This window comes from Neorhizobium sp. SOG26, assembly GCF_003491345.1.
GTDB classification, from domain to species: Bacteria; Pseudomonadota; Alphaproteobacteria; order Rhizobiales; family Rhizobiaceae; genus Neorhizobium; species Neorhizobium turbinariae.
In genome coordinates, this window is sequence record NZ_CP025512.1 from 2,633,828 (window position 1) to 2,689,903 (window position 56,076).

General features: G+C 58.2%; 59 protein-coding genes and 3 pseudogenes (2 of these 62 only partly in view). 25 read left to right on the forward strand and 37 right to left on the reverse strand.

From position 1 onward, the window contains the following. Positions 1–907 carry the 5' portion of a cobaltochelatase subunit CobS gene (gene cobS / locus CYG48_RS13090; RefSeq protein WP_118851650.1) on the reverse strand. 86 nt of this gene lie to the left of the window's left edge, so 907 of the gene's 993 nt are visible here — the first part of the coding sequence; it begins with the start codon at positions 905–907; its stop codon lies off the left edge, out of view. 61 nt (positions 908–968) lie between these two features. Beyond that, positions 969–1,598, reverse strand: coding sequence for a J domain-containing protein (locus tag CYG48_RS13095; protein WP_118850779.1), 630 nt, complete (start codon positions 1,596–1,598; stop codon positions 969–971). A gap of 117 nt (positions 1,599–1,715) precedes the next feature. Here CYG48_RS13095 and CYG48_RS13100 point away from each other — a divergent pair, with 117 nt between their 5' ends. Beyond that, positions 1,716–1,997, forward strand: a complete 282-nt coding sequence (locus CYG48_RS13100) for a BolA family protein (RefSeq protein ID WP_118850780.1) — start codon at positions 1,716–1,718, stop codon at positions 1,995–1,997. Between the two features lie 59 nt (positions 1,998–2,056). On the opposite strand, the pseudogene CYG48_RS13105 reads toward CYG48_RS13100, so the two are convergent. The 3 genes and pseudogenes from CYG48_RS13105 to CYG48_RS13115 all read right to left on the reverse strand — a co-directional run. Continuing rightward, positions 2,057–2,920: pseudogene (locus CYG48_RS13105) on the reverse strand (HlyC/CorC family transporter); the annotation flags it as partial. A 17-nt stretch (positions 2,921–2,937) separates the two neighbouring features. Further along, positions 2,938–4,086 (reverse strand): 3-dehydroquinate synthase, encoded by a 1,149-nt coding sequence (gene aroB / locus CYG48_RS13110; protein ID WP_118850782.1) that lies wholly within the window; start codon positions 4,084–4,086, stop codon positions 2,938–2,940. Then, positions 4,083–4,664, reverse strand: coding sequence for a shikimate kinase (locus CYG48_RS13115; RefSeq protein ID WP_118850783.1), 582 nt, complete (start codon positions 4,662–4,664; stop codon positions 4,083–4,085). The genes aroB and CYG48_RS13115 overlap by 4 nt, the downstream gene beginning before the upstream one ends. A 147-nt stretch (positions 4,665–4,811) precedes the next feature. Here CYG48_RS13115 and CYG48_RS13120 point away from each other — a divergent pair, with 147 nt between their 5' ends. The 5 genes from CYG48_RS13120 (at position 4,812) to CYG48_RS13140 (ending at position 8,649) form a co-directional block, all read left to right on the forward strand. After that, entirely contained in the window at positions 4,812–4,967 is a 156-nt protein-coding gene (locus tag CYG48_RS13120) for a hypothetical protein (RefSeq protein ID WP_118850784.1), read from the forward strand. Between the two features lie 15 nt (positions 4,968–4,982). Next, positions 4,983–5,927, forward strand: a complete 945-nt coding sequence (gene xerD, locus CYG48_RS13125) for a site-specific tyrosine recombinase XerD (protein ID WP_118850785.1) — start codon at positions 4,983–4,985, stop codon at positions 5,925–5,927. Positions 5,928–5,989: 62 nt separating this feature from the next. After that, entirely contained in the window at positions 5,990–6,943 is a 954-nt protein-coding gene (locus tag CYG48_RS13130; RefSeq protein WP_118850786.1) for an acetyl-CoA carboxylase carboxyltransferase subunit alpha, read from the forward strand. Between the two features lie 171 nt (positions 6,944–7,114). Continuing rightward, the gene (locus tag CYG48_RS13135) at positions 7,115–8,419 is read left to right on the forward strand and encodes a L,D-transpeptidase family protein (RefSeq protein WP_118850787.1); all 1,305 of its coding nucleotides are present in this window, start codon (positions 7,115–7,117) and stop codon (positions 8,417–8,419) included. Beyond that, positions 8,416–8,649 (forward strand): sulfurtransferase TusA family protein, encoded by a 234-nt coding sequence (locus CYG48_RS13140; protein ID WP_118850788.1) that lies wholly within the window; start codon positions 8,416–8,418, stop codon positions 8,647–8,649. The genes CYG48_RS13135 and CYG48_RS13140 overlap by 4 nt, the downstream gene beginning before the upstream one ends. A gap of 4 nt (positions 8,650–8,653) precedes the next feature. Here the strand turns inward: CYG48_RS13140 and CYG48_RS13145 are convergent, their stop codons facing one another. Next, positions 8,654–9,802, reverse strand: a complete 1,149-nt coding sequence (locus CYG48_RS13145; RefSeq protein WP_118850789.1) for a CobW family GTP-binding protein — start codon at positions 9,800–9,802, stop codon at positions 8,654–8,656. A 12-nt stretch (positions 9,803–9,814) separates the two neighbouring features. Next, positions 9,815–10,912 (reverse strand): D-alanyl-D-alanine carboxypeptidase family protein, encoded by a 1,098-nt coding sequence (locus tag CYG48_RS13150; protein ID WP_390920376.1) that lies wholly within the window; start codon positions 10,910–10,912, stop codon positions 9,815–9,817. A 154-nt stretch (positions 10,913–11,066) separates the two neighbouring features. On the opposite strand from CYG48_RS13150, the gene CYG48_RS13155 reads away from it, so the two are divergent. From CYG48_RS13155 to CYG48_RS13175, 3 genes and pseudogenes are all read left to right on the forward strand, one after another. Continuing rightward, a complete protein-coding gene (locus CYG48_RS13155; RefSeq protein WP_118850790.1) occupies positions 11,067–12,230 on the forward strand; it encodes a M20 aminoacylase family protein in 1,164 nt (387 codons plus the stop codon). 1,729 nt (positions 12,231–13,959) lie between these two features. Then, on the forward strand, positions 13,960–14,295 hold the full coding sequence (locus CYG48_RS13170) for a transposase (RefSeq protein ID WP_118850793.1): 336 nt from the start codon (positions 13,960–13,962) through the stop codon (positions 14,293–14,295). Next, positions 14,295–14,408: pseudogene (locus CYG48_RS13175) on the forward strand (transposase domain-containing protein); the annotation flags it as partial. The gene CYG48_RS13170 and the pseudogene CYG48_RS13175, both read left to right, overlap by 1 nt. 35 nt (positions 14,409–14,443) lie before the next feature. Here the strand turns inward: CYG48_RS13175 and CYG48_RS13180 are convergent. Next, on the reverse strand, positions 14,444–14,965 hold the full coding sequence (locus tag CYG48_RS13180) for a DUF6428 family protein (protein WP_118850794.1): 522 nt from the start codon (positions 14,963–14,965) through the stop codon (positions 14,444–14,446). A gap of 43 nt (positions 14,966–15,008) precedes the next feature. Between CYG48_RS13180 and CYG48_RS13185 the strand changes: the two genes are divergently transcribed. After that, positions 15,009–15,374 carry an ArsR/SmtB family transcription factor gene (locus CYG48_RS13185; RefSeq protein WP_118850795.1) on the forward strand — a complete coding sequence of 122 codons (366 nt, stop codon included), beginning with the start codon at positions 15,009–15,011 and terminating at the stop codon, positions 15,372–15,374. Then, a complete protein-coding gene (gene arsK, locus CYG48_RS13190) occupies positions 15,367–16,590 on the forward strand; it encodes an arsenite efflux MFS transporter ArsK (protein ID WP_118850796.1) in 1,224 nt (407 codons plus the stop codon). Before CYG48_RS13185 ends, arsK begins: the two co-directional genes overlap by 8 nt. Here the strand turns inward: arsK and arsH are convergent. Genes arsH through CYG48_RS13220 form a run of 6 tightly spaced genes read right to left on the reverse strand, consistent with a single transcriptional unit; the run spans position 16,576 to position 20,091 of the window. Continuing rightward, positions 16,576–17,322 carry an arsenical resistance protein ArsH gene (gene arsH, locus CYG48_RS13195; RefSeq protein ID WP_118850797.1) on the reverse strand — a complete coding sequence of 249 codons (747 nt, stop codon included), beginning with the start codon at positions 17,320–17,322 and terminating at the stop codon, positions 16,576–16,578. The two genes, arsK and arsH, sit on opposite strands and share 15 nt — an antisense overlap. Then, a complete protein-coding gene (gene arsC / locus CYG48_RS13200) occupies positions 17,279–17,704 on the reverse strand; it encodes an arsenate reductase (glutaredoxin) (RefSeq protein ID WP_199925144.1) in 426 nt (141 codons plus the stop codon). The genes arsH and arsC overlap by 44 nt, the downstream gene beginning before the upstream one ends. 2 nt (positions 17,705–17,706) lie before the next feature. Beyond that, positions 17,707–18,765: an ACR3 family arsenite efflux transporter gene (gene arsB, locus CYG48_RS13205; protein ID WP_118850799.1), complete on the reverse strand. Its 1,059-nt coding sequence runs from the start codon at positions 18,763–18,765 to the stop codon at positions 17,707–17,709. After that, entirely contained in the window at positions 18,765–19,289 is a 525-nt protein-coding gene (locus CYG48_RS13210; protein ID WP_118850800.1) for an arsenate reductase ArsC, read from the reverse strand. Before CYG48_RS13210 ends, arsB begins: the two co-directional genes overlap by 1 nt. A 14-nt stretch (positions 19,290–19,303) precedes the next feature. Continuing rightward, entirely contained in the window at positions 19,304–19,741 is a 438-nt protein-coding gene (gene arsN2 / locus CYG48_RS13215) for an arsenic resistance N-acetyltransferase ArsN2 (protein ID WP_118850801.1), read from the reverse strand. Beyond that, entirely contained in the window at positions 19,738–20,091 is a 354-nt protein-coding gene (locus CYG48_RS13220) for an ArsR/SmtB family transcription factor (RefSeq protein WP_118850802.1), read from the reverse strand. Before CYG48_RS13220 ends, arsN2 begins: the two co-directional genes overlap by 4 nt. A gap of 232 nt (positions 20,092–20,323) precedes the next feature. Between CYG48_RS13220 and CYG48_RS13225 the strand changes: the two genes are divergently transcribed. Further along, positions 20,324–20,692: a VOC family protein gene (locus CYG48_RS13225; protein WP_118851652.1), complete on the forward strand. Its 369-nt coding sequence runs from the start codon at positions 20,324–20,326 to the stop codon at positions 20,690–20,692. A gap of 344 nt (positions 20,693–21,036) precedes the next feature. Here the strand turns inward: CYG48_RS13225 and CYG48_RS13230 are convergent, their stop codons facing one another. Both CYG48_RS13230 and CYG48_RS13235 read right to left on the reverse strand, forming a co-directional pair. Then, positions 21,037–21,675, reverse strand: a complete 639-nt coding sequence (locus CYG48_RS13230) for a hypothetical protein (RefSeq protein WP_118850803.1) — start codon at positions 21,673–21,675, stop codon at positions 21,037–21,039. A 9-nt stretch (positions 21,676–21,684) separates the two neighbouring features. Further along, on the reverse strand, positions 21,685–22,731 hold the full coding sequence (locus CYG48_RS13235) for a hypothetical protein (protein ID WP_150132726.1): 1,047 nt from the start codon (positions 22,729–22,731) through the stop codon (positions 21,685–21,687). A gap of 286 nt (positions 22,732–23,017) precedes the next feature. Between CYG48_RS13235 and CYG48_RS13240 the strand changes: the two genes are divergently transcribed. After that, the gene (locus CYG48_RS13240) at positions 23,018–24,199 is read left to right on the forward strand and encodes an MFS transporter (RefSeq protein WP_199925145.1); all 1,182 of its coding nucleotides are present in this window, start codon (positions 23,018–23,020) and stop codon (positions 24,197–24,199) included. 104 nt (positions 24,200–24,303) lie between these two features. After that, complete coding sequence (locus tag CYG48_RS13245; protein ID WP_118850806.1) at positions 24,304–24,708, forward strand: VOC family protein; 405 nt, start codon at positions 24,304–24,306, stop codon at positions 24,706–24,708. A 90-nt stretch (positions 24,709–24,798) separates the two neighbouring features. Here CYG48_RS13245 and CYG48_RS13250 read toward each other — a convergent pair whose 3' ends face one another. Further along, positions 24,799–25,419, reverse strand: a complete 621-nt coding sequence (locus tag CYG48_RS13250) for a tyrosine-type recombinase/integrase (protein WP_118850807.1) — start codon at positions 25,417–25,419, stop codon at positions 24,799–24,801. A 198-nt stretch (positions 25,420–25,617) separates the two neighbouring features. Beyond that, the gene (locus CYG48_RS13255) at positions 25,618–26,406 is read right to left on the reverse strand and encodes a glutaredoxin family protein (protein WP_118850808.1); all 789 of its coding nucleotides are present in this window, start codon (positions 26,404–26,406) and stop codon (positions 25,618–25,620) included. A gap of 54 nt (positions 26,407–26,460) precedes the next feature. Here CYG48_RS13255 and CYG48_RS13260 point away from each other — a divergent pair, with 54 nt between their 5' ends. Next, complete coding sequence (locus CYG48_RS13260; protein WP_118850809.1) at positions 26,461–26,865, forward strand: MerR family transcriptional regulator; 405 nt, start codon at positions 26,461–26,463, stop codon at positions 26,863–26,865. Between the two features lie 65 nt (positions 26,866–26,930). Here CYG48_RS13260 and CYG48_RS13265 read toward each other — a convergent pair whose 3' ends face one another. The 7 genes from CYG48_RS13265 to CYG48_RS13295 form a co-directional block, all read right to left on the reverse strand. After that, on the reverse strand, positions 26,931–27,380 hold the full coding sequence (locus CYG48_RS13265; protein ID WP_118850810.1) for a DUF411 domain-containing protein: 450 nt from the start codon (positions 27,378–27,380) through the stop codon (positions 26,931–26,933). A 54-nt stretch (positions 27,381–27,434) separates the two neighbouring features. Continuing rightward, on the reverse strand, positions 27,435–27,719 hold the full coding sequence (locus CYG48_RS13270; RefSeq protein WP_118850811.1) for a copper-binding protein: 285 nt from the start codon (positions 27,717–27,719) through the stop codon (positions 27,435–27,437). A 20-nt stretch (positions 27,720–27,739) separates the two neighbouring features. Continuing rightward, on the reverse strand, positions 27,740–28,216 hold the full coding sequence (locus CYG48_RS13275) for a cupredoxin domain-containing protein (protein ID WP_118850812.1): 477 nt from the start codon (positions 28,214–28,216) through the stop codon (positions 27,740–27,742). 29 nt (positions 28,217–28,245) lie between these two features. Then, positions 28,246–29,604, reverse strand: coding sequence for a multicopper oxidase family protein (locus CYG48_RS13280; RefSeq protein ID WP_118850813.1), 1,359 nt, complete (start codon positions 29,602–29,604; stop codon positions 28,246–28,248). Positions 29,605–29,615: 11 nt separating this feature from the next. Next, positions 29,616–31,073, reverse strand: coding sequence for a TolC family protein (locus CYG48_RS13285; RefSeq protein WP_118851653.1), 1,458 nt, complete (start codon positions 31,071–31,073; stop codon positions 29,616–29,618). Continuing rightward, positions 31,073–31,294, reverse strand: a complete 222-nt coding sequence (locus CYG48_RS13290; protein ID WP_118850814.1) for a hypothetical protein — start codon at positions 31,292–31,294, stop codon at positions 31,073–31,075. The genes CYG48_RS13285 and CYG48_RS13290 overlap by 1 nt, the downstream gene beginning before the upstream one ends. An 86-nt stretch (positions 31,295–31,380) precedes the next feature. Beyond that, on the reverse strand, positions 31,381–31,794 hold the full coding sequence (locus CYG48_RS13295) for a hypothetical protein (RefSeq protein WP_137040207.1): 414 nt from the start codon (positions 31,792–31,794) through the stop codon (positions 31,381–31,383). Positions 31,795–32,005: 211 nt separating this feature from the next. On the opposite strand from CYG48_RS13295, the gene CYG48_RS13300 reads away from it, so the two are divergent. From CYG48_RS13300 to CYG48_RS13310, 3 genes are read left to right on the forward strand one after another with little or no spacing between them, the layout of a single operon-like run. Next, positions 32,006–32,338, forward strand: a complete 333-nt coding sequence (locus CYG48_RS13300; protein WP_118850816.1) for a hypothetical protein — start codon at positions 32,006–32,008, stop codon at positions 32,336–32,338. Positions 32,339–32,382: 44 nt separating this feature from the next. Continuing rightward, positions 32,383–32,802 carry a DUF305 domain-containing protein gene (locus CYG48_RS13305; RefSeq protein ID WP_118850817.1) on the forward strand — a complete coding sequence of 140 codons (420 nt, stop codon included), beginning with the start codon at positions 32,383–32,385 and terminating at the stop codon, positions 32,800–32,802. Next, positions 32,802–33,134: a four-helix bundle copper-binding protein gene (locus CYG48_RS13310; protein ID WP_118850818.1), complete on the forward strand. Its 333-nt coding sequence runs from the start codon at positions 32,802–32,804 to the stop codon at positions 33,132–33,134. Before CYG48_RS13305 ends, CYG48_RS13310 begins: the two co-directional genes overlap by 1 nt. A 69-nt stretch (positions 33,135–33,203) precedes the next feature. Here CYG48_RS13310 and CYG48_RS13315 read toward each other — a convergent pair whose 3' ends face one another. From CYG48_RS13315 to CYG48_RS13325, 3 genes are read right to left on the reverse strand one after another with little or no spacing between them, the layout of a single operon-like run. Next, complete coding sequence (locus tag CYG48_RS13315; RefSeq protein WP_245450343.1) at positions 33,204–33,674, reverse strand: multicopper oxidase domain-containing protein; 471 nt, start codon at positions 33,672–33,674, stop codon at positions 33,204–33,206. 9 nt (positions 33,675–33,683) lie between these two features. Continuing rightward, positions 33,684–34,211, reverse strand: coding sequence for a hypothetical protein (locus tag CYG48_RS13320; protein ID WP_118850819.1), 528 nt, complete (start codon positions 34,209–34,211; stop codon positions 33,684–33,686). Next, positions 34,208–35,494: an AAA family ATPase gene (locus CYG48_RS13325; RefSeq protein ID WP_118850820.1), complete on the reverse strand. Its 1,287-nt coding sequence runs from the start codon at positions 35,492–35,494 to the stop codon at positions 34,208–34,210. The genes CYG48_RS13320 and CYG48_RS13325 overlap by 4 nt, the downstream gene beginning before the upstream one ends. A 204-nt stretch (positions 35,495–35,698) precedes the next feature. Between CYG48_RS13325 and CYG48_RS13330 the strand changes: the two genes are divergently transcribed. Then, positions 35,699–36,349: an RNA ligase family protein gene (locus tag CYG48_RS13330; RefSeq protein WP_118851654.1), complete on the forward strand. Its 651-nt coding sequence runs from the start codon at positions 35,699–35,701 to the stop codon at positions 36,347–36,349. A gap of 58 nt (positions 36,350–36,407) precedes the next feature. Here CYG48_RS13330 and CYG48_RS13335 read toward each other — a convergent pair. From CYG48_RS13335 to CYG48_RS13350, 4 genes are all read right to left on the reverse strand, one after another. Further along, a protein-coding gene (locus CYG48_RS13335; protein ID WP_118849447.1) for an IS3 family transposase occupies positions 36,408–37,507 on the reverse strand; the annotation gives its coding sequence in 2 pieces (ribosomal slippage) (positions 36,408–37,255 and positions 37,255–37,507; 1,101 coding nt in all). A 326-nt stretch (positions 37,508–37,833) separates the two neighbouring features. After that, complete coding sequence (locus tag CYG48_RS13340; RefSeq protein WP_118850821.1) at positions 37,834–38,523, reverse strand: hypothetical protein; 690 nt, start codon at positions 38,521–38,523, stop codon at positions 37,834–37,836. Further along, positions 38,510–41,461 carry a VPA1269 family protein gene (locus CYG48_RS13345; RefSeq protein ID WP_118850822.1) on the reverse strand — a complete coding sequence of 984 codons (2,952 nt, stop codon included), beginning with the start codon at positions 41,459–41,461 and terminating at the stop codon, positions 38,510–38,512. Before CYG48_RS13345 ends, CYG48_RS13340 begins: the two co-directional genes overlap by 14 nt. 2 nt (positions 41,462–41,463) lie before the next feature. Next, positions 41,464–42,753 (reverse strand): hypothetical protein, encoded by a 1,290-nt coding sequence (locus tag CYG48_RS13350; protein ID WP_199925146.1) that lies wholly within the window; start codon positions 42,751–42,753, stop codon positions 41,464–41,466. Between the two features lie 386 nt (positions 42,754–43,139). On the opposite strand from CYG48_RS13350, the gene CYG48_RS13355 reads away from it, so the two are divergent. The 6 genes and pseudogenes from CYG48_RS13355 (at position 43,140) to CYG48_RS13380 (ending at position 47,365) form a co-directional block, all read left to right on the forward strand. Continuing rightward, positions 43,140–43,832 (forward strand): hypothetical protein, encoded by a 693-nt coding sequence (locus tag CYG48_RS13355; RefSeq protein WP_118850824.1) that lies wholly within the window; start codon positions 43,140–43,142, stop codon positions 43,830–43,832. Positions 43,833–44,093: 261 nt separating this feature from the next. Next, entirely contained in the window at positions 44,094–44,435 is a 342-nt protein-coding gene (locus tag CYG48_RS13360; RefSeq protein ID WP_245450344.1) for a transposase, read from the forward strand. Then, entirely contained in the window at positions 44,432–44,776 is a 345-nt protein-coding gene (gene tnpB, locus CYG48_RS13365) for an IS66 family insertion sequence element accessory protein TnpB (RefSeq protein WP_118850826.1), read from the forward strand. Before CYG48_RS13360 ends, tnpB begins: the two co-directional genes overlap by 4 nt. Positions 44,777–44,851: 75 nt before the next feature. Further along, positions 44,852–46,471: an IS66 family transposase gene (gene tnpC / locus CYG48_RS13370; RefSeq protein ID WP_118850827.1), complete on the forward strand. Its 1,620-nt coding sequence runs from the start codon at positions 44,852–44,854 to the stop codon at positions 46,469–46,471. Positions 46,472–46,549: 78 nt separating this feature from the next. Then, positions 46,550–46,744, forward strand: a pseudogene (locus tag CYG48_RS22655) (Ku protein); the annotation flags it as partial. Positions 46,745–46,885: 141 nt separating this feature from the next. Further along, entirely contained in the window at positions 46,886–47,365 is a 480-nt protein-coding gene (locus CYG48_RS13380; RefSeq protein WP_118850828.1) for a hypothetical protein, read from the forward strand. Between the two features lies 1 nt (position 47,366). Here the strand turns inward: CYG48_RS13380 and CYG48_RS13385 are convergent, their stop codons facing one another. The 5 genes from CYG48_RS13385 to CYG48_RS13405 all read right to left on the reverse strand — a co-directional run. After that, positions 47,367–47,801 (reverse strand): very short patch repair endonuclease, encoded by a 435-nt coding sequence (locus CYG48_RS13385; RefSeq protein WP_245450498.1) that lies wholly within the window; start codon positions 47,799–47,801, stop codon positions 47,367–47,369. Positions 47,802–47,840: 39 nt separating this feature from the next. After that, the gene (locus CYG48_RS13390) at positions 47,841–49,697 is read right to left on the reverse strand and encodes an ATP-binding protein (RefSeq protein ID WP_118850830.1); all 1,857 of its coding nucleotides are present in this window, start codon (positions 49,695–49,697) and stop codon (positions 47,841–47,843) included. A gap of 25 nt (positions 49,698–49,722) precedes the next feature. Beyond that, the gene (locus CYG48_RS13395) at positions 49,723–51,669 is read right to left on the reverse strand and encodes a DNA double-strand break repair nuclease NurA (RefSeq protein ID WP_118850831.1); all 1,947 of its coding nucleotides are present in this window, start codon (positions 51,667–51,669) and stop codon (positions 49,723–49,725) included. 6 nt (positions 51,670–51,675) lie between these two features. Next, entirely contained in the window at positions 51,676–53,091 is a 1,416-nt protein-coding gene (locus CYG48_RS13400; protein WP_245450345.1) for a DNA cytosine methyltransferase, read from the reverse strand. Between the two features lie 425 nt (positions 53,092–53,516). Beyond that, positions 53,517–56,076 carry the 3' portion of an error-prone DNA polymerase gene (locus CYG48_RS13405; RefSeq protein WP_118850833.1) on the reverse strand. 698 nt of this gene lie beyond the right edge of the window, so the window shows 2,560 of its 3,258 coding nt (coding positions 699–3,258); the start codon falls outside the window, past its right edge; it ends in the stop codon at positions 53,517–53,519.

Here is a 56,076-nt window from a genome sequence, read left to right on the forward strand (position 1 = left end):
CCAGTTCGTCGCACTTGTTGAGGAAGGTGATGCGGAAGGCGAAGGCAACATCCCCGAAGATCTCCGCATTTTCCGCCCAGGTGATGACGGTACGCGGGCTCATCACGGTCGAAAGATCGCCGTTGATGAAGGCCGAGCGCGTCAGGTCGGCAACGCGAACCATCTTCGAAACGGTCTCGCGACCCTCCGCGGTGCTGCCGAAGGATTTCACCTTGGCGGCAACGATATCGACTTCCTTCTCGTGCGGCAGGTAGTTCAGCGTCGTCACGATCGACCAGCGGTCCATCTGCGCCTGGTTGATCTGCTGCGTGCCGTGGTAGAGGCCGGTCGTGTCACCGAGGCCAACCGTGTTGGCGGTCGCAAACAGGCGGAAGGCCGGGTGAGGACGAATGACGCGGCTCTGGTCGAGCAGGGTCAGGCGGCCAGACGATTCCAGCACGCGCTGGATTACGAACATCACGTCCGGGCGGCCGGCATCGTATTCGTCGAACACCAGCGCGACATTGTGCTGGTAGGCCCAGGGCAGGATGCCGTCCTTGAACTCAGTGACCTGCTTGCCGTCCTTCAGGACGATCGCGTCCTTGCCGACGAGGTCGATACGGCTGACGTGGCTATCGAGGTTGATGCGCACGCAAGGCCAGTTGAGGCGCGCTGCGACCTGCTCGATATGCGTGGATTTGCCGGTGCCGTGGAAGCCCGACACCATGACGCGTCGGTTATGCGCAAAGCCGGCGAGGATGGCGAGCGTCGTATCACGGTCGAAGAGGTAATCCGGATCGAGATCCGGTACATAGGGGTCGCCGTTGCTGTAGGCAGGAACCTTGATATCGCTGTCAATGCCGAAGACTTCCCGAACCGAAACGGTCGTGTCGGGAAGATTGGAAATATCTAGATCAATCTTACTCATCATCTCTCCAAGGCGCGGATCGCCGCCCGGCCATCATCCTCAATGCCATTGAGGTTACGGCTTAGCAGAAACCTGCCTGCTTCAACAACTGATATGCTTGAATGACAGCACGAAAACGTTCTTCGGATCCGCGGTCTCCGCCATTGGCATCGGGGTGGTGTTTCTTGACCAATTCCTTGTAGCGGCTCTTGATTTCCGCCGATGTCGCATTGGCGCCAAGACCCATCGTATCAAAGGCTTTGGCTTCGAGCGTCTTCAGCTTTCGCCCCTGCGTCTCGTAGCGTCCGCCCCCGCCGGCGCGCGCCTGCGACACGAAGCCGAACGGGTCCTTGAAGCGCTGCTGGGTATGGGCGGCACCTGAGCGCGCCGTGGAATGCAGCGGTGCATCCTTGGCCGACTTGTTGACGCCCACCGTCCAGGTCGGGCGATGACCAGTGATCGCTTCCTTCTGGTAGCGCGCGATCTCGGTGTCCGACAGGCCCGAAAAATAGTTGTAGCCCTTGTTGTATTCGCGCACGTGCTCGAAGCAGAAGAGGAAGAACTGGCCTTCGGCATTGCGCCCGACCGGCGCGCGGTGAACGCCCGGCTTGTCGCACCCGTCCCACTGGCACGTGGGAGCCTGAGGCGTAGCCTCCTGCTCACGCTTGCGGCGCGTCCTGATGCGATCGAAATATTTGGAATCTAATTTCATAAGGCCTTCATTATGGGATTATGAAGAGGGCGGAACAAGAATTGACAAAGCGCTTTCTTGCTGGTTTCTGGGTACCCCTCTTGCGTCGCCCGAGCCCCTTGAGGAGCGAGAAAACAAATGTCAGTCCGTGCCCGGATCGAAGCTCTTCTGACCAGTGAACTCGAACCTGAGCGGCTCGTCGTGATCGACGAAAGCCACCAGCATGCCGGTCACCAACCCGACATCACCGGAACTGGCGAAACCCATATGCGGGTACGCATCGTGTCCAAAAAATTCTCCGGGATGAGCCGGCTCGACCGGCATCGGACGGTGAATGCTCTTCTGAAGCCGGAACTGGATGCAGGCCTGCATGCACTGGCTGTGGAGGCATCTGCGCCGGGTGAACCGACCCGCTGGTAGTGGATCCTAGATAGGTATTCGGCGCCGTTCGGCCAAGACGGCAGTCACAAAATCCAGCACTATTCCGCTGGCAAATCGGCCTCATCGGCAGGCCGTATCCGCAGCCGGGTGATGCGGTTCTTTTCGCGCTTCATGACGATGAACCGCTTGCCGTAGAAGGTGAAGGCCTGCCGCTCCTGCGGGATGAGCTTCGACTCGTAGATGACAAGCCCGGCAATCGTCGTCGCCTCGCCATCCGGCAGGTTCCAGTCGAGCGCGCGGTTGAGGTCCCGGATCGGCACCGAGCCATCCACGACGATCGAGCCATCGGCCTCCTGCCGCACGCCCTGGATCTCGATATCGTGTTCGTCCGCGATATCGCCGACGATTTCTTCCAGGATGTCCTCGAGTGTCACGATGCCCTGCATCGTCCCGTATTCGTCGACAACGACAGCAAAATGCATCTTGCGCCGCAGGAACGCGCCAAGCTGGTTCTTGAGGCTGGTGCTGTCGGGCACGAACCAGGGCTTTTGCGCAATCCTGACGAGGTCGATGGTTTCCGGCTGCACGCCGGGCTCCGCAAGTGCGCGCAGCAGGTCCTTGGCGTGAACCACGCCGATGATGTTCTCGATCGAATTGCGCCACACCGGCATGCGGGTGAACGGGCTTTCGAGGATCGCCCGCACCGAAACCTCCGGCGGGTCATCGGCATTGACGGCACGCATCACCGTGCGGTGCTTCATGACATCGGAGACCTCGAGTTCCTCGAGATCGAAAAGTCCACTCAGGCGGTCGCGATCCTGCCTGTCGAACTTGCCCTCCCGGTGGAGCGCATCGAGCGCGGCATGCAGGTCGTCGTGGGTGGAGAAACCAAGCGTCTCCCTGGACAAGGATGCGCCGGACCAGCGGAGAAGCCCGCGGATCAGCGCATTGACCAAGCGTGAACCCATACCCCCGGACGTCATTTCGGCCGTTTTTCCTCCAGGAAGCTCAGCACCTCGGACGGCGGCACATCGTCCGCAATAAAGGACTGGCCGACACCGTGGGTGAGGATGAAGGTGAGCTTGCCGCCCTTTACCTTCTTGTCCTGCGCGATCGCATCGAGCAGCTTTTCCGTCGGCGGAAGTTCGCCCGGGATCTCGCCCATCGTGGTCGGGAGACCGACTTCCCGCAGATGCGCTTCGACGCGCTTGGCGTCATCCGGGCTTGCGAGGTTGAGGCGCGCGGAGAACTGGTGCGCCAGCACCATGCCGATTGCAACACCTTCGCCATGCACGAGACGGCTGCTGTCATATTGCGTTGCCGCTTCCAGCGCATGGCCGAATGTATGACCGAGGTTGAGAAGCGCGCGGCGGCCCGTCTCGCGCTCGTCTTCCACCACAACGTCCGCCTTGGCCTGGCAACTGACGGCTATCGCCTCGATGCGCTCAGGCCCGCCTTCAAAAACCTTCTTCCAGTTCTTCTCCAGCCACGCGAAGAAATCCGGCTTGTCGATCAGCCCGTATTTGGCGACTTCCGCATAACCGGCGCGGAACTCCCGCTCTGAAAGGGAGTCGAGCGCAGCACTATCGGCCAGGACCAGGTCGGGCTGGTGGAACACGCCAAGAAGGTTCTTGCCATGGCGGGTGTTGATGCCGGTCTTGCCGCCGACGGAAGAGTCGACCTGCGCCAGCAGGGTCGTCGGGATCTGCACGAAGCGCACGCCGCGCCGCACGATGCCGGCGGCAAAGCCGGCAAGGTCGCCGATGACTCCGCCGCCAAGCGCAATCACCGCATCATTGCGCTCGATGCGCGCCGTCAGCACCATGTCGCAGACCGTCGACAGGTGTTCGAGGCTCTTGGTTTTTTCGCCCGCCGGTAGCGACAGCGACACCGCCTCGATGCCATCCGTCTGCAGGCTGTCCATCAAAGCTTCGAGATAATGCGCCCCGACATGTTCGTCGGTGACGATCGCCGCCCGGCGACCCTTCAGCCGCGAGGTGATCTCACCGCCTGCCCGGCCGATCAGGCCAGGCCCGATCAGGATGTCATAGGCGCGGCCTTCCAGCGGCACATGCACCAGGCGCTCGGCAGCGCGCTCGTTTGCACCTTCGGGTTTGGAAATGTTCATGACAGGCGACTTTCGTGATGCATGTCAGCCACGGCCAACAGGACGGAATTGGCCATGACATCCTTGCGGACATTGATGGAGGGCACCGTCAGGTCCGCTTCAGCATAGATCGGGTAACGCTGGATCATCAGGTTTTCCAGCGTCTGCCTGGGGTTTTCGGTCTTCAGCAAGGGCCGGTTGTCGCGCTTGCTGACCCGCTCCCAGAGGATGTCGAGATCGGCCTTCAGCCAGACCGAGATGGCGCCACTCGCCCTGATCTGCTTGCGGGTGTTTTCGTTGATGAAGGCGCCGCCGCCGGTGGAGATGACCTTGGGGCCGTTCCTCATGAGGCGCTCGATCACCCGGGTCTCAAGCGCCCGGAACTCCGTCTCGCCGTAGCTTGAAAAAAGCTCGGGGATGGTCATCCGCGAGACCTTCTCGATCTCGGCATCGGTATCGACGAAGGGGATGGAGAGGCTTTGGGCGACCAGTTTCCCGATCACCGACTTGCCAGCGCCCATGAGACCCACAAAGACCAGATTCCGCCTGCCAAGCACAGCGCGCGCCTGTTCGGCAACGGAGGTTAATGTTTCTGTCATTGTCGTGTCCCGTTTGAGGAAACGGTATCGACAAATGCTCCCGCAGCGTCAAGCCGTCGCAACCTTGAAAGGCAACAGGTGTTTGTTAGCTGTTGCCCTTCCGCCAAGGTTCGTCGATATAGTGCACCTCGTGCTGCGGAGTCTTGAATGCCCACCCTATTCCGTTTCTTGTTCGTCCTGGCGGTGATTGCCGGCATCATTTATGGAAGCATGGTGGCTCTCGTGATGCTGGTTGAGCCGCGTGAGCGGGATGTCACGGTGCGCATCCCTTCCGAGCGGTTGAACCCGGCGCCGGCGCAGTAACCACGGCGGAGGCCCATGGCCGATCTTTCCCGAGCGCATATCGAAGCATTCCTCGAGATGATGAGTGCCGAACGGGGTGCGGCCGGAAATACACTTTCCTCCTACCAGCGTGACCTGGACGACCTGCATGGCTTCCTCGCGGGGCAGGATAAGTCGCCGCTCAATGCCAGCAGCACTGATCTTTCCGCCTATCTCGCCCATCTGAACAGCCAGGGATTTGCCGCCTCCTCGCAGGCACGGCGGTTGTCTGCCATGCGGCAGTTCTACAAGTTCCTTTATGCCGAAGGCCTGCGCGGCGACGATCCCTCGTCTATCCTCGACGCCCCGAAGAAAAGCCGCTCCTTGCCCAAGACCATGAGCGAGGAGGATGTGACCCGCCTGCTCGAGTTGGCGGCTGCGGAAGCCTCGCAAGTTGGTCCTGACCAACTGACGCGCCTGCGAATGCATGCCCTTCTCGAGCTGCTTTATGCCACGGGCATGCGTGTCAGCGAGCTTGTGTCGCTGCCGGCCAAGGTGCTGGACCAGGAAGGCCGCTTCCTGATGATCCGCGGCAAGGGCAACAAGGAACGGCTCGTTCCGTTGTCACGTTCAGCCATTGCGGCCATGAAAGCTTATGCGCAGGCGCGCACGGCAGCGATTGCGAAGACGGGAGACAGCCCCTGGCTCTTTCCATCATCGGGCAAGGAGGGCTATCTTCCGCGCCAGGTCTTCGCGCGGGACCTGAAGGCACTCGCCGCCCGCGCGGGGCTCAAGACGACCGCAATCTCGCCGCACGTCATGCGGCACGCCTTTGCAAGCCATCTTCTTCAGAATGGCGCAGACCTTCGTGTGGTGCAGGAACTGCTTGGACATTCAGACATTTCAACCACGCAGATATATACCCATGTACTGGAAGAACGGCTGCGGGAGCTGGTGGAAACACATCACCCTCTTGCAAAACAGGCCAAAAACGCTGATTAGAGGCGCCAAGCTGAACGGGAACTCCGTGTTCCTGAGGTAGAAATAACCGGAAACCGGACCTGATGCAGACTTATCTCGATTTCGAAAAGCCAATCTCCGACCTCGAGGCGAAGATCCATGAGCTGAAGAAGCTTGCATCCGAGGACGAGAGTATCGACACTTCGGACGAGATCAATCGCCTTGAAGGACGTGTCCGGGAAGCACAGCGGGAAATCTATTCCAAGCTCGGCGCCTGGGAAAAGACCCAGGTGGCGCGTCATCCGCAGCGCCCCCACTTCGTCGATTACGCCGCCGCTTTGTTCACGGACTTCACGCCGCTCGCCGGCGACAGGAACTTCGGTGAAGACGCTGCCATCCAGGCCGGCCTTGCACGCTTCAATGGCATGCCGGTCGCCGTCATGGGCCAGGAAAAGGGTTTCGACACCAAGACCCGTCTCAAGCACAACTTCGGCAGCCCGCGGCCGGAAGGCTACCGCAAGGCCATCCGCATCATGGAGATGGCGGACCGCTTCCATCTGCCGGTCATATCGCTGATCGACACGGCCGGCGCCTATCCCGGCGTTGGCGCGGAAGAACGCGGCCAGGCGGAAGCCATCGCCCGTTCCACGGAAATGTGCCTTGGCATCAAGGTGCCGATGGTCTCGGTTGTCATCGGCGAAGGCGGCTCGGGCGGCGCGATCGCGATCGCCACCGGCAACCGCGTCTACATGCTCGAGCACTCGATCTATTCGGTCATCTCGCCGGAAGGTGCAGCATCGATCCTGTGGCGCGACTCCACCCGCGCCCGCGAAGCGGCAACCAACATGAAGATCACTGCGGAAGACCTGAAGGCGCTCGGCATCATCGACGACATTATTCCAGAACCCGTCGGCGGTGCCCATCGCGACCCGGCAACGGTGATCGCTGCCACCGGTAAGGTCGTGGAATCGGCGCTCAAGGACCTCAGCAGCCTGTCCGGCGAGGAAGTGCGTGCCGCACGTCGCCAAAAATTCCTGGACATCGGCCGCAACCTCTGACCAACCCAATTGCGGCCGATAGCCAAATTCGGCCACATTGCTGCATCAGTGAATCCACTGGCGGTCCGGCTGGACAGGCCGGCTTTAGCGGTTAAGAATATGTAAACACTGCCGCTTTAAATTTATGCCTGTACCGATTCCATTCGCCGTTCTAGTTCGTGTGGTCATCCGATGCGCCTGAAACACATCGCTCTTGCCCTTCTCGTCGCGACCGCCCTGACGGGCTGCAACGATACGCTCGATACAGCATCGATTGATCTGAAGAGCGTCAAGAACAAGGTCGAGCAGCCGCTGCCGTCGAAGATCCTGGCCGACATGCAGGCCAAGAACATGCCGCGCAACTCGCCGATCATGATCCGCATCTTCAAGGAAGAAGGTAAGCTGGAGATCTGGAAGGCGAAGGCGGACAACCGCTTCGACCTCATCAAGAGCTACGACATCTGCGCCTGGTCCGGCAAGCTAGGACCGAAGGTGAAGGAAGGCGACCGCCAGGCGCCCGAAGGCTTCTACAGCCTGACGCCGGCGCACCTGAACCCGAACTCGAAATATTATCTCGCCATCAACACCGGCTTCCCGAACCGCTATGACGCGGTGAACGGGCGCACCGGCTCCAACCTGATGATCCATGGCGCATGCTCGTCTTCGGGCTGCTATTCGATGACGGACGAGCAGGTGCTGGAAATCTACGCCTTTGCGCGTGATGCCTTCCGCGGCGGCCAGAGCTCGGTTCAGTTGCAGGCCTATCCGTTCCGCATGACGGCGGAAAACATGGCGCGCCATCGCGACAACCCGAACTACGACTTCTGGAAGATGATCAAGACGGGCTACGACCACTTCGAGGTCACCAAGCGCCCGCCGGAAGTGAATGTCTGCGAAAAGAAATACGTCTTCAATCAGCAGCTCAGCGGCAACGGCACCTTCGCCCCCGCCTCGGCCTGCCCGCCGACCCAGACGCCGCCGGCGCTGGCGTCAGCCCTGACGTCCTACTCGAAGTCCTACGAACTTGCCTACCAGAAGGCGCTCGACAAGTACCAGGACAAGGTCTGGTATGAGCCGACCGAAGCCGAGCGCAAGGCGGTCGTCGCCAACAAGCGCAAGGGCCGTGATCTCGCTTACGCACCGACCGGCACCTCGCTCGAAGCCGGCAAGCTGATGAGCAAGGCCGAATTCGCGCAGATGATGGAAAAGCGGATGAACGGCGGCAAGGCGACGGGCGCACCGGCCAACAGCGTCATGCTGGCCTCGACCGCACCGTCCTCCCCCCGCGCATCTTCCGCAGCGGAGCGCATGAAGCAGGACCGCCTGCCGGCAGCAGCAACGACGACGGCAAGCGTACCGGCGACTGTTGCAGACGCCCGTGGCCAGACGGTTGCCGTTCCGGTTCCGGCGCAGAACCCGCTTGCCTATTCGGCACCGGCTGCACCGGTCGCCGAACAGGCCAAGAAGCCGTTCTGGAAGTTCTGGAGCAAGGAATGACCGTTCCAGCCGAAGATCTTTATGATCTTCGCGGGCTCAAATGTCCTCTTCCCGTGTTGAAGACACGCCGGCGGCTGAAAGACCTGCCGAGCGGTTACCGTTTGACGATCGAGACGACTGACCCGCTTGCGGGGATCGATATCCCGCATTTCTGCAACCAGGACGGCCACCAGCTTCTGCGGTCTGAAAAGACGGAGACCGGCCACCGTTTCCTGATCCAGAAGGCCTGATCGCCTACATCTTGAGGCCCGGCACCGCCAGAGGGTTATCCTCGAGCGCGGCGCGATCCGGCCGGTCCACCCGCGGCTGGCCGGTAAAGGCGGCAAACAGGTCGGCCACGAAGCTTTCCGGCAGATCCTGCGTGATCAGCACCATCCGCGTCAGGCGATCCGAACCCTCCGGCCATTTCGGCAGGCGCTCCGGCTGGTGAAATACGCTCTGCACGCCGTGCAGCACGAGCGGCCGCTCCGGATTGTCGGACAGCGCCACGATCGCCTTCATGCGCAGCAGCTTCTCCCCATGCGCGGTGCGCAGCAAGTCCACGAACATCTCGATGGCCATAGGATCGATCGGCTTGTCATGAACGAGCGAGAAGGAGCGGATGTTTTCGCCGTGGCGCGTCACATCATGATGATGATGGTGATGATCGTGCCCGTGATCATGGTCATGATGCCCGTGGTCGTGGTGATCATGATGGTGATGGCCAGCGATTTCCGCCTTCAGCCAGCGATCGACATCGGCGATCTTTGTCGCCGGGTCGTAGAGCCCGTTCTGCAGGATGGCAGCGCTGCCGGCTTCCGCCTTGTCGCCATCCACTCGCACCGCACGCGGATTGAGCGCCCGCAACCGGTCATTCAGCGTTTCGACCGTCTGCGTATCGGCCAGCGACAGCTTCGAGATCACCAGGCGGTCGGCAACCGCGACCTGCTTCACCGCCTCCGTGTGGCGGTCGAGCGTCGATACACCATGCACGGCATCGACCACCGTCACGACACCTTCCAGCTCGAAGTTCTGCGCGATGATCGGGTTGCCCATCACCGACTGCATCACGGGCGCCGGATCGGCGAGACCCGTCGTTTCGATCACCACCCGTTTGATCGGCTGCAGCCGGCCCGTCTGGATGCCGTCCATCATATAGGCCAGCGTATCAACCAGTTCGCCGCGAACGGTGCAGCAGAGGCAACCGTTGGAAAGCTCCACCAAGGCATCGCCTGATGCCTCGACGAGGAAGTTGTCGATGCCGACCTCGCCGAACTCATTGATGATGACGGCGGTGCCGCTGGTCGCCGGATCCTTCAGGATGCGGTTGAGAAGCGTCGATTTACCCGCGCCGAGAAAACCGGTCAGGATGGAAACCGGGATCCGGCCTGAAACAGGTGACATTTTTATTTCCAATCAAAAAGTCGGGCGCGGCTGCGGGATCGGAACCCGTGCGAGCCGCTTGTCGCCCTTGCCGGCCGAAACCGGTTCGCTGCCCGGGATGAGCCCTGCATAGCTGTAGACCGGCGGACGGGTCATCTCGTGGATATAAGGCGAGTGCATCACGGTGCGGCCGGCATCGTCGCGATTTTCACTGCGGATCTTGGCGGCCTTCGGATTGCAGATCTCGGCGCTCACGTCATTGACCTTGCTCGTGTCACCATAAGGGGCAAGCGCTGAGAATGGAACGCCGCTGTTCGGGTTGGTGGTCAGCCCCTGCTGCAGGAGGTTGGCCGAATCATCGGCGCGCCCGGCAAGGCTGTCGGAGCCGAGCACGACGGAAATGACAGTGCGACCGTTGCGGGTGGCAGACGACACCTGGTTGAAGCCGGCGGCGCAGATGAACCCGGTCTTCATTCCATCGGCGCCGTCGAAGCGGCCGATCAGCGTATTGAAGTTCGGATACTGCTTGGAGCCGACATCGATGCCCTCAAGCGAGAAGTAGCTCTGGTATTCCGGAAAATCCTGCTTGATCCTGAGCGCCAGCAAAGCCAGGTCCCGCGCTGTGGTGTACTGCCCCTTGCCCGGAAGCCCGTGCGGATTGATGAAACGCGTCGAGGTCATGCCGAGCGCCTTGGCCTGGCTGTTCATCATCGCCACGAACTGGTCGTGCGAGCCACCAACCGTTTCAGCGATCGCCACGGCGATGTCGTTTGCGGATTTCACGAGCAGGATCTTCAGGGCGCTGTCGACAGTGAGCTTCGAGCCCGGCTTGAAATAGGTCTTGCTCGCGGGCTCGGCGGCTGCCCGCTTGCTCATCGTAACCGGGCTGTCGAGCCGCAGCTTGCCGCTCTTCAACGCGTTGAAGGTAAGATAAGCCGTCATCAGCTTTGTGAGCGACGCCGGATACCATTTCAGGAAGGCGTCTTCATGCGCAAGAACCCTGCCCGTCTGTACATCGACGACCATTTTGGGATTGGCCGCTGCGGCTCCAGCCGAAAAGATGAGGCTGAGAGCGGAAACTGTGCAGATCGCTTGCGCAGTGCATGCGGAACGGAAGCCGGAGAACAGCAAGATATTTCCTCGTCGTCGGGGTTAACGAGTGTGGCGCATATGCGGCCTATATGGCCAAGCAATGGCAAAGAAGATTGATTACGTCAATCAGGGCAGGCAGTATCAGCCGATGACGAGATTCATAACCGTGTGATTGAGAATTACAGGAAAGATTATGCCAGTTTTGAACAGGGCTGCCGAACTCCAGGGTGAAGTGACGGAGTGGCGCAGACACCTTCACGAAAATCCGGAAATTCTTTACGAGGTCGAAAACACGGCCGCTTTCGTCGCCTCCAAGCTGAAAGAGTTCGGCGTCGATGAGGTTGTCACCGGTATCGGCCGCACCGGCGTCGTCGGGGTCATCCGCGGCAAGGGCCCCGGCAATCGCGTGATTGGCCTGCGGGCCGACATGGACGCCCTGCCGCTCAGCGAGATCACCGGCAAGCCCTGGTCATCCAAGATCGCCGGCAAGATGCATGCCTGCGGCCATGACGGGCATACCTCCATGCTGCTGGGTGCGGCGAAATACCTCGCCGAAACGCGCAACTTCAACGGCTCCGTTGCCGTCATCTTCCAGCCGGCCGAAGAAGGTGGCGCTGGCGCACTCGCGATGGTCGAAGACGGCATGATGGAGCGCTTCGGCATCGAGGAAGTCTACGGCATGCACAACATGCCGGGCATTCCGCTGGGACAGTTCGCGATCCGCAAGGGCGGCATCATGGCGGCCCCCGACCGCTTCACGATCGTCATCAAGGGGCGCGGCGGCCATGCGGCACAGCCGCACAAGACGGTGGATCCCATCTTCATCGGTTCGCAGCTTGTCGGAAGTCTGCAGGCGATCGCCGGCCGCAATGCCGATCCGCTCCGCTCCGTGGTGGTTTCCGTCACCCGTTTCGATGCCGGCACGACGCACAACATCATCCCGGACGAGGCGACGCTGTGGGGCACGGTTCGCACCCATAACGAAGAAACCCGTGACCTCGCCGAAAACCGTCTTCGCCAGATCGTTGACGGCATCGTTGCCGCGCACGGCGCGGAAGCCACGATCGAATATCACCGCCAGTGCCCGGTCACCAGCAACCACGACCAGGAAACGGAGCATGCCATCAAGGCCGCAACGGACGTCGTGGGTGCCGCCAATGTCGACCCTAACGTCGATCCCAGCATGGCCGGGGAAGACTTCGCCTTCATGCTGAACAGCCGGCCGGGCGCCTTCATCTTCATCGGCAACGGCGACACCGCGCCTCTCCACAACCCGCGCTACGACTTCGAGGACGAGGCGATCTCCTACGGCATCTCGTACTGGGTGCGGCTGGTGGAACAGAGGCTGGCGGACTGACGGCCGGAAAACACTTGGCTTAAGCCGCCGGCTTTTGTATGGAAAGGCTCACGTGGTCCCATAGCTCAGCAGGATAGAGCGCTTTTTCGGGTAGAAACTTTACCGACGTAGAAATTAAATAAGAGTTTCAGGTACTTAACTCGTGGTAAATTTACCGGAGCTGGTTTTCCGCTTGCTGGGATTTGGCACCTATATTAAGTTTCGAACAGGCCACCCGGTTGGCCTCCGTCCTTTGGGCGCAAGGAGCCGTCGCACCATCCGGAACATCTCGCCCTTCTTCTAGTACCGTGATGACGGCCCCAGCGACAGAGGGTCGAAGTCCACCTATGCCGCTGCCCTTGATAATATTTGCGTTGATCCAGGCGCATCTATCGGTTATTCGGTCGGTTGCAGATGGATCTGTTCACGTAGCTCAGCAGGATAGAGCATGCGATTCCTGGTTAACAATTGGGGGCTGTAGTCCGAAAGGGTACAGTCGATCTGCTCAAATTCGGGGAACGCTTCGCTGCACTCCAGCATGCCAATCCCGAGCCAAGCTCCGGAGCGATCCGGTGAAGGTGTAGAGACTGGATGGGCAGGACCTAAAGACTTCGGTCCAGGGTCAAGGGACAGTCCAGACCACGAACGCGAGAGCGGCGGCGAAAGCCGAAGTGGTATGAATCGCAGGGTCGGAGGTTCGAATCCTCTCGTGAACACCATTTGTCTGCAGGATTCAGCAGACGTCGCCGACCTCACGTTCGCTAGGGCGGCGGAGGACGTGGTCCAAGCTGCACTCGGGCAGGGGCCGCATCGGGAGCAACACTTTGTGGGGGCACCTCCTCGCGAGCTCGAACCCGCGGAGAAGGTTTAGTCGCCTCCACTTCGCGTTCCGGCATTATGTCCCGCAGCAATTTCCACTGGCGCGGCAGAAATCGACTGTGGCTTCGCGAACGTTTCCTGGGCTGCCACCGCGCGAGCAAGCAGGTGCTTCGCGCGGGAACATCCCGGAGTTTCGGTTCTACTACCATGACCTTAAGGAAGGCGGCGTCCTCCTTCTTGGCGTGGAACATATGTTCAAGGTCGGCTATCTTCAGTTGCAAGTATGGCCGTTTGCCATTTGGTGCGTCTCGCTTCTCCGTCGGCCAGTGGCCTGATGAGGAATTAAGTATGCTCAAGCGCCTGGAGCTTGTCTCTGGAGCTTCGTCATTGTCTACGTGTGAGCAATGACTGCAGCTCCGCGTTCAAATGCGCGAAAGAAGAAATTATGCGTCCAACCCTCCCTGAGTCTCAATGTCGGGCCGGGAGAAGGCCACCACACCATCACCTGAGGCCTGCGGCTGCCCCATCGTCTCCATCTCCGCTTCAGGCACCACAGCCATCACCATGTGGATGTACTCACGTTCAGGACCATGAGGATCCTTTTCATATCGCTCGCACGTCGACACGGAGTACCGGATCCAGCCACGAGCTCGAGAAGGGTACGCAGACCTGCTGGGAGCAAAGCTGCTTTGATTGGGACTGCTGAATGTAGTCGATTGGCAAGGGAACCCCCGTGGCGTCTCAATTCGATGGTCGCAGGAACGAGACCTGAATCCACATGCGCTGCGCAGGAGTTGGCGTCACTGCGAAATGCACGCTGAGAAAGCATCAAGCGTCGCGACAAGAGCGTAACCGATGTTCTGCCCCCACGTTGCCTGCAGCCGCCTGATCTGAGATCGACATTCCATGGATGAAGAACGGGAGTTTGTCCATGGAGACTACATTAGAGTTTCTCACAACCAGGAAGCCGGGACGTGAGGTTCACCGACATTGGCCGGACGAGGTCAAGGCGAAGATTGTTTCGGAAAGCTTGAGGCCTGGCACGACAGTCAATGAAGTTGCGCAGCGCTATGGATTGCGAGCCAACAGCCTTTCCACATGGCGGACGATGGCGCGGCAGGGCAAGCTGATGTTGCCAGAGCCAGAAGACGCGGTCGAGTTCGCGGCCATGGTCATCAATACGCCATTGCCGGAGCTGCCGACGGTAAAGGCTGCTACGAGCCCCGAGATCGTCGTAGGCCCAGTCACCATCCGTCTTGAGGAATGATCGATCCGCTGGCCTATTTGACTGCGACGCTCACCGCCATCGTCAAAGGCCACAGGCAGAGTTGCATCGATGAGATTTTGCCGTGGCATTATTCGGGACGAACAAACGGCTGAAGTCTGCTGTCGGCCCAAAGCGGACAATAAGGTCACTATTCGCAACAGGCGTTGCTGACCGAATGGCCGCGACACTGAACCTCTTCTGCTGATCTCTCAGCCAGCCATCGGTCACGCGGCTTGCAACTGGCAGCTCTTGGCACCAGTGTCACCGCCAGAACGCCTTCACTCGTCGAAGGTTCGTCGGCGCAAAACAACTGCATCGGGCGCATGCCGTCGGAAACTTCAAACGTCAGTTTTGCCTCGGCCGGGAGGCGAACGTGCTGGGACACTTTCCTGACGATCGCGCTGAACTTACCCGCGGTCATGTGGGTCCGGTCCCTCTCGTCAACATCCCATAGCTGGACGAAGATTTCCGCCCACGCTTCTGGATTGGCTCCGCAATCCAACGCGGAAAAGTGACCCGCTTTCACCTCGGTGACATGGTAACCGGACTTGATCGCTCGCCCCTCGTAGCTGAACACGAGCGGAAGGTCATGGTTGGCGGCGGTCAGTTCGAGCAACCTCCCGAGAGTAATGTCGCCCGTGTGGGAAATGCTCTTGCCGCTCGTATCCATCTGCGTTACTCCTCCAATTCAATGTTTCAAGGATCGTTGAATCATGGATGATCGTCAAGCCCTCGCGTCCTTTGCGGCGCTCTCACAGGAGACCCGCCTCCAAGTCGTTCGCACCCTCGTTGTTGCTGGGCCCGATGGCCTTGCCGCAGGTTCGATCGCCGAGCGCGTGGGCGTTTCGCCGTCGAACCTCAGCTTCCATCTCAAGGAACTGGACCATGCGGGCCTGATCTCCCAGCGACGTGAGTCGCGATCCATCGTCTACAGCGCAAGCTATGAGGCACTAGCCAACCTCGTGAAGTTCCTGATGGAAGACTGCTGTTCGGGTCATCCCGGCATCCGGGCTTCACTCGAGCGTTCCGGAGATTGTTGCACCGGAACGACGGCTGACAAGGATGCGACCGTTGCGTGACATCAAAGTCCCTGCGAGCATCGTGTCGGCGCTCGGCCTGACGCAGATCATCGGATACGGCACTCTCTACTACACGTTCTCTATCCTGTCCCCGGCGATCGCCGAAGACCTTGGCCTGAGCCTCGAATGGGTCTTCGGCGTCTTCTCGTTGTCGCTCTTCGTAGGCGGACTGTCCGCGCCGTTCATCGGCCGACAGATGGACAGGATCGGAGCCGCGACGGTGATGACGGCCGGATCGGCCATAGCGGCGGCCACGCTTGCGGTATGTGCATGGTCGCCTTCCGTCGCCGTCTTCGCTCTGGCGATCGTCATGCTGGAGATATCCTCCGGCATGGTGCAATATCAGGCGGCGTTCGCGGCGCTCGTCGAAAACGAGCCAAGGACAGCATCGAGGAGCATCACCTATCTGACCCTGATCGGCGGCTTCGCGTCGACGATCTTCTGGCCCATCTCGGCGGCGCTCAGCGGCTTTCTCACCTGGCGGGAAATCTACCTGGTGTTCGCCGCCCTGAACCTCTTCGTGTGCATGCCGTTGCACTTCTGGATCATGTACGTCGGCAAGGCCGCGTCTCGCCTGGAACCTAACAGGACGCCGAATGTCGTCGTCGGCGCTCTTCCACCCGAAGCTCGCCGGCGGGGCATGATCCTGGTCTCCTTCGCCTTTGCCGTCCTTGGCTTCACTCTGGCCGCCATCCTTGCCCACATGGTGCCGATGCTCGGAACGCTTGGCTTTGGCACAATGGCCGTCGTGGTCGGATCGATCTTTGGCCCCTCGCAGGTTGCCAGCCGTCTGATCAACATGATTTTCGGCACGAGGCTTTCGCCGCCCATGCTCGCGGTGATTTCCGCCTTGCTCATAGTCCTCGGCGTCATGACCCTGGGACTATCGGGCGACTGGCTTCCGGGCGCGGTCGTCTTCGCAATCTGCCTTGGCCTTGGTTCGGGCATCAACAGCATCGCGCAGGGTAGCCTGCCGCTGTACCTGTTCGGCTCGGACGGCTATGGCGCGGTAACGGGCAAGATGGCGGCGGCTCGCCTCGCCGTGGGGGCCGCTGCGCCGTTCGTATTTGCGACGGCGATGCAGAACCTCGGCATCGGGACCGCACTGGCCTTGAACGCGGCGCTTGGTCTCGTGGGGGTTATCGCCTTCGTGGTCGTCGCGACATCGACGCGACGCCCAAGGACAACGGCCTCCCGGGTGTCAGATCGACTTTAGTGAGACACGCTGCTCTAGCTTGGCCGCCTCTTCTTTTCGCTCGCTGTAGCGATCGGTCAGATAAGGCGACGCATCCCGGGTCAGGATCGTGAACTTTACCAGTTCCTCACAGACGTCGACGACCCGGTCGTAGAACGACGACGGCTTCATCCGGCCTTCGGCGTCGAACTCCTGGAAGGCCTTGGCTACGGATGATTGGTTCGGGATGGTGATCATCCTCATCCAACGCCCGAGGATACGAAGCTGACTGACCGCGTTGAACGACTGCGACCCTCCCGAGACCTGCATGACCGCCAGGGTCTTTCCCTGCGTCGGTCGCACCGATCCGACAGCCAATGGAATCCAGTCAATCTGGGACTTCATCACGCCGGTCATCGCACCATGGCGCTCGGGACTGACCCACACCTGGCCCTCGGACCATTCGGAGAGCTCACGGAGTTCCTGCACCTTGGGATGGCTAGCGGGAGCTTCGTCCGGGAGCGGAAGTCCCTTCGGATCGAAGACGCGAACCTCGCAACCGAAATGCTCAAGCAAGCGCTGGGCCTCGAATGCGAGCAGTCTGCTGTACGATACCTCACGAAGCGACCCGTAGAGGATCAGGATACGGGGCTTGTGCGTCGAGAACGCCGGACGCAACGCCCTGAGGTCGGGCATGCGGAAATGTTCGGGGGATGCGGCTGGGAGTGTTTCAGACAATGCGCTTTCCTTCGTCGTCGAGAACCCGTTCGCCATCCTCCTTGGTAAAGGGGCCATTGAATGCGTCGGCCGGGAGGATGTCGAGTACGGCCTCCGACGGGCGCGCGAGGCGCGTCCCCATCGGCGTGATTACGAACGGACGGTTGATAAGGATTGGGTCCTTGAGCATGGCATCAAGAAGCTGGTCGTCGGTGAGGTCCGGATTATCGAGACCCAGTTCGGCATAGGGCGTGCCCTTTTCACGGATGGCCTGACGAATTGTAAGACCAGCATTGGCAATCATCGTCGCGAGCTGCTCGCGGGTTGGCGGCGTCTCGAGATACTCGATGATCGTGGGCTCGCTCCCTGCATGCCGGATCAGGTCGAGCGTGTTCCGTGAAGTCCCGCAGGCGGGGTTGTGATAGATCGTGACGTCCATGGTCAGGTCCTTCCGGAGACGGTGTTTCGAGATACGGCCGGCGCGGCCTCGTACCAGCCCTTCGAACGGTTCACGATCCAGACGACCGAGAGCATGACCGGTACCTCGATGAGGACGCCGACGACCGTCGCCAGCGCCGCGCCGGAATGGAATCCAAAGAGGCTGATGGCTGCGGCGACGGCTAGCTCAAAGAAGTTGGACGCCCCGATCAGTGCCGAGGGTCCGGCCACGCAGTGTCGCTCGCCGGACATGCGGTTGAGGATGTAGGCCAGACCCGAGTTGAAGTAGACCTGGATCAGGATCGGGACCGCCAGCAGGGCGATGATCGTCGGCTGGGCGATGATCTGCTCACCCTGGAATCCGAACAGCAGGACAAGCGTGGCCAGCAGGGAAACAAGCGAGATCGGCTGCAGCCTTTCCAGCATCCTGTCTAACCCGGAGGTCGTGCCGTCGACAGTGAGCCTGCTTCTTAGAACCTGCGCGATGATAACGGGTATGACGATGTAAAGACCAACCGAGATGACCAGCGTATCCCACGGGACGGTGATTGCGGACAGCCCGAGAAGCAGGCCCACGATCGGCGCGAAGGCGACGATCATGATCGCGTCGTTGAGAGCTACCTGCGACAGCGTGAACAACGGTTCTCCGCGCGTCAGGTTGGACCAGACGAAAACCATGGCCGTGCATGGAGCGGCCGCAAGGATGATCAGGCCCGCGATGTAGGAGTCGATCTGGTCCGCTGGCAGGTAAGGCCTGAACAGGTATCCGATGAAGAGCCATCCGAGGATCGCCATCGAGAACGGCTTGACGGCCCAGTTGATGAACAGCGTTACGCCGATCCCGCGCCAGTACGTGCCGACCTTCGCAAGGGAGCGGAAGTCGATCTTCAAAAGCATCGGGATGATCATCAACCAGATGAGGACGGCTACGGGGATGTTCACCTTTGCGACCTCGACCGCACCAATTGTCTGGAATAGCCCCGGAATGAGATGTCCAAGGGCCACGCCGACGACGATGCAGAGGAAGACCCAGATGGTGAGATAGCGTTCAAATGCGGACATCAGGCGGTCTCCCCGGCGGCAGAAGAGCCTTCCATCGCGCCAATCTGGCGGAGACGGGTTTGAAGCGCCATGCGATCGATGGACTCGAGCGGAAGGCTCAGGAACGCGATGATACGGTTCTTCAGGAATCTTGCGGCCTGGGCAAAGGCGCGCTGTACTTCAACTTCCGAGCCTTCTACGGCGGCAGGGTCTTCGACACCCCAGTGAGCGGTCATCGGATGTCCGATCCAGACCGGGCAGGCCTCACCTGCCGCGCTATCGCAGACCGTGAAGATGAAGTCCATTTCGGGAGCGCCCTCCTTGGCGAAGACATCCCAGCTTTTCGAAGAGAAGCCCGTCGAGGGATAGCCGAGCGCATCCAGTTCCTTGAGGGCATGCGGATTGACCTCGCCTCTTGGCTGGCTGCCGGCAGAGAACGCGCGGAAGCGACCTTTGCCCTCCTCGTTCAGGATAGACTCGGCGAGAATAGAACGAGCGGAATTGCCCGTGCACAGGAAGAGCACGTTGTAGGTCTTGTCGGTCATGGTCGTTGTCCGTGTCAGGTCGGAGGTCTATTGAGTTTCATGATCGTCGCCGAGGCCGGGCAGATGCCGGAGAGCTGGCGGGTGGATAGAATGGCCGGAGGGGCGTTGCTCCGATTGACCGGGACGAAATCCATTCGCTCGAAGATCGGGGATGCGGTTGTCGTCGCGAGGAAAACAGCCGCGGTTTCTGGAGCCTGCTTGAGGGTCTCGCCCACCAGCGCCTTGGCAAGGCCTCTGCCACGGTATTCAGGGAGAACGACCACCGATCTTAGGAGGACGCTATCGCCGCAATGCTCGATCCCCGTGTAGCCGAGCGTTTCCCCGTTCCCGCCGACGACCCTGAAAAATGAGCGTCCTTCGTCCTCAAGGTCCTCAACCGGAAGGGCGGCTTCCACGAGCGCCTTTCGGAGACCGCGATCGCAGCCTTCGATCGTTTCCAGGCGTATGGTCATGATGCCTCCACCGCGGGCGCGCAACAGGGCGTCAACTCGGCGATCAAAGGCGCGCATAGCTGGTTGGAGCCTCCGCAACAGTCTTTCAGCAGGAACAACGTCAGCTCTCGAAGGCCATCCAGGTCAGCCCTGTAGATGATTGAACGGCTCTGCCTCTCGCTCGTCACCAATCCAGCTCGCGAGAGTGTGGCGAGATGCGCTGACATCGTGTTTTGCGGGACATCGAGCATCCGCGCCAACTCCCCTGCCGGGACGCCCTCCGGCTCGTGCCTCACCAGGGCGCGAAACGTCTCAAGCCTCGTTGGTTGTGCCAATGCGCCGAGCGCCGTGATCGCGAGTGAGCTTTCCATATATCCAGAATAACGGATAGGATAATGGAGTCAACCTTTCTGCCTTGTCCTGCTTCTTTGAACGGAAGTCTGAAAGTAGAGATCACCGAGGAAGACGGATGTCCGCTGTTGGCGCGACGCGGAAACGATTTCCGCGTTTGGTCGCAGAGGGCATGGCGTCTACCTTACCTTCGCGTTGCGCTCGAGTCCGATCAACTGCATTCTTCTTCTGATGGAAGGGACGGAGAGTTTCATGCCGAAGGTCGTTGGAATCGGCGGAGTGTTTTTTCGGGCAGCCAACCCGACGAGCTTAGCCGAATGGTATCAAAAGCATCTCGGTATTGATGACCTCCACAAGTCTGTGTGGCAGCAGGAGGCCGGGATGACAATTTTCGGTCCCTTTTCGAAGGACAGCGACTATTTCGGCCGGGTGGAACAGCAATGGATGGTCAATTTCCGCGTTGATGACCTCAACGGAATGATTGCGAACCTAACGGCCAGCGGGATTCTGGTGGAAGCGCGAGACGAGTGGAACTCGGAGGTCGGCCGCTTTGCCCGGATTCATGATCCCGAAGGAAATCCGATAGAACTGTGGGAGCCCACCCAGGACTTAGAAGAGTAGCTTGGCCATGCGAGCATGGGAGGACTGGCCGCACCTTGACGACCCCTATCGGCGCGAAGCGGAAGACGCCTGTCGGCCCAAACCGGTCATCGGCGACCGAATGCGGTGAGGCGGCTCTGCGCCCTCACTTCGGCCGTCCCGGGATGCTGGCGCTGGCCCCGAAAGCGGTCGGTCAACTTCGCAATGATCAACGAGCACCGCGAAGAGCGCAACCCTAAATTGCCCACAAACGTGGGAACAAGCTCTTGGCGATCGCTGGACATTGTCGGAAGGAAAACGGCCCGCTCCGACCGTCACATTACCCGGACCCGATTGAATCCGAAATTCCGTCGGCGCAACGCCTATTATTCGACGACGACAACGGTCTCGACGACGGTGACGACTGCGCGGCAGGGATTGAACGACGAGATGCAATCAACGAAGTGCTCGCGGTTTGGCTCGGGTTGTATGGCGATACTGAGCGTACCATCGCAATGCTTCACGGCCATCGCGTTGGCTACAATATGGTCGAAGCCATACTTGGCCTCAATCGCCTCCAAGCACATCTCGAATGAGATAATGTAGCTGGAGAGCTTATCCCACTCTCCGGGCAGAGCGTCCCTGAACGCCTTGATGAAACGCTTATCGCCCGAGAGCAGGAGCTTGCCACCCGGGCTCCGCATCAGAACGGCGGCAAGGATGTTCTCGCCATCGTCAATATCCGCGATTTCGCGGAGGACCTTGAAGCCCTCATCGGACTCCAACCCTTCGGTCAGTTCGTCAGCGATGACGGGGACTTCTCGAGCTACGCCTTCGATCCGCGACATGATCTCAGCGTGGTCTCCCTTGCCGAGCTTGCGATCAAGTTTGCCCTTGACCCATCGCGCCGAGCTGGTCGGAGCCAACCGATACGGGTGAGAAATGCCGAGCGCGTCAATGGCCTCCCACCACAGATTGCAGCAGCAGAGCTTAATCAGCACATCGGAGTCGAAAAGACCGATCACGTTTTCTGCCTAGAGGACTCCCAGTTTTTCTAGGAATTCCAGGCTGTCGTCTCTTAGAAATTCGGGATCGACGTGTGCGTTCAGCGCGTCCTTGCAGATTTCGTCAGTGGTGCGACCGTGCTGGAAATCTGGCAGGGCCTTCAGCGCTGCTTGCCCCAGTCCGTACGGCTTCTTCCCGTCTATGGGCGAATTGTGCACGGCATTGAGGACAACATATCCTGGGTTCATCGACTTCTGACGGGCGTATGTAAGAGCGACACCGGCAAGCAGGTCAGCTCTCATCAGCTTCTTAAAGTGCACTTCCTGGCCGCCTTCCCCCAGGGTTCTAGTGGAATAACGATTTGCCTCACGCTCTTGCTGATCACCGCCATCGTTTTCGTCGTCGGTGTAATCGACAGTATCGTCGACGATAGCTTCACCTTCCGCCATCGGAAGGTGACCTTCAGCAATGTGACCGGCTTCATGCCCGAGAAGGAAGAGCAACCAATCAGGATGGGGGACCTTCTTGGTCAGCACAATGACAGGGCGACCGGACACGAAGCAGGCCATACCCTCCATCTTCCTACCGCTAGCGGGTAGAGACGGCATATAAAGCACAGGGATGCCGAGGGACCAAAGGACCGTCAACATTGAGGAGAGGTCTGGCCAACCGTTCTCAGATGCCGCCAACACCATGCGACGGAACTCGGCTGGATCGTTCGGCATGCCCATCCACGGGGACAATGTCATCTTGCCTACGAGCCGCGCACAAGCAGTGGCTACACAGCGAGCGGCAATAACTTGGTCATGTGTCGTGCCACGGGTGGTCTTGAACCTTGCCACCGGCAATTCACAGCCAATAAGCTGACCGTTGTCAGCGATATCGAGGCCGACGTTACGAGAAAGAAATGTCTTGAGCTGAAGGACACCGGCACGACTGTCAAAGGCGGTGTCTACCCAGTCCGGCATGTAGTCTTTGAACACGCGCCATTCGAGACCGAGATGAGTTAGTTCTTCTCGGAGCGCTTTTTCAGCATTCGCCGGGGTGGTTGAGTGAATCAGTGCGGCCGCCTCCACAAGTTGGCATATCCATACAATATCTATACCGATAGAGAACGTCAGTTTCCGACAGTACACAACGATTTTTACGCTTCAAAGGTTGCTGGAGGCTTTAGCGGTGCTCCTGACGGCAGCTTTTCGGACTGATCACAGGAAACCGGGCAGGCTGCAAACGGCCCAAAGCAGACCTCCGGTCACGCAGAATCTTTGGTAAGTAGAGGCCCAGGAGACGCCCGCCGCGCCAAATCATCAACCTATTTGTTCGGTCCCATAAGTGCTGAGTGATAGGTCCGAGTTTTCTCGAATGATATACGGGGCCATGATCCGATCTGCATCGCCCACCTTCATGTTCTCGCTTATTGCGTTTGGCACAATTCTCGGAATCGCCGGAACTGACCTCGTCCTTCCCGCGGTTCCCACGATGCCACGCGAGTTGGGCGGCACGCCCGCTTTAGCCCAGATGGTGCTGGCAGCCTATGCCGCAGGGACTCTCGTGGGTCTGCTGACATTCGGCGAGCTTGGAGCGAGGTATTCCCCTCGCAAACTCCTGATCTGGTCGCTGACCTTATTTGGTCTCATCTCCGTACTGGCGGTGTTCGCCCCTACGCTGGAATCGCTGGTGGCTTTTCGATTCGCTCAGGGGGCCTTCGGCTCTGGTCCCGCGGTATTTGCTCCAGGTTTCATCCAGGGTCTCTTCACGGGTGATAAAGCGGCCGGAATGTTTGGCCGGCTTGGCTCGATTGAATCTCTAACTCCGGCGCTTGCCCCGGTGGCAGGTGCGCTTCTGCTCAGCATGGGCGGTTGGGAAACATCCTTCCTGGTTCTTGGAGCCCTTGCGATCTTCTGCGCCATCGCCTGCGTGGTCTACAGTCACGCGCTTCCGGATCGAACCGTACCGCTCGAGACACATCGAAGCTACTTGTCGATCCTGCGGGACGCGGTGTTCCTTCGACACGCGCTGAGCCAGGCATTCTCCCTCGCCGCAATTCTCATCTTTGTCTTTGGCGCACCGGTCGTGATGACCGAGATCATGGGCGGCGGCATTGAGGATTTCATCCTTCTGCAGATTTGCGGCATAGCCATCTTTATCCTGGCATCGAATCTTTCAAGTACACTCGCCAGCAAGTTCGGGGTCGAACGCATGATCTGCCTTGGAACAGCCGCTTTGTTCGCTGCCTTCCTGCTGATCCTTGCCTATGTTCAGTTCGGTGGAAGCAGCCTTGCTGTCATCGTGCCCATCTGGGTTATCACCAATGGGGCATTTGGTCTGCGTGGTCCGATAGGTTTTCATCAGGCCATAGTCGCCTCCAAGGGCGATCATTCTCGTGGCGCTGCACTGGTTGTGGCCGGCATCTTGGGGTTCACGGCGGCAGGTACCGCTATCGCCGCGCCGTTCCTTGAACTTGGTTGGTGGCCTCTCGCTCTGGCAAGCTGCCTTTCGGCAGCCCTTGCCTTCCTCTGCCTGGCAGTCTTCCCAAAAGCCTGAGCTGCTCTTTCGAAGGAGCGAAAGTACATCTGCGTTCGGTACGGGCTGATGAAAATCACCGCCGCCGTGTAACTCGCGCTCTCAGCAACGTTTAGGAGCACCATATGCCGCAGTCCCTAGTACATGTCGCGCTGATCGTCCGAGACTACGACGAAGCGATCGCCTTCTTCGTCGGAAAGCTCGGCTTCGATCTCCTCGAAGATACTTATCAGCCGGAGCAGGACAAACGCTGGGTGATTGTAAGACCAAGCGGAGGTGAGGGTTGCTCTGTACTGCTCGCACGTGCTTCGAGCGAGCATCAATCGCAATGGATCGGCAACCAGGCGGGCGGGCGCGTCTTCTTATTCCTGAGGACCGATGACTTCTGGCGCGATTATCGAGCCTTCGTTGATCGCGGCATCGAGTTTGAGCGAGAACCGAACGAAGCCGATTATGGCCTCGTTGCTGTATTCAAAGACCTCTACGGCAACCTCTGGGACCTGATCGAATTCGCTCCAGACCGACATTGATGCGATATATGCGTCGGCCGCAGAGCGTCCTTTCTTTTTGTCTCCTATTGGCGCGAGAGAGACCACCGGCTGTCGCCGATGGTCAAGAACCTAAAGCTCAATTTGCTCCGCAATCCTGAGCGCATCGTCTATCTCGACGCCGAGGTATCGGACGGTGCTTTCGAGCTTCGTGTGACCGAGCAGAATCTGGACCGCCCGCAGATTGCCCGTCTTTTTGTAAATCTGTGCTGCCTTGGTTCTCCTCATAGAGTGGGTGCCATATGCGCTGGCATCGAGCCCGATTGACGCGACCCATCGCTGGACAATCCGAGCATACTGCCTTGTCGAAAGATGCTGCGACCTCTTCCGATTGCTCGGAAACAGATAGCTGCTGCCGGTCCTTCGAACAAAGGGGAGCCACGCCGCAAGCGCCATCTTGGTCTGTTCGGTGACCTCGAACTGCACAGGCCGCTTCGTCTTCTTCTGGATGACGGTGGCCCGATCTCGGATCGAACTGCCGGACCATAAATCGTCAACCTTCAGCTTGACGAGGTCACAAGCACGAAGCTTGCTATCGATGGCGAGGTTAAAGAGCGCCAGTTCCCGGATCGCGCCGCTCATCTCCAGTCGAACGCGGATCGACCACACGTTCTTCGGCTGCAGTGGCCGCTTCTGGCCGACTAGAATTCCCTTGTTCCATGGATATCGATTACGCAGTACGGCGGTGTCCATGCCAAAGCCTCCGCCACACCTCCCACCACGTCGCCTCTCTTCAGGCGGTCGGATCATAGCACGCTTTGTCGCTGTGCGGCCCAAAGCGGACATGGCCTATGCCGCTCAGTTTTGGACACTACAGTACCCCCTCGTAAGCAAGGTGCCTGAGGCTTTGTCAGCATCAGGCACCTTGACTCGACGTCTCTTGCTCTGTCGCTACATCGCATGACCAGTCGTGAGCCCCGTCGAAGCGAGTGCCATCCAGATCGCCATGGCGATCATCATCAGGTTCTCGGTCAGAGAGATGAAGCCGAGCGGTACATTGCTCGATCCGCCAACGCAGGCGCACTTCAGCTCCCGTCTGTCGATGTAGACCGCCTTGAAGACCGAGACTGCTCCAATGGTGCCGATGAATAGCGCCACCGGGACAGAGAGCCAGTTCGCCACTCCGGCCACCATCAGAACGCCTGCCAGCCCCTCCGCGTAAGGATAGATGTAGCTGTAGGGAACCCAACGCTTCGCCAAGAGGTCGTAGTTCAGGAACATGGTCGCGAAGCTCTCGACGTTCTGGAGCTTCAGCATCGCCAGGACGACCATGGAAAAGGCGATGAACCACTCCGCTGCGCGCAGCGTGAACGGGTCGCCCAGGACGGCATAGCTTCCAGCGAGAGCCATCAGAGCCGTCAGCGTAAACAGAACGATGACCGGCCGATAGGTGGTCGCCTTGGGGTCGGCCACGGACTTGCCGAGGAACCTGCGCAGGTCATCGTGGCCGCCCACACGGTAGCCGCTGACAAATACCTGCGGAGTGGTCGAGACACCATGCTTCGCCTTGAACGCATCGGTCTCTTCACGGGTGGTCAAGTGATGGTCCTCGACCTCGTAGCCTTCGCGGCGGAGAACGTCCTTTGCCTTCAGTCCATACGGGCAGGTATGCCCGGGCATGACCATCCGGTAGAGGACGGCCTTCTTTTCCAGTAATGCGGGGTCTGTTCTCTCCAACATTTTCACGTCTCCTTCGTCTTGTGAAACCGTCGGTAAGACCATACGCTCCGTACCATGGTACGGAGTCAAGCCCTTATGGATATGACAATCGGAAAATTCGCGGCCACAGGAAAAGTCGGGGTGGAAACCATCAGGTTCTACCAGCGCAAGGGTCTTCTGCGGACACCGAAGCGGCTGGAAGGCGGCAGGCGCTATGGAAGCGAGGACGTCCGAAGGCTCCTGTTCATCAAGCAGGCGCAGTCGGCCGGGTTCACACTGGAGGAGATCAGGGAACTGCTCCATCTCGATGCGAGCGATGACAGGGAGCGCGCTCGCGAGGCCGCCAGGGCACGTCTCGCCGCACTCAACGAGCGGATCGCCGAATTGAACAAGGCGCGCGAGGCTCTGGAACGGCTGATTGGCGAATGTGCCTCAGGCAAGAAAGGGCCTTGCCCGATCCTGGCATCGTTCGGACTTTAGGCTCTGTGCCTGCAGCCTTCCTCGCAGTCGTCTTTGTGGCGATTCCCCGTGCAGCAGCGAATGCTCTAGCTCGGTCTCACCGCAAGATAGACGTAAGGTGCTGAACCGTCGCGAGGCACGGCCATCACGTCATAGCTAGCCCGTGGGTCATTCCCCATGCCAAGCGAGCCGGATGGCATGCCCGCGACGGCAAGCCCGGCAAGCGGCGGACGTTCGCGTAGAAGTTTCTCTGCAGCGTCCAGGGGGACATGTCCTTCAAGGTAGTAGCCGTCGACTTCCGCCGTATGGCAGCCCCACAGATTAGAGGGGACTTTGAGACCGACCTTCACAGCATCCATGTCGGCTTCGTTGACGGTACTGACGTCATATCCGGCCTTGCCGAAGGCCGATGCCCATGCGGCGCAACATCCGCAGTTCGGGTCCTTGTGAACCGTCATCTTGGGTGCTGCCGCTAGGACCATGCCCGGAGCGGCTGCTGCCGATGCGACCAGGCTGATGAATGTTCTGCGTTTCATCTGTTTCTCCTCTAGGGCTCTGGCCGCCACGGGTTGCCGGGGCGGCCCAGGTCTTCACTTCAGCTGCGTGACAGTCAGCTTTCCGTTCAGACGGTCGGCGACGAACTCTACCGTTGAGCCCTGCTTCATTTTCTCCAGCATTGCCTCGTCCTGAACATAGAAGACCATGGTCATCGCTGGCATGTCGAGGCTCTTCAACTCCTCGTGGATGAGGGTCACCTTCTTCGCCTTAGCGTCGACCTTCTTGACCGTGCCCTTAGTGAACTCCTGGGCGAAGGCCCCGGTTGCCGCACCCAAGGTCAGGACCGCGGCAAGCGCGATGTTGAGAATTACTTTCATAGTGGTGCTCCTTTCGTTGCTTACTTCTTGGCCACGGTGACGTTTCCGTGCATTCCGGCGTCGTAGTGGCCGGGTACGAGGCAGGCGACCTTGAAGACGCCGTCATTCGTGAACTTCCAGACGATCTCCCCGGATTCGCCCGGTGCCAGTCGGATCGCGTTCGGGTCGTCGTGTTCCATCTCAGGGAACTTCTCCATGAGAGCCTTGTGCTCCATGACCTTGTCCTCCTGGTCGAGAACGAATTCATGGTCCACTTCGCCATCGTTCTTCACGGCAAAGCGGATCGTCTGGCCCTTGCGGACCTTGAAGCTATCCGGCGTGAAGACCATGCGGCCGTCATCGGTTTCCTTCATGCTAACACGAATCGTCTGGGTGACCTTCGACTTCTGTCCGGGTTCACCCACCGCCATCTCGCCGTGACCTCCGGCGTGGCTTCCGGCCGCGATGGCAGGAGTTGCGAGTGTGGCCAGAAGCAGGGCTGTCAGTGCAGTCTTCATAGGCGATGTCCTTTCGAGGTGAGTTGCGATCAGTGGTGTTCCGAATGGTTCGGGGTGATTGTGGTCGTCGCGTCGGTGGCCTTGGGCGCATCTGGGAGGCTTCCGGTCCATTCCCACGCCTGGGTGCCGGGCGGGTTTTCGTACCAGCCGGGATCGGTGTAATCGCCAGCGGAGATGCCCTCGCGAACCTTCACGACCGAGAACATGCCGCCCATCTCGATGGGCCCGTGAGGTCCCCAGCCGGTCATCATCGGGATCGTGTTCTCGGGTATCTCCATCGACATCTCGCCCATGTCCGCCATACCGGCGGTTCCCATCGGCATGTATTCGGGCTGGAAGCGTCGGATTTTGCTGGCCACCTGCTTCTTGTCGACGCCTATGAAGGTCGGGATGTCATGGCCCATGGCATTCATGGTGTGGTGCGACTTGTGGCAGTGGATCGCCCAGTCGCCGACGTACTTGGCGTCGAACTCGTAGGCGCGCATCGCGCCAACCGGGATGTCGATGCTGACCTCCGGCCAGCGGGCCTCCGGACGCACCCAGCCCCCATCCGTGCAGGTGACTTCGAAGTCGTAGCCGTGCATGTGGATTGGATGGTTCGTCATCGTCAGGTTTCCGACCCGGACGCGGACCTTGTCGTTCTTCGAAACAACAAGCGGGTCGATGCCGGGGAACACGCGACTATTCCAGGCCCAGAGGTTGAAGTCCGTCATTTCCATGATGCGCGGGACATAGGAGCCCGGCTCGATATCGAAGGCATTCAGGAGGAAGACGAAGTCGCGGTCGACCGGCATGAACGTCGGGTCCTTGGGATGGACCACGAAGAAGCCCATCATCCCCATGGCCATCTGGACCATTTCGTCTGAATGCGGGTGGTACATGAAGGTGCCCGACTTCACGAGGTCGAACTCGTAGACAAAGGTTTTGCCGACGGGGATATGAGGCTGCGAAAGACCGCCCACACCATCCATGCCCGATGGCAGGATCATGCCATGCCAGTGGATCGTCGTGTGTTCCGGAAGCTTGTTGGTCACGAAGATGCGGACCCGGTCACCTTCGACAGCTTCAATCGTCGGCCCAGGGGACTGGCCGTTGTACCCCCAGAGATAGGCGGTCATCCCTTCCGCCATCTCCCGTTCGACCGGCTCGGCTACCAGATGGAATTCCTTGACGCCATTGTTCATCCGGAACGGCAGGGTCCATCCATTGAGGGTAACAACCGGATTGTAGTCGGGCCCAGTGGTGGGCTTGACCGGCGTCTGGGTGGCGGCCGTATCCATCAGTGCCGCTTCCGGCAAACCCATGTTGGAAGTCCGGCCCCACGCCTGCGAGGAAACCAATGCGGCACCTGCCGCACCTGCTCCCAGTAATTGTCTTCTGCTGAACATGATCGTTTCCTTTAGTGCCCGCCGCTCTCGGCCGCTTCCGCTGAGGGGACCTCCGTTTCACCGGAAGGCGCACCGGCGCTGCCGCCATAGATGGCGGGGGCGAGGTTCGCTTCGGCTAGCCAGAAGTCTCTCTTTGCGTTGACTGCGAGGAGGGCTGAATTGACGCTGTCCCGGCTGTCCGAGATCAGCTCGAATGTGCTCGTGAGCATGCCGTTATAGGTGAGAAGCGACTGCTCCTCGACCGCCTTGCGCAAGGGAAGAACGTTGTTCCTGTAGTGGCGCGCGATGTCGTAGTTGGAGCGGTACGCCTGGTAGGCGGACCTCGCCTCCGAGCGAGCGTTGACCGCCTTTTCCGCCAGTTGGTTGGCCGCCCGCATGTAGGCCAACTCGCCTTTTCGGAGCCGCACCTGACCGGAATCGAAGATCGGGATCGTGAATTCCAGCGAAGCAGTCCGCGACACGTCGGAGACAATGCCATGATCCTCGCGTTCACGTTCCTTCTCCACCATGCCAACCAGCTCGATGTCCGTGACGATCCGGGTTGCGTCCTCCAGCTTGTAGGACTGCGCCGTCGCCTGAAGCTCCAGCCGGGCGATTTGGAGATCAATGCGCTTGTGGATCGCTTCGGCCTCGATGTCGTCGCGTTTGATCAGGGCCCGAGGCAATGACGGGAGCTGGTTCGGTATCTGGAACTCGACATCCGAGCCGGACAGCCCCATCAGTCGGATCAGCTCTTCCTTCGCCAGCCGCGCAGCCAATCTTGCCTTCGCGGTTTCGCCCGTCAGCTCGGCATAGAACACATGTTCCCGGGCTTGCTCTCCCTTTGGCATCGACCCCGCCTCACCCAGTTTCTGGGTCAGATCGGACGCCGCCTCCGCCGCAGCGCGCGCACGGTTGAGGTAGGCGACATTCTCCCATGCCGCGACCGCTTTGATCCAGGCCCGGCGGGTATCGGCAGCAAGCGAGATGGTTGCGAGCGCCGCATTGAGCTGCGCCTGCCGGAAGCGTGTCTCCGCGATTTTCATGTTCCTGTCATAGGTCACCAATGACAGGATGTTTGCCGCGATGGCACCTTCCAGCACCCTGTATGCTTCGAGCCCGGGTGTGCCGATACCGGAGACGCCAACCGAGAACTTCGGCAGAACAGAAAGCTGCGTCTGCCAGGCGTCTGCTGCACTGTCACCGAGGTCGGCATAGGCCGCCTGGAGGCCCTTGTTGTTGAGCAGTGCCACCTGCACAGCAGTCTCGGCGTCAACCGTCTTCCTGGCCATCAGCGTCTTGACGCGGGCACGGGCATCTGCCGCCTGCTGCTGGTTCTGGACCCAGACCGTCTGCTTGCCAGTTGCTTCGCCGCTTCTTAGCGATGCGTTCATGAACCCGGCGTCCTTCGCCGAGTAGGCGGTCGTGCAGCCCGACGCCACGAGCGGCAGCGCGACGGCAGCGATTAACTTAATCCCGCTGGAGGTCATCATGAGCCTTCCTTGCTGGGAGCCTGCGCGTCGTTCAGACCGCGCCATGGCTTCGGATCGACGGGGATGCGATGGGTGTAGCTTCCGATGGGGCTCCGATAGGAAACCGGGGCCGCGTAGGCGGAATCAGGATGGCCGGCGGGGTCGACGACTTCCGGCAGGGTGGAGGCGCAGCCGCCGACGAGCAGCGGAAGGGCGGCCACCAGGAACGATGGATTCATTGAGAATGTCCGGGAATGAGATCGCGTTCGCGCTCACGCCCTCGACGAGCGTGGAGACGCGGCAAAACCCGCCCATTGGCGGGCGCTCATGCTCGGATGTTGGGCGGCCTGTGGAGGCTGGGACGCGTGCCTTGGATGCGACCGTCGTCCAGGAAGTGCAGGGGCGATGAGGCTGTCACAACGCCGGACGACTGGACGGAAGAGGGAAGGGCAGCGCTGAAGCAGAAGTCCTGGCAGCAGTCCTTCTTCACCTGCTTGCCGAAGTCGTCGCCATCGCCGTTGTGATCGCCGTGTGCATGATGTCCGGCGTCTGCATGTTGGATCGGCACCGCTTGAAAGCGGGCGTCTTCATGATCCTCGACTGCGATGGAAACTGCGACGTCGGCGTAGGCCGAGCCGTGCATTGCCGCATTGGCGTTGGGAATGGTGTAGCCGGCCAGCGATACGACGACCGCCAGACGAAAGACTACCATCATCCTGCTCACCAGGTTGCGAAGCACTATGCTCATCTCCAAGGACTAACACCGGTCCCGTAGCCGTTCAATCGCCGATTCGTGCGGCGGAATTACGCCATCCTTCGATGGCTAAGGCTTCCCCCGTGGGAAGGTCAAGCGCCAGGCTGGCAAAAATGCCGCGTGCGGCGACCCTGTCGACAACCCATCGCTGGGAACAAAATCGTCAGCGGCCTGTTGTCGGTGAGGGAGCGGAACCATGATGCACATGCACCGGCCACGCACGCTCGTATGGGCGATGATCGCGATGTTCGCCATCACTGTCTCGGCCGCCCTGTCTCCGGCGATGGCGGGAGCCGGGCACCACTGCGGCCCCCATCTTCAGACGGATCACGCGCCGGACGACGCTGATCGTCACCCCATGGTACCGGGATGCTGCGCTGGCATGCAGTGCTGCCCGATCGTTCCAGAGCCCGCTCCCGGCTTCGCCGTAATCCCCGTGGGGCTTGTTCCTCCGGTGCGGGTGGACCTCGAAGATCCCTTGATCCTGGATCAGGACATCGATCCTCCTCCACGTTTCGGAAGCATCTGATCGAGCACTTCCCCAATCAGCATCCGATACCAGGAGCAACGAATATGAAGACCATCAAGAAGACGATCGCCCTCGCAGGCGGACTGGCTTTTTGCGCCGTAGCATACCAGCCGGCCGCCGCTCAGACGGCATACCCCGAGAAGTGCAAGTCCGACATGTCCTCCGGCGGCGATATGGCCATGCAGGGGCACGCCATGTCGGGCATGGAAGAGCATCAGAAGGAATCCATGTCCGGCATGAAGGCGATGAACATGAACATGATGCAGGGCATGATGAAGAAGGACGCCGACGTCTCCTTCGCCTGCGGCATGATCGCCCACCACATGGGCGCGATCAGCATGGCCGAAGTCGAGCTGAAGCACGGCGACAGCGACGAAATGAAGGCCATGGCGCAGAACGTCATCGACGCCCAGAAGAAGGAGATCGAGGAACTGACTGCTTGGGTCGAGAAGGAGGTGAAGTGATGCACCACATGTCCCCCGAGATGAAGGCATGCACCGACAACTGCCTGGCCTGCTACAGCGAATGCCTGTCGATGGCGATGGGACACTGCTTGGAAATGGGCGGCAAGCATACGGAGCCTGCCCACTTCAAGCTGATGATGGCCTGCGCGGAGATCTGCCGGGCGTCTGCCCACTTCATGCTCATCGGCACCGAGCATCACAAGCACACCTGCCGGGAATGCGCGGAAATATGCCGCCAGTGCGCCGATGACTGCGAGCGCATCGGCGACATGCAGGCTTGCGTCGATGCCTGCCGCAAGTGTGCCGAAAGCTGCGAACGTATGGCTGCATAGGGAAAGGAGGCGGGAGAAGGATCAACCCTTTCTCCTGCCTTTCTCCTGCCTTCTACGCACCAAGTAACATCAGTGCGTCTCGTGCTTACCGTGTTCCGCCTGGGCAGTGCGCGTTGCTGTTGCTTTGAAGATGTCAGTCCGCTCGGCTCCTTCAACGACGAGCTTTCCGACCAGCCCACGCGCTGCCCGTGACAGAGCGTGATCCACCAGCACGTACTCACCGGGAACGTCCATGGTCATATCGACCACCGCAGCGCCGCCCGGAGGAACGGTGATGGTCTGGACGTCCGTCAGTGGCTCCGTGGTTAGAGACGCCAATTGATAGGCCCTGTCGAAGATTTCCCCGATAACGTGGAAGCTCGACGTCTTGTTGGGGCCACCGACACCGAAGTAGATGCGGACAGTCTCGCCGACCTTCGCGGTCAACGCATTGTCGCCGGTCAGTGCGTTGGCTGCGCCGTTGAACACATAGTATTCCGGCGGATGAGCAGACAGTCCGGCGAGTTTTTCAACGAAATCGGCGCTTTGCGGTCGTTGCACCAATCGAGCTTACCTTTGCTTCTTCTCCGCATGTTTTTGTCGCGACCAGGCTTCAATGATCGGCTCCAATATCAGTGAATGCGCAACTAATTCGGCCTCCCAGTCATGCCAGTCAGTGTCGCCTGCAAACGCGATGCAGCCCTCCCCAAACTGAGAGAACGACGCCAGCGCGGCCGCGACCATTTTCCTGTCTGCAAGGTCGTGGACTACTGCCTCCAACAAACTAGGCACAATTCCATGGCCACCCTCGTCGTATAGAACCGGGACATTGTCTAAGGCGGCGGTGCTCATCTTGTGCATGACCACTTGGATGCCGTAGTCGTTGAAGCCCAACTTGTTTTGATACTCATCAAAAATCTTTAGTTCGGAATCCAATACCAAACGTGACTCGCATTTCTGAAAACTGTCCAACCAGTCCCATACCTCTTTGCGGCGATCAGCATCTTTCGGAGTCGCGTCTATATCCGCAGGATTCGTAGGATCAGCCGCGCTTGCTGCGATCAAGACGTTAGTATCTATAACGTATCGCAGCTTCATCGCGCGGCTTCTTTCTGACGCTGGAACATGAGGCGAGCTTGTTCGCGAGTTTCTCCCATGGCGTCGCCGAAGAACCCATCCGGCCAATTTTTTACTCTTCCAAAATCATCCACTTCCAGCTCACGCAATGCCGCCGATTTGTGTTCACGCTCTACAAAATACATCGAAGTATTTTCTATGGCGGCATCTTGCTTTGCGATCAGAGTTTGCATTCGTCGGAATAGGTGTTCCGAATGCGTCTCCACTATAAATTGAATGTTCCGTTTCTTACTGATTTCCACAAACAGCTCAGCTAGTGTCGCCTGAGCTAACGGGTGAAGATGAATCTCAGGCTCTTCAAGTATGATTGTGCTTCCGCTGCGAGCGAAAAACGACACCACCAAAACGGGAAGGACCTGAGAGATCCCAATCCCGACGTCGCGGAGATTGCATTGAATGCCGTCTCGATGAACGATAAGTTCATAACGGTTCGAACGGCCGTTTTGACGCACCTCCACTCGGTCAGCGAGCTTCATACGCGCTAACCATTGCGAAACCTGATCTACGACGTAACTTCTTTCTTCGCCTCTCAGAAGTGCGCTTGCCAGCAATGCATCAATCGCGCCTCTACCATCGCTGCCAAGGTCACCAGGATTCGTTTTGTTCCAAGGGTAATCTCTTTCAGGTTTGCGGCGTAACGGTCCGAGATATGCGATCTCCTCCAGTTCTCTCCTAACGGCGAGACTTAGGTCTTCGACAAGCTGCCCTTCTTTGTCCATCATTGCGATTGCGTCTGCTGAAAATGCTATCGACCTTTCTGGGGCGTAATGTCTGCCCTTGCCTCTCGGTTGGGTTTCATCATCCACCAGTATCGAAAACGCGCCTTTTTCTCGGCGGATAGCTCTGAACTTCCGACCTTCTGTCTGAAGAATTAACTCTTGAACGGTAACGCTGCCTGAAGACGTCTGTACATACGTGCAGTCGAAGGCACCCTTCTTTATGCGATCGGCAATCGGACGTTCGAAGTCGAACGCTATGGAGAACTGGCGTGCGCCTTGTCCTGATTGATGAAATACATCTTCGAAACTACCAAAATTGAAGAGGTCATTTACTTCATCGCCTCCGAGATTCAGGTGGATCGTACGGTCAGGAGATCGCGCCGTCTGCTTCAGTAGCAATAGGCTTTGAATCAGGGTTGATTTCCCCGACGAGTTCGTGCCGAGCAACATAGTTACAGGCTTGAGCGCAATGTCGCCTGTGGTTTGCCATGCCTTGAAGTGGTCTAATCGTAGTCGTGTAAACACTGCCCCTTGCTCCCTTTTACATACTGGCTGTCCGCTTCGTGCTTGCAGGACCATCCTAAACATCTGATCCGGCTACAGGTTGGGTTGGATCCTGTAAATCTCTACGATACGAGAAGTGTCGATGAAGCCATATGACTTGATAGCTGATGGTAAGGATGCAAGCTTCCATTGCGGTTGAGGCCGATCGCGGGGTATCAAATATGGATGAAGAAATATGGCCGCACGTATCACCTGCAAATATCTCCCGGTGCATCCAGTGATGACAAGATCATGCCATCGCTTGAAGGTTTGATGGTCTCTGACCTAGTGGTCACAGAGAAGATGGACGGCGAAAACACGACCATTCACGCTGGCGGAACTTATGCTCGAAGCCCCGACAGTGGCTATCATCGGTCACGTGATTGGATGAAAGCATTCGCGGCAGGTGTGTCTCCCCAACTCGGACGAGAAGAACGTGTCGTGGGAGAAAACCTTTATGCGCGGCATTCCATCGCTTATGACAATTTGCCATCTTACTTCATGGGATTCGCTTGGATTGTCGGCGATGAGATTCAAGCGTGGGACCTCACGCTGGCACGGTTGAATGAATTGGGGATCACACCTGTTCCCACGCTGTATCGCGGACCTTTCCGGCCGGGTCTTCTCGAAGAGCTAGCAGTGTCGATAGACCCGCTGAGCCAGGAAGGATACGTGGCCAGGGTCGCAACGTCCTTTCGCGAGGCTGAAATGCCGTTCCGGATGGGGAAATTCGTGAGGGCCGATCACGTACGAAGTGCTCAGCACTGGCGGAGTGCCGCATTAATTCCCAATCGCTTGAGAGGCAGTGATCTCTCTCTATCTCCAGACCAAGGGTAGTGGCCTGAGACCCAACTTCCCTCCAGTTTTCGAGAGAGTCTGGGTTTTCAATCTGGCCTCATGCGGCCTGTTTTTCCATAGCCATTTTCATTGCGAATTCGCTGGGGGTGATATTGCCCAGCGACGAGTGCGGTCTGTTCCTGTTGTAATCCTCCTTCCATGCAGTGATGGCGGCGCGGGCCTGGGTGAGCGACGAGAACAGCGTCTCATTCAGGCACTCGTCACGGAAGCTGCCGTTGAAGCTTTCGACGAAGCCGTTCTGCATCGGCTTGCCGGGGGCGATGTAGTGCCAGTCGACCTTGGTCTCCTGGCACCATTTGAGGATGGCCATGCTGGTCATCTCCGTGCCGTTGTCCGAGACGATCGTCCTCGGTCTTCCGCGTCTGGCGATGAGACTATCCAGTTCCCGAGCCAGCCTTGCGCCAGACAGCGATGTGTCTGCCACCAGGCACAGGCATTCACGGCTGAAGTCGTCGACGACCGCCAGCACCCGAAACCGGCGACCGTCGGTGAAGGCATCGCTGACAAAGTCCAGGCTCCAGCGCTCATTGGGGCGTAAGGGCAGAGCCAGAGGCCGCCTTGTCCCCAAGGCCCGTTTTCGGCCGCCACGCTTGCGCACCGTCAGCTTCTCCTCCCGGTAGAGACGCCGAAGCTTCTTCAGGTTCATGACGATCCCCTGCCGGCCCAGCATGACGTGGATACGGCGATAACCGAAGCGGCGTCGCTCAGATGCCACCTTCTTCATCGCCTCACGAATGACCGCATCGTCAGGCCGCACGCTGCGATACCGCATGCTCGAACGATCAACCGACAGAACCTCGCACGCCCGACGCTGGCTCACCCCGTGCTGCACACAGACATGAGCCACCGCATCCCGCTTCACATCGGGCGTCACCATTTTTTTGCAGCGACATCCTTAAGGATCGCATTGTCCAGCATGGCCTCGGCGAGCAGCTTCTTCAGTTTGGCATTCTCGTCCTCAAGCGCTTTCAGCTTGCGCGCATCCGACACGTCCATGCCGCCGTACTTCGCCTTGTATTTGTAGAAGGTCGCATCCGAGATGCCGTGCTTGCGGCAGACATCAACTGTCTTCGCGCCCGCCTCCTGCTCCTTCAATATCCCGATGATCTGTTCTTCCGTGAACCGTGAACGCTTCATCCGTCCGTCTCCTAGCTGTGACGGACTCTACCAAATTCTGGAGGAAGTTCAGGGGCTCAGGTCAGTAGGAAACAAGCGCATCGCTTGTGTCATCCGTCTTTCCATGAACTGCTATTGTCATCACGCAACCAGATAGCCAGATGTTGATAACGTCCACACATGGCGCATTCTTGCCATCAATGTCGTAGCGGCATTTTTCGGAAAGCCCAATCGAGCTTGGTCAATGTGCGAGGAAAACACCGCTTACACAAGACCTGAGCTGCTCGATCCTTCAGTGAAGCCAGTTGAGATGTCTGTGAGATCATGTGACCGCACAGGGAAGTCGACTATGAGATCTCGTCACCTACGGCGTCTGACAGCTTTGTCTTCCCGCCAGTCCGCCAGATCCTTGCCAGCCGCTCAAGTTCGCTTAACACGAACGGCTCCATGATCATCGTGCCGATCGGCGTGGAGCGGGTGACGTATAGTCCTCCTCCTTGCCAAAAGCCGGCATCACGAACGAGTTCTAGCCAGTCGAAGAGAGTGTCCATCGCAGCGCCAACCTCTGCCGACGCTCCGTCAGTTCTGACTGGCACCTCTCGATAGAGAATGTCCTTGAGGGCGTTGTTCCTCTGTATGACTTCCTTTAAATGTCGCTTGAGTTCCTGAATGACGGCCCGTGATCCTTCATCGAAGTCCATCACGCTAACGTTAAGGATCTGATCCGGAGAGACTGTATCCTGGGAATTGATGTTTCGTAGATCATGGTATGCCCGCCGCCAGATACGTAATAATTGACCATAGCTGTTATAGATCGTCTGCGGCGACGGGAAGTTTCTATCTCTCAGCAGCCCCTCCTCCGAGACGAGCTTCGCGGTGGGTAGCAGTGGCGTCGCCCGACTGACCAGCGCCCGGCAGACATGGTGAACGTTCTCAAGATTTGCCCTATGCCTCACCCGATCCTCAATTACGGCTTCTATGAGTTCTAGGGACTTCTTCTCCGCAAGCTGAAGGATGGGAGTTTTACGGGACTTCACTTCGCAGCTCGCTTTTCGCACCAAGCTTCGGAGCGGCGCTGTGGCTTGTTACAAGGATCGGATGCTCCAGGGGAACTGTGGTCAGAGCCCTGACCTCTTCAACGAGACCGGCCTCTTCCAGCGTCAGCTTCCTGTCGAAAAGATCATCGATCAGTTCTGGCTCGAGCCGTCGAAGCAAGTAGTCTGCAAAAAGATCTGCAGACTCTCGCCTTTCGGAAGGAGATAAGTGACCTGCGAGGCTGGGGGGGGTGATATTTGAATTGAACATGATGACGTCAACGTACCGATCACGAAGAGCTTCAGTGGCAGCGCTTCCAAGGACGGGATAGACACGGCTCATTTTCGTCAACCACGCCGCCTGCTGGAAGGGTGTAACCTCCATAAACTCGATCATTGAGTCCCGATCGGCGATTACTAAATCACTCGTTTGCCCTTGTCGCTGAAGGCGCAGACTTGCGTTCAGAATCGTCTCTAAATTAAACCTAGCGGCCGCGTTGCTGCTGATATCATCCATCACCTGCTGCTGCTGTAGTTGAAGCTTCTGCATCTCGTTCTTGTAGTATCGGGCGTCAATCTCCTTTCTTTCTCGCTTCTCCACGAGGATTTGCGCCTCATCATTAAGGCTGTCTTGCCGGATCGCTAGATCGCGCCGTTTCGCCAGTAATTTGCACCCATATGCCTGCAATTGCACATTCCAAGGTGGGCCGGATACGAAATGACGGCACATGATGCAGTTCCGGCGACCCCCAGGCACTTCGCCATACTTACTCTTGTCCTTCCCGTCCTTGAGCTTTGAGCTCCGGATAAGGGGACCTCCGTCAAAACATCGCTGCCCGTCCCATGGGCAGATGCCGATCTGTACGTCGCATACCTCTGCTGCTGTCGTTTCTTGGTGTGCTCGGAACAGCGCGTCCTGATCAAGGGACACCGTTCGCTCAACTAATTGCTGAAAGCTCAGCCTCTTGAAGTCGCGCGCAACGTCTTCCGCGGCATCAGCATTTCGCTGTGCTTCCTGGATCCTGTCATTGATGTGGCGCGGATCGCGCGCCACATAGTATGCGGCCATCATCAGGCTTGCATGGCCGGTGACCGAGGAGATCTGGCGCAGTGTCATTCCGCCTCGGTCGAGTCGGGTAACGCCCCTAACTCGCAGACCATGCATGTTGAACCTCGGGGCATAAGGCTGACCCGTTTTCTTCTGACGCTTGACGATCTCTATCTGCTCGTCGGGGTTACGTTCGTTCCAGCGTTGCTCCACCTCGGCCATAAGCGCGGCCCAAGCATGCTGCATTTCGCTCCCTGAAGGAATCTTTCCAGAAGGCAAGCGGAAAAGCGCGAAAATGTGCGGCAACTTCGCTTTCGTACTCTCTGGATAATTCTCGGCTGCATCCAGGTAGTCTTCAGGAGAAAGTGGAGAGCGCGGGGGATTAAATTTTTCCTGCCATTCTCGAAGCTCCTCAAGCCGAGCGAGTACACCTTCGTGTTGCCAGGGAAGCACATAGGGATTACCCGTCTTGTTCGTGTTTACCCACAGACCAACAAGCGGTCCCTGATCATCATCGAGCCTGACAACATATCCTTTCGGCGCAACCTTATCCGGAGCTTGGTTCGCAAGACGCGCCCAGTACCCCGCCATCGGCCCCTCATTGTCCTCCCATTGCTTGGTGGTCGAGTTATATCGAAGGATATCACCCTCACCGCTGTCTAGGCGTCGCCATTGGACAATCCGAAGTGGCATTTGGAAGGAACACCACAACAAGGTAGGAATGACGGGACAGAATATTTTTAGCCTCTTCCCCCCAAGTGTCATCCAGACACTAAACCGCTTCCCAAGCCAGCCCAACGGTCCTTCTTGCAATATCTCTATCGCCAGCGGAAAGAACTTCTCTGGGAGCGGACGAGATGTTGAACTATCAGGTCTCGCGGCCGCCGGAGACGAACCTTTCAGGATCCTGACTTCACTCTCGGTGATAAGGCCACGGAAGGCGACCTCCGGATATTCCTCTTCTAGTTGGAGAAGAATTTCGTCACATAGTCTTTTGGCAATACCGACATGTTGGACAACATAGGCTGTCTTCTCGCCGACTCTGTCTGCGAGAAACTTCGAGAACGTAACCTCAGGCGGTTTTCGTTTCATGATCTCGAAGAGCTGCGTTCCTGCGGTGTAGGAGCTTTGAAGCCAGGCAGCAATGTCCATGATGACTTGGCGTGCCTTGTTTGGCTTAACTTTGCTTTCGCCTAAGATACGAGTCAGGCGCGCCGCTAGATCCTTTTCCAGAGGATCGGACGACCTCCTGAACCGCCGCCAAGCCTTTCCAGACGTGGAACCTCGCTTATCCTGTCGCAGGATCCTTGCTTTGTCCTCCAAGCTTGGATCACCAAAAATTCTTGAAAACCCCAGAACGAGGTTGCGGAGGACCTGGACCTTGATCTCGTCTCTCCCAACGACCTCCGGACGCCATCGCTTACCATCTGACGTCCGGAGCCAATCGACTAGGTCATGGATGAAGCTAGGGGGTAGAGAAGCCACAGTAGAGTGACCCGAGGATGATAGACAAACAACTGCGAGAATGCGCCAGATATATGCTTCCGCAAAAGTGCGAGAAGCTGATTTCTCAAGAAACGCCAAGGCTCCCACGTCTTCGAGCCGAAGCTTGAGCTCAACCCCGAGCGTTGTCTGCTCCACCATGACGCGGCAGATCGAGCTGTTGAGCCTGCCGTTCAGGAAATAACTAGGGGCAATGCAGACACCGCTACTGACAACGTCGTCAACGTCCTGAAAGTGGGCCTCCTTGAGGGCGATGTTGTTCGGAACCGCCGCGAGCCGATCTAGGATCTCAATGATCTCGGGTGCTTCCTCCTGATCCAGGGTATCGACATGTGACGGTCCCAAGTTCAGCACAACAATTTCTTTTTGGGCGTTAACATACTCATGCATGTCTATCTCCAGTGGCTAGGGGTGGTATGAGCGTTGTCCACTCGCCCTAGGTGCGCGACAAACTCATCTCGAAGAGGCTGAAAACGGTCAGATCCCGCCGCCGCAGCGAGATTGAGCTCGGCGGAAAGCTCTGAGGGCGTAAGTTGGGTGTAGACTAGATGACTGAGGATGCTTCTGTGGTGCATGCAGTCGGCAATGATCGCGCCATCTAGGCGGAGTGTCTTCAGATATCTGCCGTAGAAATGCCGTGCACCGTGAGGCGTCGTACCATTGGCCTTCCTGACCGTGAGCATCGGATCTTTGCTCAAACGGCGAGTACGGTTCACTGCAGCATTCCACTCTGATTGAAATGCACTCATAGTGTATGGATCGCCGATCTCACCCTCATTCGATTGCGCCGTCCGCCCGCTGTTGACGAAGAGAAAGGGATGATCAGCTAGTGACCTTCGTCGAGCGGCCATGATCATGGGACGCGTCTGCAAGATGTATCGAGTTAACAGCTTCCCGAGCTGAGCAGCCATGAATGGGATAGGGAGCCAGTAAGCTGGGGTACCCTCGCGGTCCCCCTTCAATCCCTTCCAACCGGAATGAAAGCGGCCTTGCGACACATTGCGCGGCGTCATCCCAAATGACGCAAGATGCTCCTCCCGGGAGATATCTTCGCCGTCGCGATTGATGACACGACCGTAACGCGGATGATGAAGAATGAGCTCAGGTCGTTGCTCCGAAAACTGAATATCGGACATGAAGAGGTGCAACGGCTCAGATGTTCGTAGTCCCCCTGCGAACAGGATGAAAGCGATGAGCCGGGCGGTTTCACAACTGAAACCGTTGAACAGGAAGCTGGATATGTGTTTGCTCGGGAAACTGTATACCCGCGGAGTTCTTCCAGGTGCCGCGATGAGCTTCGCAAGCGAGTGTGATTGTTGCGCTTGATTGGATCCAAGGTGCGCGAGGAACTTGAACTGGAGCCGGATGGCTGCAGCCGCGGCTTGCTGATAAGGACCTAACGGTGAGCGCCCGCTCCTCTGGTTGATCGCCTCCGACCATCGAGAACCATACCCGCTATGGGCAAGAAAGGCGAAATAGTCAGAGAGGTGCGAGACTAGGCGACGTGCCCGGTCGGGGCTCCTTGGTTCCCAGTAGAGCCCAAGCGTTTCCTTCTTCCTTTTGTTTACGATTGTGAATGAGCCGTTGGCGATAGTCTTGGCAAAGCCTCGCAGAAGCCAGCGTTCAATTCCGTTATCTGAGTGAGCTGGAGGCTTGCCGTCAACGCTGATCCATTTCGCCATACAATAGTCCAGGAACAATCCGACTGCAGTAGACACCATCCAACGCCATTCGTTGGACCGCAGAGAATTCTCCGCAAAATAAATGTCGAGATCTTTGTACCTCTCCGTCGCGATCGCACCGCTCCTGTCCGTGCTGATAGTGTACAGATTTGGCCAGTCGTGCACCTCACCATCAAAGTGGACCTGTCTCTGGACAACTACGAAATAAAGCCCTCGCTCTTGTCCTCTCATTGACGTGACCCAAGTGCTTTGTCCAGAACATCAGCAGGGCAGGAATTCTGCGAATTGCCGCACATTCTGCCGATCCAGGTCATTGACTGAGAGCTAGACCACCTGCGAAGCATTGGGATTGAGCAAGGAAGCGATACCACATAAAAGGTGCGGGTATGGAGACTGTGGATCACGTCTACCGAGATGGTTCCTTCGGTGAAGTTGTGGTACAACAAAGTAAGATTTCCCTCCAACTTCGGGGGTGTCTCTATTCAAACGATGACGAGTCCAATTGTCCGACCATCAGTCCAGTGATTCTCTTCCCAGGATTACATCAGGCCGAACTGGACGGAAAGTGCTTTCTGGAGTTTTTTGTGTCCAGTCCAAGGGATGTGCTGAAGGAGATGCTCTCCAGATACGAAAGCAGTGTCCAGCTTCAGAAAGAGGAGCTGGAGGCGTTTCGGGAAAAAGCGGTAGCTTATGTCCGCTATCTGGAATCCGAGATCGCCGAGAATCTGGAGACTATGGAGATTATTAAGCGTCAGTTGGAGAAGTCACCTCCAGCCGCTCGGAATCCGCTATCGCCAACCATATTCCCACAACCCCGGGCAGTGCGAACGCCTGATCAAAGAGGCGAGGGTGGAGCCGGGGTACAAAAAAGCCAATCTGATGTGATAAGGAGTGTAGCCGCTGCTATCCTGCGGGAGGAACGCCGTCCGCTGAAGCAGGCGGAGCTGAAGCAACTAATGGACGCTAGGGGGATCGAAATAAGATCCGGTGATCCTGTGGATTTGATCAGGGCAGCGCTACGTCGCGCTCCTGAGTTCAAGCACATACCCCGCGTAGGCTATATTCTCTCGGAAACATGAGGCGGGCGATCGGAGGAGATCATTGCAGCGAAGAGTTAGACATCCAGTTCTGGTAGCGGGTTCTGGCTGTCTGGTTCTTTGAACCATAAGCCAGTCGTGCAGGTCCTATCTTAGCGACAGCAGATCTTCTGTAAGCGCGTAGGCGACCCCACGTATCTTTCGGAATGCTGATCGGCGATTTTCTGCATGAGTCATGCGGAGAGTCCTATGAGTGATAGTGTGAATCAGGCTCGAACCTTTGAGATTTTGACCGCGGAGCCCGTGAGAAGACGACGCAAGCCGCGGGACTGGTCGGATGACGAAAAGGCGCGGATCGTCGCCGCGACGCTGCAGCCTGGGGCCAATGTCTCGGCGGTTGCCCGGTCTGAAGGCTTGGATCCCTCGCAGCTTTATGGGTGGCGTCGCAAGGCACTGGCATCGGGCGTTGTAGCACCAGTTGTAGCACCCCTGACAGAGGGAACGGGAACGCAAAAGTTCGCGCGCGTTGAAACGGTATACAACGGCTCGGTCGATATTGTCATTGCGGATATGGTCGTGCGCGTCGGCGGCGATTTTGATCCCGATCACCTGGTGAGGGTTCTACGGGCGGTTCGCAAGGCATGATCGCTTCAGGTGTGGTGGTCTATGTGTCGTGCCAGCCGGTCGACTTTCGCAAGGGAGCCGCCTCGTTGATGGCGCTGGTGCGGGATGGCGGTCTTGATCCCTTCAATGGCGCGCTTTACGTCTTCCGCTCGAAACGGGCCGATCGTATTCGCATTGTCTGGTGGGATGGCAGTGGGGTCTGCCTCTATTCGAAAACCCTGGAAGATCAGGGCTTCTGCTGGCCGGGCATATCGGCGGCACGGATCCGTCTGGACCATTCTCAGCTGATGGCGTTGCTGGCCGGAATGGATTGGAAGAAGATCCGCCCGGCCAAGGTCAGGCGACCCTTGTTGATGGGCTGACAGCGCCTGCGGCAAGATGAATCATGCCGCTGTAATGGTTGGGAAAACGGCTGTTTTTGTGCTCTACTCATTGCCATGGATTTGCCCCCTCACGACCTGCCGGACGACGTTGACGCGCTGAAAGCGATGGTCCTCGCGATGGCGCGCGAGCAGGCTGCGAAACAAGCCCGACTGAAGGCCGCTGAAGCTGAGATCGCCCGGTTGGAGGCGGTGGAGAAGAGCGCCAACGAGCGGATTGCCAACCTCACATCGATCCTGAAGGTTCTGCAGCGTACCCAACATGGCACCCGTTCCGAGCGACTGCGCCTTGGTGTCAATGACGAGCAGGTGTCCTTTGCCTTCGAGGAAGTCGAGACCGGCCTTTCGGCAATCCAGAGCGAGCTTGATCAAGCGGCCAAGGACAAGCCGAAACGGGCAGCACGTCCGCGCAAGGGCTTTGCCGCTCATCTCGAACGCATCGAGGAAGTGATCGAGCCGGAGATCCCTGCTGAATACGTGGGCTTGGAAAAGGTCCTGATTGGTGAGGATCGCTCCGAACGGCTGGATGTCGTGCCGCCGAAGTTCCGGGTCATCGTGACGCGTCGCCCCAAATACACCTTCCGCGGCCACGATGGCGTGCTCCAGGCTTTGGCACCGGCGCACATCATCGAAAGCGGCCTGCCGACGGAGCGGCTGCTCGCCTATATCGCCGTCTCCAAATACGCCGACGGCCTTCCGCTTTACCGGCAGGAGGCAATCTATCTACGCGACGGTGTCGAGATCAGCCGATCGTTGATGGCCCAGTGGATGGGGCATCTGGGCTTCGAACTTCAGATTTGCGCCGATTACATCCTTGAGCGCGTCAAGGAGGGCGAAAGGATCTTCGCCGACGAAACGACCTTACCCACTCTTGCGCCCGGTTCGGGAAAAACGACGAAGGCCTGGCTATGGGCTTACGCTCGCGATGATCGACCCTATGGTGGAACCAGCCCGCCGATGGTGGCCTATCGGTTTGAGGACAGTAGGGGCGCTGACTGCGTGGTCCGTCATCTCGCCGGATTCAGCGGCATCCTGCAAGTTGACGGCTACTCGGCCTATACCAGTCTCGCCAAGACGCGTGCCAAAGACGGCAGCAATGAAACGATCCGGCTCGCAGGATGCTGGGCGCATCTTCGCCGCAAGTTTTACGACCTTCACATCAGTGGTGTCTCAAAGGCTGCAACGGACACGATCATCGCGATGACCGAGCTGTGGCGCATCGAGGATGAGGTCCGCGGTCGGGATGCCGACAGCCGTTCGGTGCTGCGTCAGGAAAGATCTGCAACCATCGTCTCCGAACTCTTTGATCTTTGGGAGAAGGAGCTGGGCAAGGTCTCTGGCAAGTCCAAGACCGCCGAAGCAATCCGTTACGCGCTCACCCGGCGCGAAGCACTGGAGCGTTTCCTGACGGACGGCCGGATCGAAATCGACTCCAATATCGTCGAGCGCGCGATCAGGCCTCAAACAATTACGAGAAAGAACAGTCTATTTGCCGGCAGCGAGGGCGGTGGACGGACGTGGGCGACGCTGGCCACGCTTCTCCAGACGGCCAAAATGAACAACGTCGATCCGCTCGACTGGCTTTCCCAGACCTTGACCCGCATCGCGAAAGGCTGGCCAGTATCCGAGCTGGACGCGCTCATGCCCTGGAACTTCAGGCCTGACGCTATCGGCTAACCGCTTACGATCTTCCTGTTTCTGTTCCTCGGCAGGACCGCCTTTGGCCCGGTCCACGTATTGCGAGACGACACGACTAACGAGGCAAACGGCTACGATCGGGGCGAGGAGGACGTCGTGATCCTGTTCGAGGACTGATCTCGACCCGTCCAGCTCGACACCGTGAAAACGATCGACATCGAGAATTTCGTACCCGCCGACAGCTCCGGACGGGTATACCTGGAAAAGCCCCACTACCTGACACCTGACGATCCGGCTGGTTACGAAGCATTCAATCTACAAATGGTGACTTAGATGTGGATTGTTCTGCGGCAACCTGGAGGCGTGTCCGTCTTTTGTCCATGATGGGTAGGTGAAATCCGTGCGCAAGAGGCAGACCAGGGTGACAACTGGCGGTAGGTCGAAGGACTTAAAGTGGCAGATGCTATCGATGCACTTTCCGGCCTGGACGATAACGGCCTTATCAAGCTGCGCGCAGCGCTTGATGTGGAAATGCGTAAGCGAAAGATCGCGTTCACACTAGGGCAGTATGGCGAGGAACTGGCAATCCACTTCTTCAATAACACACCCGGCTGTCCCAATTTGCAAGCCGCGCCTGTAGGAACCGCTAACGTTGATGCCATATCTCGAAAGGGAGAACGGTACTCGATCAAGACGATCTGCAACGCGAAGAAAACTGGAACCGTGTATCCCGACCAAGAGGTGAAGGATAAGCAGCTTTTTGAGCACCTGCTGGTAGTAAAGGTACAGCGAGATTGGACGCTGGAAGCAATCTATGACTTCTCATGGGACCTTTTTGTGGAATGTAGAAGTTGGGATAGTCGTATGAACGCTTGGTACATCGGAGCGTCCAACAAGACGCTTTCGCGTGCTAAGCTTTATTCCGCGGCATAGTTTAGAGGATGCTGGTTGCGTCCAGACTAGATATCTCATGATACGGCGGTTCCTCCTGCATGATGAAACGGCGGCATCGATCAATCACGCTTTCGGTAGAGAACCTCTGCTTACCTCTTACCGAGCACTCCCAGACGATGAGCACACGCCAGCTCTGGTTGATGAGAGCGCTGATCACTGCCTGATCGCGCTGAGTGTTTTTACTGATCTTATCCATCCAGAAAGACGTCTGGGTTTTGGGCTGTTTGAAGAGGTGACACCGATGGCCGTGCCAAAAACAGCCGTGAACGAAAACAGCGGTTCGCTTCCGCGAGAAGACCAAGTCCGGTTTTCCAGGCATGCCATGGACGTGGAGGCGGTACCGTAGGCCGAGTGCGTGGAGTCCTCTCCGCAGTACCATCTCTGGCTTGGTGTTCGTCGAGCGAATGCGGCTCATATTGAGACGCCGTTGCTCCTTGTTCAGAACGTCTGCCAATTACGCAAGGCTCTTCGTGCGTGTTCGCTTCTTATTACCGGCACTAGCACCTCTTTTTGATTTTGAAGCAGTTTTGACCTTCGTACTTACAGATTTCGTGCCCCTCGACGAGACTGAACTAGCAGATGTCTTGGGGGGATCGTTACTGGCGCTGGGGGCCGGCTTCTTACGGCCACGCGCTACCTTTTCCATGGAGACTTCGGCTATCTTGCGCGCTGATGCTCGCCTGTCAGGCTTCCAGTCTTCTGCCTGTTCAAAGAAATCCTCGTCCCCAATTTCAGATAAGCGAAGTTCATCGTCCATCTTCACCCGAACGGGCAATGGGAAACGAACAACTTGACCGCTCACTATACCTTGGCCAGGGCCAAAGCCAGGTATCATGCGAGCATCTGATTCCGTTAGATTTTCCATTATTGAACGGACAAACGTCTGGTCACGTGGGTTTACCAGTCGAAGGATCAAGAATGAATTACACTGTGATACAATCGTCTCATCTAGGCGGCTGGGTCGCTGCGATATTAGCATCAGGCCTGTCCCAAATTTTCGGCCCTCAGTAATAATCCTGCGAATAACCGGTAGAGACACCGCGTTCTCAGTCCCTTCCCTTGAGGAGGGGATAAAGGTGTGTGCTTCCTCAACGACGGTAAAAAACGGCGCAATTCTGTTGGTCAGGTTCGCACGAAACTCGAACAGGGTTTCAAGAGTTATCGCTGCGATGGAGCACTGGGTTATGTGGTCGTATCCGCCTAGGTACAAGATCGAGACCTGCCCTGGCTTGATAATCTTCTCCGGCTGACTGAACGGGTTAGGCAGCGGTTCAAAGGGTAACTCCTGTAATTTTGATCCGCTTCGCATCATGGCGCTGGTCTTCCTCATACCTGACAAGCGACCGTGGACAATGCGAAGTGAGCGGCGGACAGCATACATGGTTGGTACCATCCGCTGGTTGCCGGTCTGAGCTACATCCTTCTCAACACGAGCGATGAGGCGCTCGATGTAGTCAATAGCAGGTTCGCCTTCTTTCGATGGCAAGTTGTTGAATAGCGATCGAAGGTAGTCGGCTTGCGGCTCACTTACACCATCAGTCATCTGGGCAATGACTTTTTCGATCAGTGCTTCGCCCTGCTGCTGCATCAGCAGCTCAGGGTAGAAGATCTTTATTTCGCAACCGGGAGCCTCCTCCTGTAACATCTCCTGGCATTTCGCTAGCCCGATGTAGTCGCCATGAGGATCAAGAATCAGAAGAGGGTATCGCTCTCGTATCAGTTCTCGGATTATGCGCCGTGCAGCAACGGTTTTCCCTCCGCCCGTCATAGCCAGGATTGCTAGGTGGCGAGAAACCAAGCGCGATGCAGACAAATTAACTTCAACATCCGACCGCGCAATTAGGCTGCCAATCTCAATTTTACGTTCGTCTTCTCTGCCTCCAACTAAAAGTTGGCGGATAGCCTCAGCGGGAGGATGGAAGACCGTTGACGCGGGTTTAACTGGATATGTAAGTGGATGGAGGCTTGATAGATTGCTCTCGGATGTTGCTCCAAGGATGAGCCCTACAGCCTCAAGCTGGTCGCGTGTTCCCGACAAGACCGTATCCTCTAGCGATATGCCCTCACCTGCAATCTCCTGAGCTGCCTCGAACGGGAAAAACGGATTAAAACGCCGGATTTCAGTAAGTCGAGCCCAGACGTATATCCGAGAGCGGGAGGAGTAGGTGCCGTTGGGCACTTCCATCCCGAGCGCCACGATATCTCCAACTTTCGCCTGGAACTGCTTTAGGATGAATGTGAACTCACTTGTGCCAGCGTTACCGACCACCGTTCCTACGGGCCGCCACTCACTCATCACTTTATCCAGCATGCACGTTCCCCCCAAATGTCGTACCTCAACGTCCTATCGTCGGACGTAGTAACCACTCACGGCCTGAGCCACATAGCATCCGCCTCAGGCCATCGAAGAGTTTGGCATCTTCATTGTCGAGTGCCTTTTTGAGAGCTTGCACTGCCGTGAAGGTGTTAATGGGTCTGCTCATCCAGTTTGGGACTTTTGCAAATTTATCAACTATATCAAGCCCGACAGGGAAGGCATAGTGCGGCAAAAGCAACGAGCAATGCATAACAAGCTCTGCAGTGCTCTCGAACTCCGCTGCGTCCTTTTCGAACAGCTCCATTCGGATCGGTGCAGACCACTCTGTCACCTGCAGATACGAAACCCTCGGCTTGGGATACTTTCCAATTTCCTCCTGCCAAGCCAAGGGCGCTTTACGAAGCAAATTCCTATCGAGAACAACTGGACGTAGAGCTTCGCCCGGTTCAAGGAGGCAACGAAACAGGAGCGGATCGGTAATGCGCTGGCCTTCGAAATCGTCGTCGTCCGCAGGATCGACGGCATGTAAGAACCATGCCTTCCACTCGTGCGGTGGCACTGGCAGCAAATCCTTTAGTTCGTGGTCATCCAAGCTACTGAGAACCGCACGTAGTACCGAGTTGGTGGTGCTCTCCCGCTCGATTACTCCGCAAACGACAGCACTAGCTTCCTGAAGCAGCTCTAATTGTCTCAGGTAAACGCTGATGAAGTTGCGTTCTCGGCTGTCTCGCCTGTGCGCCTCACCCGGGAGCAACTCTGCTATAGCGCTCTTCGAAAAATTGGGGAACCTGTGGCGTATCTGGCCATCCTTCATCACGTCGGTGTATCGAGATACAGGATTCACAAGCGCGCCATGCATGAATATTGTAGAGATATTGCTTGTTTCCCGCAGCATCTGAACAGCACCAGCAGCCTCGATGGAGATGCGCGCAGCATCTCGCAAAGCACCAATGTCCGGAAATGTGTCGTCGTAAGCGCCATCCTCATCGTTGGCGTACAGCTCGTCGATGAGGTGCTTCAACATACTGAAGCGTTCACGTTCCGGGCTCTGATCTCCCGGGGTGACGATATACCCTCCAACACGGGCCGCGATAGGCGCAGACCCAAGCATTGAAAGATTAGCTAGCCCACCGTCAACGAAACCAATGGGTTTACCCGCCACTTTGCGCCAGAGGCTAGGGTGATCCTTTTCGATCTTGACGATACCGCCGGTCTCTAAAAGCACGGCGCGAAGTTGTGAGGCTAGCTCGCCTACCGTCTCCATGAAGCGTAACTGAGCGGGAGCTGATAGATCACCCGCGACCTTCAACATTCTCTCCAGGATGTGTGGTGTCTTTAGCCTCTCTTTCACGGTTCTGGAACGATGCTTCTTAGTTGCCACCTCATCCTCAGGCATCGGCGCGATGACTGCCTTGGGTGCGGGTTCCTTAAGGATAGGTTTCCTTGGAGCCTCATGATTAAGGAGTGCATCCCGATCAGAGACACAGTATCGGGCGATTGAAGCGAAGAGCGCATCACCCTCTTCGAAAACCGACATACTGGAAGACAACGTTTTCTCGACGATAGCTACAAGACCGGCATGTAGCAGTCGATCTGTCGATCGAGATATGAACGTAATAGTTATTGGCGTATCGCCGTTATTTCCTACTTTTGAGCGGAGTAGGAGGAAATCCTTGCAATCGAGCTGAGCAAAGACCTCGCCTTTGATCTGATTGCCTCCCAGCCGCCAATTCTTGCCTGTCTTGCCTAGCCAGCGGTCCTCATGATTAACCGTGTCGCCAAAGGTACACGTGCTAGAAAGCTCTACCGCGCCACGAGCGAAGGCCTCATCAGAGAGCAATCGGCGGACTACCGGCACATTCATCTGTATGGCCCGCTGCTTACTTGTTGCGGCGGCGCGATGGGCAGCGAACAGCCCAAGGTCTGATTCTGTCAGCGATCTTACGATGATAATTTCGCTGTCCATCGTTTACTAGTTCCGTCTAGTGGTCAGGCACATTGGACCTGTAGAAGCGTCGAGAGCCGCCGTTATCTGGGCGAGTAGTGCCTCTGCGACTGCCTTGGCAAGCAAGGGCGGAACTGCGTTACCAATTTGGCGGAACGCGGGATTCATCGTTCCTGAGAACCTAAAGCCGTCTGGGAAAGACTGCAGCCGGGCGGCTTCCCGCACCGATATCGTCCTAGCTTGCTTACTGTCGTAATGAATGTGGGTGTAACTGTCTTTACCAAGGTGGGCTAGGAGCGTTCGCGCTGGCTTATCTGCCTCCATCTTTCGCCACTTATTGGGGAACTTTGATGCATCGTATGGAGGTACAATGCTTTTCCACAGAGCGTTCCATTCTTCCGACCCCTCCATGAGGGGCTTTCCGCCAGCATTCTTCTGTTCAACGGCCTCATGGAACATTTCAACCGCATGTCGGTAGGCCTCAGGATATTGGTCGCCGGGATTGAGACGAGCAAACAGCGGATAGTCTCTGGGCAGGTAGCGTATCACATGATCCACGAGATGTGGTTTCGCTTCAAAACCCGGCCACTCGCGCATCAGCGCCGCATACCGGGAGGGGCGAGAGGAGATCGGATACGGCATCGCGTCCGACATCCGCCTAGCTCCTCGTTTAAGTGTCCCCAGTTCCAGCATCTTACGCGCATCAATGGTCGGCAGGTCGCCTAAAGCATCTTCCGCAGAGACGGCACCGGGGAGACCACGCTTAGCCTGGGGTGCTGGTTGATAGTATGGATCGGCGGAGCTGCCGAACGTACGATTCAATAGCTTCAGCGCGACAGAGCGGGAACCTTCATAACCTGGGGGAAGAGAAATCCAATGCGTCGGCTCTGGAAGAGTGATCCGCTCGGGTAACAGTTCCTTCCGAACAGCAACCAGAAACATGCGCTCTCGCATCTGAGGAACGCCATAGAATGCGGCGTTCAACAACGTATAGGTGCAAGTGTATCCTTTGCTGCTCATAACCTCGCAGACTTCGGCTGCGATGTTGTGGCCTCCATGATTGAGCATGTCTGGCACGTTTTCCATGACAACCATCAGAGGAGAGCATGCTTCGACGTAGTCAAGGTACTCAATATAGAGCCGCGCACGCTTGTCATGCCGGAAGGCTTCCGGATGATCCGAGACTTCCCTGAGCTTTGAACGACCTACGCGGGCGAAAGCCTGACATGGCGGCCCCCCTACGATAATATCGAATGCTAATGCTGGGTCGCCTAGTCCGAGGTCGCGGGTAAGATCGGCGGGCTTGGTGTTAGTGATGTCGCGCGCTTTTCCGTGCTCAGGGTCACCGCCATGAAAATTGAGCCCGTGAGAACGGGCAGCATCAGCGTCAAATTCAACCGCAGCCGTAATATCGCAGCCCGCGGCTTGGAAACCTAGCGACAACCCTCCGCAGCCTGCGAATAGGTCAAGGACCCTCGGAGCGGAACGTGCACGTAAGCGCTTTATCTTCAACTCAATCGAATGAAGATGCATTCAAGTCGTACCCTAGAGTTGTCATTCGAATCGAGACATTGCCATCTACACTAACGCTCGTTGTCTGATTTATCCACGAGCAGCTTTGTCAAAGCAATGTACCCCTCTCCTGACAACCAGAAATTCTGGCGAAGGGTATTTAACATCCGTCACGCAAAGGTTCTCGGACGGCATTATTCATTAAGTCGGCGAATGCTTTGCGACCTCCGGAGGGTTAGTCCGGCCGAGACGTATGGCAGCATGCAATGAGTAATCTAGCGGCCCCGAACGGCAGCAAGGGAGGCGCAAAGCAGCAGCCATCGGCTATTTCACCTCCGGCCCGAAAGCGGCCGACGTCACTGAAAATTCCGTGCCTTCACCTTCAACGTGTCGATGTGCAGATCCCTGACGAAGATGTCGCGCGGCTCCGGCACCGGCCTCGGCCTGTCTCGCGGATCCGGACCGCCACCATGAGCGAATTCATCTCCCCTGCCCGTCGGCAGCTTGAAGTCGACGTCGCGGTCGGCCAGTCCCGAGAGGTCGCCGCTGAGGTCGAAGAGCTGCTGAGCGACGAGGTGGACGACGTCGCCTTCCCGCTGGACCCTTCCGTTGATCGCCATCATCGACGCTCCCAGGACAACACGACGTCTCTTCTCGAAGAGGCTCGGCCAGACCACGACGTTCGCCGGGGCGGTCTCGTCCTCGACGGTAATGAACATCACGCCCTTCGCCGACCCTGGCTTCTGCCGCACGAGAACCAGTCCGGCAGTCATCACCCAGCGCCCGTCTCGCGCGTTCATGGCTTCCGAGCAGGTCACGATTCTGCGCTTCTCCAGATCCCTCCGGAGGAACGCAATGGGATGTTGTCGCAACGTCAGGCCGACATGCCCGTAATCCTGTATGACGTTGTGCCCTTCAGTCATCTGCCGCAGCTCGACCTCAGGCTCCTGCTGCTCCGGGATGACCGCAGCCTCGCGTTCGGCGGCCGCAGCGAAGAGCGGAAGGGGCTCGTCGCGAAGCGCCTTGATCGCCCAGAGTGCGTCGCGGCGCTGAAGCTTCAGCGACGGAAGGAACGCGTCCGCCTCGGCGAGCTGTACCAGCGCCTCCGTCGGCACGTCAGATCGCCTCCAGACGTCATCGACGCTCTCGAAGTCGCGGTTCATACGCGCGGCCACTATCCGGGCTGCGTCGGCAACCGCCAGCCCCTTGACCATGCGCATTCCAAGACGAACGGCGTGACGGTCGCTGTTGCCGATACGCTCAAGCGTGCAGTCCCAGCGGGAGCGGTTGATGCAGACTGGCCGAACCTCGACGCCGTGCTTCTGCGCATCCCCAACAATCTGCGCGGGTGCGTAGAAGCCCATCGGCTGGGAATTCAGGAGCGCGGCGCAGAAGACCTCCGGGAAGTGGCACTTCGCGTAGTTCGAAGCATAAGCAATGAGCGCGAAAGACGCCGCGTGACTCTCCGGGAAGCCGTAGCTGCCGAATCCTTCGAGCTGCGTGAAGGTCTTCTCGGCAAACTCGGTGGAGTAGCCGTTCCTGATCATGCCGCTGACCAGCTTGTCCTTGAACCGCGACACCCCTCCGGTGAACTTGAAAGTCGCCATGGACTTGCGAAGCTGATCAGCCTCGCCTCCGGTGAACCCGGCGCAGACCATCGCGACCTTCATTGCCGACTCCTGGAAGAGCGGGACACCAAGTGTCTTGCCGAGGACGGCTTTAAGCTCCGGTGTCGGATACTCGACCTTCTCCTTGCCTTCCCGTCGGCGAAGATAGGGGTGCACCATGTCGCCCTGGATCGGGCCGGGCCTGACGATCGCCACCTGCACCACCAGGTCGTAGAACGTGCGCGGCTTCATGCGGGGCAGCATGGCCATCTGCGCCCTGCTTTCGATCTGGAAAGTACCCAAGGTGTCCGCGCGTCGGATCATGGCGTAGGTGGCCGGATCCTCCTGCCTGATCGTCGCAAGGTCGAGATCATCGTTCTTGTGCTCGCGGATCAGGTCGAACGCCTTCTGCATGCAGGTCAGCATCCCGAGGGCCAGGACGTCGACTTTCATGAATTTGAGCGCCTCCACGTCGTCCTTGTCCCACTCGATGATCTGCCTGTCCTTCATGGAGGCCGGTTCGATCGGCACAAGGTCGTCCAGCCTGTCATGCGTGAGGACAAAGCCCCCGGGATGTTGGCCGAGATGCCGGGGCGCGCCCATGAGCTGCTGGGCTAGCTTGAGCGTAAGGACCAGACGGCGGTCCTCCGGATTAAGGTTCAGCTCGCGGACGTTCCGGTCGCTGACCTCCTCCGACCACGACCACATGCCGGACGACAATGCCTTGATTACGTCCTCCGGCAGGCCGAGCGCCTTGCCGACGTCGCGGATCGCACCCCTCGCCCGATATCTGGTGACCGTCGAACAGAGCGCCGCCTTCTCCTTGCCATAGGTCTTGTAGATCCACTGGATGACCTGCTCGCGGCGCTCGTGCTCGAAGTCCACGTCGATGTCCGGCGGCTCGTCGCGCTCCTTCGAGACGAAGCGCTCGAAAAGAAGGTCATTGGTCTCGGGATCGATGCTCGTGATGCCGAGGATATAGCAGATGGCCGAATTGGCGGCGGAACCCCGACCCTGGCAAAGAATGCCTTGCGAACGGGCGAACTTGACGATGCTGTACACAGTCAGGAAATAAGGCGCGTACTTCATCTCCTTGATCAGCTCGAGTTCGTGCTTCACTGCGCGGAGCACCTTCTGCGGCAGCCCTTCAGGATAGCGGTTCGGGATGCACTCGCGAACGTAGTGCTCCAGCGACTGCTGGGCGTCCATACCCGGAACTATCGCTTCCTCCGGATACTGGTAGGTCAGCTCTTCTAACGAGAACTTGCAGCGTTCGACGATCTCCATCGTGCGGCTCAGCGCTTCCGGG

Bases quoted from the DNA above. Each gene is read 5' to 3' on its own strand.
- CYG48_RS13240 (WP_199925145.1), top strand. From the start codon at position 23,018: ATGATATACGGGGCCATGATCCGATCTGCATCGCCCACCTTCATGTTC.
- CYG48_RS13305 (WP_118850817.1), top strand. From the start codon at position 32,383: ATGAAGACCATCAAGAAGACGATCGCCCTCGCAGGCGGACTGGCTTTT.
- CYG48_RS13120 (WP_118850784.1), top strand. From the start codon at position 4,812: ATGCCCACCCTATTCCGTTTCTTGTTCGTCCTGGCGGTGATTGCCGGC.
- CYG48_RS13245 (WP_118850806.1), top strand. From the start codon at position 24,304: ATGCCGCAGTCCCTAGTACATGTCGCGCTGATCGTCCGAGACTACGAC.
- CYG48_RS13225 (WP_118851652.1), top strand. From the start codon at position 20,324: ATGCCGAAGGTCGTTGGAATCGGCGGAGTGTTTTTTCGGGCAGCCAAC.
- CYG48_RS13095 (WP_118850779.1), bottom strand. From the start codon at position 1,598: ATGAAATTAGATTCCAAATATTTCGATCGCATCAGGACGCGCCGCAAG.
- CYG48_RS13155 (WP_118850790.1), top strand. From the start codon at position 11,067: ATGCCAGTTTTGAACAGGGCTGCCGAACTCCAGGGTGAAGTGACGGAG.
- arsB (WP_118850799.1), bottom strand. From the start codon at position 18,765: ATGTCCGCATTTGAACGCTATCTCACCATCTGGGTCTTCCTCTGCATC.
- tnpB (WP_118850826.1), top strand. From the start codon at position 44,432: ATGATCGCTTCAGGTGTGGTGGTCTATGTGTCGTGCCAGCCGGTCGAC.
- CYG48_RS13285 (WP_118851653.1), bottom strand. From the start codon at position 31,073: ATGACCTCCAGCGGGATTAAGTTAATCGCTGCCGTCGCGCTGCCGCTC.
- CYG48_RS13140 (WP_118850788.1), top strand. From the start codon at position 8,416: ATGACCGTTCCAGCCGAAGATCTTTATGATCTTCGCGGGCTCAAATGT.
- CYG48_RS13180 (WP_118850794.1), bottom strand. From the start codon at position 14,965: ATGGATACGAGCGGCAAGAGCATTTCCCACACGGGCGACATTACTCTC.
- CYG48_RS13345 (WP_118850822.1), bottom strand. From the start codon at position 41,461: ATGCATGAGTATGTTAACGCCCAAAAAGAAATTGTTGTGCTGAACTTG.
- CYG48_RS13100 (WP_118850780.1), top strand. From the start codon at position 1,716: ATGTCAGTCCGTGCCCGGATCGAAGCTCTTCTGACCAGTGAACTCGAA.
- CYG48_RS13130 (WP_118850786.1), top strand. From the start codon at position 5,990: ATGCAGACTTATCTCGATTTCGAAAAGCCAATCTCCGACCTCGAGGCG.
- CYG48_RS13115 (WP_118850783.1), bottom strand. From the start codon at position 4,664: ATGACAGAAACATTAACCTCCGTTGCCGAACAGGCGCGCGCTGTGCTT.
- CYG48_RS13135 (WP_118850787.1), top strand. From the start codon at position 7,115: ATGCGCCTGAAACACATCGCTCTTGCCCTTCTCGTCGCGACCGCCCTG.
- arsN2 (WP_118850801.1), bottom strand. From the start codon at position 19,741: ATGACCATACGCCTGGAAACGATCGAAGGCTGCGATCGCGGTCTCCGA.
- CYG48_RS13275 (WP_118850812.1), bottom strand. From the start codon at position 28,216: ATGAAGACTGCACTGACAGCCCTGCTTCTGGCCACACTCGCAACTCCT.
- aroB (WP_118850782.1), bottom strand. From the start codon at position 4,086: ATGAACATTTCCAAACCCGAAGGTGCAAACGAGCGCGCTGCCGAGCGC.
- CYG48_RS13280 (WP_118850813.1), bottom strand. From the start codon at position 29,604: ATGTTCAGCAGAAGACAATTACTGGGAGCAGGTGCGGCAGGTGCCGCA.
- CYG48_RS13320 (WP_118850819.1), bottom strand. From the start codon at position 34,211: ATGAAGCTGCGATACGTTATAGATACTAACGTCTTGATCGCAGCAAGC.
- CYG48_RS13355 (WP_118850824.1), top strand. From the start codon at position 43,140: ATGGAGACTGTGGATCACGTCTACCGAGATGGTTCCTTCGGTGAAGTT.
- CYG48_RS13145 (WP_118850789.1), bottom strand. From the start codon at position 9,802: ATGTCACCTGTTTCAGGCCGGATCCCGGTTTCCATCCTGACCGGTTTT.
- CYG48_RS13260 (WP_118850809.1), top strand. From the start codon at position 26,461: ATGGTACGGAGTCAAGCCCTTATGGATATGACAATCGGAAAATTCGCG.
- tnpC (WP_118850827.1), top strand. From the start codon at position 44,852: ATGGATTTGCCCCCTCACGACCTGCCGGACGACGTTGACGCGCTGAAA.
- CYG48_RS13185 (WP_118850795.1), top strand. From the start codon at position 15,009: ATGGATGATCGTCAAGCCCTCGCGTCCTTTGCGGCGCTCTCACAGGAG.
- CYG48_RS13220 (WP_118850802.1), bottom strand. From the start codon at position 20,091: ATGGAAAGCTCACTCGCGATCACGGCGCTCGGCGCATTGGCACAACCA.
- CYG48_RS13390 (WP_118850830.1), bottom strand. From the start codon at position 49,697: ATGCTGGATAAAGTGATGAGTGAGTGGCGGCCCGTAGGAACGGTGGTC.
- arsC (WP_199925144.1), bottom strand. From the start codon at position 17,704: ATGGACGTCACGATCTATCACAACCCCGCCTGCGGGACTTCACGGAAC.
- CYG48_RS13300 (WP_118850816.1), top strand. From the start codon at position 32,006: ATGATGCACATGCACCGGCCACGCACGCTCGTATGGGCGATGATCGCG.
- CYG48_RS13255 (WP_118850808.1), bottom strand. From the start codon at position 26,406: ATGTTGGAGAGAACAGACCCCGCATTACTGGAAAAGAAGGCCGTCCTC.
- arsH (WP_118850797.1), bottom strand. From the start codon at position 17,322: ATGGCGAACGGGTTCTCGACGACGAAGGAAAGCGCATTGTCTGAAACA.
- CYG48_RS13310 (WP_118850818.1), top strand. From the start codon at position 32,802: ATGCACCACATGTCCCCCGAGATGAAGGCATGCACCGACAACTGCCTG.
- CYG48_RS13265 (WP_118850810.1), bottom strand. From the start codon at position 27,380: ATGAAACGCAGAACATTCATCAGCCTGGTCGCATCGGCAGCAGCCGCT.
- CYG48_RS13170 (WP_118850793.1), top strand. From the start codon at position 13,960: ATGGAGACTACATTAGAGTTTCTCACAACCAGGAAGCCGGGACGTGAG.
- CYG48_RS13330 (WP_118851654.1), top strand. From the start codon at position 35,699: ATGAAGAAATATGGCCGCACGTATCACCTGCAAATATCTCCCGGTGCA.
- CYG48_RS13210 (WP_118850800.1), bottom strand. From the start codon at position 19,289: ATGACCGACAAGACCTACAACGTGCTCTTCCTGTGCACGGGCAATTCC.
- xerD (WP_118850785.1), top strand. From the start codon at position 4,983: ATGGCCGATCTTTCCCGAGCGCATATCGAAGCATTCCTCGAGATGATG.
- CYG48_RS13385 (WP_245450498.1), bottom strand. From the start codon at position 47,801: ATGAGCCGCATTCGCTCGACGAACACCAAGCCAGAGATGGTACTGCGG.
- CYG48_RS13250 (WP_118850807.1), bottom strand. From the start codon at position 25,419: ATGGACACCGCCGTACTGCGTAATCGATATCCATGGAACAAGGGAATT.
- CYG48_RS13290 (WP_118850814.1), bottom strand. From the start codon at position 31,294: ATGAATCCATCGTTCCTGGTGGCCGCCCTTCCGCTGCTCGTCGGCGGC.
- CYG48_RS13270 (WP_118850811.1), bottom strand. From the start codon at position 27,719: ATGAAAGTAATTCTCAACATCGCGCTTGCCGCGGTCCTGACCTTGGGT.
- CYG48_RS13395 (WP_118850831.1), bottom strand. From the start codon at position 51,669: ATGGACAGCGAAATTATCATCGTAAGATCGCTGACAGAATCAGACCTT.
- CYG48_RS13350 (WP_199925146.1), bottom strand. From the start codon at position 42,753: ATGGCGAAATGGATCAGCGTTGACGGCAAGCCTCCAGCTCACTCAGAT.